Annotated in this window: 50 protein-coding genes; 17 read left to right on the top strand and 33 right to left on the bottom strand. The window is 74.1% G+C overall.

What is annotated here, in order from left to right; genetic code table 11:
• The first annotated feature begins 490 nt into the window (after positions 1 to 490).
• The 3 genes from PUR71_RS19090 to PUR71_RS19080 all read left to right on the top strand — a co-directional run bounded on the left by PUR71_RS19090 (position 491) and on the right by PUR71_RS19080 (position 5,145).
• Entirely contained in the window at positions 491 to 2,677 is a 2,187-nt protein-coding gene (locus PUR71_RS19090; RefSeq protein WP_329928243.1) for an MMPL family transporter, read from the top strand.
• A 399-nt stretch (positions 2,678 to 3,076) separates the two neighbouring features.
• Complete coding sequence (locus PUR71_RS19085; RefSeq protein WP_218202470.1) at positions 3,077 to 3,280, top strand: cold-shock protein; 204 nt, start codon at positions 3,077 to 3,079, stop codon at positions 3,278 to 3,280.
• Positions 3,281 to 3,459: 179 nt separating this feature from the next.
• Complete coding sequence (locus PUR71_RS19080) at positions 3,460 to 5,145, top strand: DEAD/DEAH box helicase (RefSeq protein ID WP_329928242.1); 1,686 nt, start codon at positions 3,460 to 3,462, stop codon at positions 5,143 to 5,145.
• A gap of 76 nt (positions 5,146 to 5,221) precedes the next feature.
• Here PUR71_RS19080 and PUR71_RS19075 read toward each other — a convergent pair whose 3' ends face one another.
• Complete coding sequence (locus PUR71_RS19075; RefSeq protein ID WP_329928241.1) at positions 5,222 to 6,070, bottom strand: helix-turn-helix transcriptional regulator; 849 nt, start codon at positions 6,068 to 6,070, stop codon at positions 5,222 to 5,224.
• A 113-nt stretch (positions 6,071 to 6,183) separates the two neighbouring features.
• On the opposite strand from PUR71_RS19075, the gene PUR71_RS19070 reads away from it, so the two are divergent.
• Positions 6,184 to 7,233, top strand: a complete 1,050-nt coding sequence (locus PUR71_RS19070) for a hypothetical protein (RefSeq protein ID WP_329928240.1) — start codon at positions 6,184 to 6,186, stop codon at positions 7,231 to 7,233.
• Positions 7,234 to 7,365: 132 nt separating this feature from the next.
• Here the strand turns inward: PUR71_RS19070 and PUR71_RS19065 are convergent, their stop codons facing one another.
• From PUR71_RS19065 to PUR71_RS19010, 12 genes are all read right to left on the bottom strand, one after another.
• On the bottom strand, positions 7,366 to 7,593 hold the full coding sequence (locus tag PUR71_RS19065; RefSeq protein ID WP_329928239.1) for a hypothetical protein: 228 nt from the start codon (positions 7,591 to 7,593) through the stop codon (positions 7,366 to 7,368).
• 27 nt (positions 7,594 to 7,620) lie between these two features.
• Complete coding sequence (locus tag PUR71_RS19060) at positions 7,621 to 8,349, bottom strand: sirohydrochlorin chelatase (protein ID WP_329928238.1); 729 nt, start codon at positions 8,347 to 8,349, stop codon at positions 7,621 to 7,623.
• Between the two features lie 11 nt (positions 8,350 to 8,360).
• On the bottom strand, positions 8,361 to 9,260 hold the full coding sequence (locus tag PUR71_RS19055; RefSeq protein WP_329928237.1) for an ABC transporter permease: 900 nt from the start codon (positions 9,258 to 9,260) through the stop codon (positions 8,361 to 8,363).
• Complete coding sequence (locus tag PUR71_RS19050) at positions 9,247 to 10,050, bottom strand: ABC transporter ATP-binding protein (protein WP_329928236.1); 804 nt, start codon at positions 10,048 to 10,050, stop codon at positions 9,247 to 9,249. Before PUR71_RS19050 ends, PUR71_RS19055 begins: the two co-directional genes overlap by 14 nt.
• A gap of 139 nt (positions 10,051 to 10,189) precedes the next feature.
• On the bottom strand, positions 10,190 to 11,353 hold the full coding sequence (locus PUR71_RS19045; RefSeq protein ID WP_329928235.1) for an aliphatic sulfonate ABC transporter substrate-binding protein: 1,164 nt from the start codon (positions 11,351 to 11,353) through the stop codon (positions 10,190 to 10,192).
• 195 nt (positions 11,354 to 11,548) lie between these two features.
• On the bottom strand, positions 11,549 to 12,874 hold the full coding sequence (locus PUR71_RS19040) for a sulfate adenylyltransferase subunit 1 (protein ID WP_329928234.1): 1,326 nt from the start codon (positions 12,872 to 12,874) through the stop codon (positions 11,549 to 11,551).
• Positions 12,874 to 13,812 carry a sulfate adenylyltransferase subunit CysD gene (gene cysD / locus PUR71_RS19035; RefSeq protein ID WP_329928233.1) on the bottom strand — a complete coding sequence of 313 codons (939 nt, stop codon included), beginning with the start codon at positions 13,810 to 13,812 and terminating at the stop codon, positions 12,874 to 12,876. The genes PUR71_RS19040 and cysD overlap by 1 nt, the downstream gene beginning before the upstream one ends.
• Positions 13,809 to 14,390 carry an adenylyl-sulfate kinase gene (cysC, locus tag PUR71_RS19030; RefSeq protein ID WP_329928442.1) on the bottom strand — a complete coding sequence of 194 codons (582 nt, stop codon included), beginning with the start codon at positions 14,388 to 14,390 and terminating at the stop codon, positions 13,809 to 13,811. The genes cysD and cysC overlap by 4 nt, the downstream gene beginning before the upstream one ends.
• A 92-nt stretch (positions 14,391 to 14,482) precedes the next feature.
• Positions 14,483 to 15,184 carry a phosphoadenylyl-sulfate reductase gene (locus tag PUR71_RS19025; RefSeq protein WP_329928232.1) on the bottom strand — a complete coding sequence of 234 codons (702 nt, stop codon included), beginning with the start codon at positions 15,182 to 15,184 and terminating at the stop codon, positions 14,483 to 14,485.
• Positions 15,165 to 15,344 (bottom strand): hypothetical protein, encoded by a 180-nt coding sequence (locus PUR71_RS19020; RefSeq protein ID WP_329928231.1) that lies wholly within the window; start codon positions 15,342 to 15,344, stop codon positions 15,165 to 15,167. The genes PUR71_RS19025 and PUR71_RS19020 overlap by 20 nt, the downstream gene beginning before the upstream one ends.
• A gap of 73 nt (positions 15,345 to 15,417) precedes the next feature.
• Positions 15,418 to 17,142, bottom strand: a complete 1,725-nt coding sequence (locus tag PUR71_RS19015) for a nitrite/sulfite reductase (protein ID WP_329928230.1) — start codon at positions 17,140 to 17,142, stop codon at positions 15,418 to 15,420.
• 197 nt (positions 17,143 to 17,339) lie between these two features.
• Positions 17,340 to 17,423 (bottom strand): putative leader peptide, encoded by an 84-nt coding sequence (locus PUR71_RS19010; RefSeq protein ID WP_310593185.1) that lies wholly within the window; start codon positions 17,421 to 17,423, stop codon positions 17,340 to 17,342.
• 201 nt (positions 17,424 to 17,624) lie between these two features.
• Here PUR71_RS19010 and PUR71_RS19005 point away from each other — a divergent pair, with 201 nt between their 5' ends.
• Complete coding sequence (locus PUR71_RS19005; protein ID WP_329928229.1) at positions 17,625 to 18,935, top strand: YihY/virulence factor BrkB family protein; 1,311 nt, start codon at positions 17,625 to 17,627, stop codon at positions 18,933 to 18,935.
• Positions 18,936 to 19,022: 87 nt separating this feature from the next.
• Here the strand turns inward: PUR71_RS19005 and PUR71_RS19000 are convergent, their stop codons facing one another.
• A complete protein-coding gene (locus tag PUR71_RS19000; protein WP_329928228.1) occupies positions 19,023 to 20,774 on the bottom strand; it encodes an FtsW/RodA/SpoVE family cell cycle protein in 1,752 nt (583 codons plus the stop codon).
• Between the two features lie 312 nt (positions 20,775 to 21,086).
• On the opposite strand from PUR71_RS19000, the gene PUR71_RS18995 reads away from it, so the two are divergent.
• Both PUR71_RS18995 and rsgA read left to right on the top strand, forming a co-directional pair.
• Complete coding sequence (locus tag PUR71_RS18995; protein ID WP_329928227.1) at positions 21,087 to 22,082, top strand: cytochrome c oxidase assembly protein; 996 nt, start codon at positions 21,087 to 21,089, stop codon at positions 22,080 to 22,082.
• 262 nt (positions 22,083 to 22,344) lie between these two features.
• Positions 22,345 to 23,478 (top strand): ribosome small subunit-dependent GTPase A, encoded by a 1,134-nt coding sequence (rsgA, locus tag PUR71_RS18990; protein ID WP_329928226.1) that lies wholly within the window; start codon positions 22,345 to 22,347, stop codon positions 23,476 to 23,478.
• Positions 23,479 to 23,543: 65 nt separating this feature from the next.
• Here the strand turns inward: rsgA and PUR71_RS18985 are convergent, their stop codons facing one another.
• Positions 23,544 to 23,999 carry an ASCH domain-containing protein gene (locus tag PUR71_RS18985; protein WP_329928225.1) on the bottom strand — a complete coding sequence of 152 codons (456 nt, stop codon included), beginning with the start codon at positions 23,997 to 23,999 and terminating at the stop codon, positions 23,544 to 23,546.
• A gap of 254 nt (positions 24,000 to 24,253) precedes the next feature.
• Here PUR71_RS18985 and PUR71_RS18980 point away from each other — a divergent pair, with 254 nt between their 5' ends.
• Entirely contained in the window at positions 24,254 to 25,825 is a 1,572-nt protein-coding gene (locus PUR71_RS18980; RefSeq protein ID WP_443077484.1) for a DNA-3-methyladenine glycosylase 2 family protein, read from the top strand.
• Complete coding sequence (locus PUR71_RS18975) at positions 25,822 to 26,331, top strand: methylated-DNA--[protein]-cysteine S-methyltransferase (RefSeq protein WP_329928223.1); 510 nt, start codon at positions 25,822 to 25,824, stop codon at positions 26,329 to 26,331. The genes PUR71_RS18980 and PUR71_RS18975 overlap by 4 nt, the downstream gene beginning before the upstream one ends.
• An 18-nt stretch (positions 26,332 to 26,349) precedes the next feature.
• Here the strand turns inward: PUR71_RS18975 and PUR71_RS18970 are convergent, their stop codons facing one another.
• Together PUR71_RS18970 and PUR71_RS18965 are read right to left on the bottom strand one after the other, a co-directional pair.
• The gene (locus tag PUR71_RS18970; RefSeq protein ID WP_329928222.1) at positions 26,350 to 26,859 is read right to left on the bottom strand and encodes a GNAT family N-acetyltransferase; all 510 of its coding nucleotides are present in this window, start codon (positions 26,857 to 26,859) and stop codon (positions 26,350 to 26,352) included.
• Positions 26,860 to 26,899: 40 nt separating this feature from the next.
• Positions 26,900 to 27,400, bottom strand: a complete 501-nt coding sequence (locus tag PUR71_RS18965) for a MarR family winged helix-turn-helix transcriptional regulator (protein WP_329928221.1) — start codon at positions 27,398 to 27,400, stop codon at positions 26,900 to 26,902.
• A gap of 216 nt (positions 27,401 to 27,616) precedes the next feature.
• Between PUR71_RS18965 and PUR71_RS18960 the strand changes: the two genes are divergently transcribed.
• Positions 27,617 to 29,056 carry an MFS transporter gene (locus PUR71_RS18960; protein ID WP_329928220.1) on the top strand — a complete coding sequence of 480 codons (1,440 nt, stop codon included), beginning with the start codon at positions 27,617 to 27,619 and terminating at the stop codon, positions 29,054 to 29,056.
• 18 nt (positions 29,057 to 29,074) lie between these two features.
• Here the strand turns inward: PUR71_RS18960 and pth are convergent, their stop codons facing one another.
• The 4 genes from pth to PUR71_RS18940 all read right to left on the bottom strand — a co-directional run bounded on the left by pth (position 29,075) and on the right by PUR71_RS18940 (position 31,792).
• Complete coding sequence (pth, locus tag PUR71_RS18955; protein ID WP_329928219.1) at positions 29,075 to 29,656, bottom strand: aminoacyl-tRNA hydrolase; 582 nt, start codon at positions 29,654 to 29,656, stop codon at positions 29,075 to 29,077.
• A gap of 149 nt (positions 29,657 to 29,805) precedes the next feature.
• Positions 29,806 to 30,462: a DUF305 domain-containing protein gene (locus PUR71_RS18950; protein WP_443077494.1), complete on the bottom strand. Its 657-nt coding sequence runs from the start codon at positions 30,460 to 30,462 to the stop codon at positions 29,806 to 29,808.
• A 50-nt stretch (positions 30,463 to 30,512) separates the two neighbouring features.
• On the bottom strand, positions 30,513 to 31,175 hold the full coding sequence (locus PUR71_RS18945; RefSeq protein WP_329928217.1) for a DUF3105 domain-containing protein: 663 nt from the start codon (positions 31,173 to 31,175) through the stop codon (positions 30,513 to 30,515).
• 98 nt (positions 31,176 to 31,273) lie between these two features.
• On the bottom strand, positions 31,274 to 31,792 hold the full coding sequence (locus PUR71_RS18940) for a hypothetical protein (RefSeq protein WP_329928216.1): 519 nt from the start codon (positions 31,790 to 31,792) through the stop codon (positions 31,274 to 31,276).
• Between the two features lie 282 nt (positions 31,793 to 32,074).
• Between PUR71_RS18940 and PUR71_RS18935 the strand changes: the two genes are divergently transcribed.
• The gene (locus PUR71_RS18935; RefSeq protein ID WP_329928215.1) at positions 32,075 to 33,826 is read left to right on the top strand and encodes a hypothetical protein; all 1,752 of its coding nucleotides are present in this window, start codon (positions 32,075 to 32,077) and stop codon (positions 33,824 to 33,826) included.
• A gap of 12 nt (positions 33,827 to 33,838) precedes the next feature.
• On the opposite strand, the gene PUR71_RS18930 is transcribed toward PUR71_RS18935, so the two are convergent.
• From PUR71_RS18930 to PUR71_RS18915, 4 genes are all read right to left on the bottom strand, one after another.
• A complete protein-coding gene (locus tag PUR71_RS18930; RefSeq protein ID WP_329928214.1) occupies positions 33,839 to 34,438 on the bottom strand; it encodes a TetR/AcrR family transcriptional regulator in 600 nt (199 codons plus the stop codon).
• A gap of 121 nt (positions 34,439 to 34,559) precedes the next feature.
• Entirely contained in the window at positions 34,560 to 35,603 is a 1,044-nt protein-coding gene (locus tag PUR71_RS18925) for an agmatine deiminase family protein (RefSeq protein WP_329928213.1), read from the bottom strand.
• A gap of 27 nt (positions 35,604 to 35,630) precedes the next feature.
• Entirely contained in the window at positions 35,631 to 37,346 is a 1,716-nt protein-coding gene (locus PUR71_RS18920; RefSeq protein WP_329928212.1) for an urease subunit alpha, read from the bottom strand.
• A 70-nt stretch (positions 37,347 to 37,416) separates the two neighbouring features.
• Complete coding sequence (locus tag PUR71_RS18915; RefSeq protein WP_329928211.1) at positions 37,417 to 38,127, bottom strand: urease subunit gamma; 711 nt, start codon at positions 38,125 to 38,127, stop codon at positions 37,417 to 37,419.
• Between the two features lie 529 nt (positions 38,128 to 38,656).
• Here PUR71_RS18915 and PUR71_RS18910 point away from each other — a divergent pair.
• Complete coding sequence (locus PUR71_RS18910; RefSeq protein WP_329928210.1) at positions 38,657 to 39,172, top strand: ATP-binding protein; 516 nt, start codon at positions 38,657 to 38,659, stop codon at positions 39,170 to 39,172.
• A 309-nt stretch (positions 39,173 to 39,481) separates the two neighbouring features.
• Positions 39,482 to 41,758: an ATP-binding SpoIIE family protein phosphatase gene (locus PUR71_RS18905; protein WP_329928209.1), complete on the top strand. Its 2,277-nt coding sequence runs from the start codon at positions 39,482 to 39,484 to the stop codon at positions 41,756 to 41,758.
• A gap of 15 nt (positions 41,759 to 41,773) precedes the next feature.
• Here the strand turns inward: PUR71_RS18905 and PUR71_RS18900 are convergent, their stop codons facing one another.
• The 5 genes from PUR71_RS18900 to PUR71_RS18880 all read right to left on the bottom strand — a co-directional run bounded on the left by PUR71_RS18900 (position 41,774) and on the right by PUR71_RS18880 (position 46,747).
• A complete protein-coding gene (locus PUR71_RS18900; RefSeq protein ID WP_329928208.1) occupies positions 41,774 to 42,817 on the bottom strand; it encodes a DUF2637 domain-containing protein in 1,044 nt (347 codons plus the stop codon).
• 214 nt (positions 42,818 to 43,031) lie between these two features.
• On the bottom strand, positions 43,032 to 43,934 hold the full coding sequence (locus tag PUR71_RS18895; protein ID WP_329928207.1) for a (2Fe-2S)-binding protein: 903 nt from the start codon (positions 43,932 to 43,934) through the stop codon (positions 43,032 to 43,034).
• A 176-nt stretch (positions 43,935 to 44,110) separates the two neighbouring features.
• Positions 44,111 to 44,986 (bottom strand): hypothetical protein, encoded by an 876-nt coding sequence (locus PUR71_RS18890; RefSeq protein ID WP_329928206.1) that lies wholly within the window; start codon positions 44,984 to 44,986, stop codon positions 44,111 to 44,113.
• 122 nt (positions 44,987 to 45,108) lie between these two features.
• On the bottom strand, positions 45,109 to 45,960 hold the full coding sequence (locus PUR71_RS18885; protein WP_329928205.1) for a hypothetical protein: 852 nt from the start codon (positions 45,958 to 45,960) through the stop codon (positions 45,109 to 45,111).
• A gap of 175 nt (positions 45,961 to 46,135) precedes the next feature.
• Positions 46,136 to 46,747: a nucleotidyltransferase family protein gene (locus PUR71_RS18880; RefSeq protein WP_329928204.1), complete on the bottom strand. Its 612-nt coding sequence runs from the start codon at positions 46,745 to 46,747 to the stop codon at positions 46,136 to 46,138.
• A 145-nt stretch (positions 46,748 to 46,892) separates the two neighbouring features.
• Here PUR71_RS18880 and moaA point away from each other — a divergent pair, with 145 nt between their 5' ends.
• Positions 46,893 to 47,888, top strand: coding sequence for a GTP 3',8-cyclase MoaA (gene moaA / locus PUR71_RS18875; RefSeq protein ID WP_329928203.1), 996 nt, complete (start codon positions 46,893 to 46,895; stop codon positions 47,886 to 47,888).
• Here moaA and PUR71_RS18870 read toward each other — a convergent pair.
• On the bottom strand, positions 47,885 to 48,028 hold the full coding sequence (locus PUR71_RS18870; RefSeq protein WP_329928202.1) for a hypothetical protein: 144 nt from the start codon (positions 48,026 to 48,028) through the stop codon (positions 47,885 to 47,887). The two genes, moaA and PUR71_RS18870, sit on opposite strands and share 4 nt — an antisense overlap.
• Positions 48,029 to 48,125: 97 nt before the next feature.
• Between PUR71_RS18870 and PUR71_RS18865 the strand changes: the two genes are divergently transcribed.
• Positions 48,126 to 49,742, top strand: a complete 1,617-nt coding sequence (locus PUR71_RS18865) for an alpha/beta hydrolase (RefSeq protein WP_329928201.1) — start codon at positions 48,126 to 48,128, stop codon at positions 49,740 to 49,742.
• A 116-nt stretch (positions 49,743 to 49,858) separates the two neighbouring features.
• Here the strand turns inward: PUR71_RS18865 and PUR71_RS18860 are convergent, their stop codons facing one another.
• A complete protein-coding gene (locus PUR71_RS18860; RefSeq protein ID WP_329928200.1) occupies positions 49,859 to 52,315 on the bottom strand; it encodes a glycosyltransferase family 39 protein in 2,457 nt (818 codons plus the stop codon).
• Between the two features lie 108 nt (positions 52,316 to 52,423).
• Complete coding sequence (locus tag PUR71_RS18855; RefSeq protein ID WP_329928199.1) at positions 52,424 to 53,545, bottom strand: alpha/beta hydrolase; 1,122 nt, start codon at positions 53,543 to 53,545, stop codon at positions 52,424 to 52,426.
• Positions 53,546 to 53,718: 173 nt separating this feature from the next.
• Here PUR71_RS18855 and PUR71_RS18850 point away from each other — a divergent pair, with 173 nt between their 5' ends.
• Positions 53,719 to 54,660: a hypothetical protein gene (locus PUR71_RS18850; protein WP_329928198.1), complete on the top strand. Its 942-nt coding sequence runs from the start codon at positions 53,719 to 53,721 to the stop codon at positions 54,658 to 54,660.
• Positions 54,661 to 54,798: 138 nt separating this feature from the next.
• Positions 54,799 to 56,043 (top strand): putative Ig domain-containing protein (locus PUR71_RS18845; RefSeq protein WP_329928197.1); only part of this gene is annotated, 1,245 nt, incomplete at its 3' end.

Genomic DNA, 56,043 nt, shown 5'->3' with positions numbered 1-56,043 from the left:
GAGAGCGGCGGTCGTGCGCCGGGTGGGCGGCGGCCCCGGCCGCCGGGCGCCGGGGTGCGTCCCGGCGTCGTGAACGACGGTAGGGAAGGGCGAGTCGGGCCGTAATCCGGCTGGCGGGCTACCCGGCCCTGGGGCCCGCCTCGGGGCCGGGGTGGGGTTTTCCCTACCTTCCGACCCCGATCCCTCCTCCCCGGGGGTGGGAGCAGGCTCCACCCTGAGGGGGAGCGGTCTCCACCCGGAGCACGAGGTCGAGGGGTATGCGGACGGGCGAGACTGGTGCGGGGCCGCGGACACGGGGGGCCTCAACGGGGGTTGGCTTACGGGGGCTCCTTGCCGGGCGGCAAGCAAGTACTCGTAGGATGAGTCCCCAGTCCAACTTACCTGCCGACCGGCAAGGGAGTGCCCGCAGGCGTTCTCGACCGGTCCTGCCGTCGCCCGGCGTCCCGTCCCCAAGGGCTGCGGTGAACCATGCCCAGGAGGCATCACGAGCATGTTCCACCGACTAGGACAATTCGTCGTCCGCCGCGCCTGGTGGGTGATCGCGGCGTGGGTCGTCGCGATGATCGCCGTCGTCGCGAGCGCGCCCGCGGTCACCTCGCAGACGGACGAGTCCGCGTTCCTGCCCAAGCACTACGAGTCCATCCAGGCGGCGCAGCTCCAGGAACAGGCGTTCCCGTCGAGCTTCACCCCCGCCGCCCTGCTGCTCTTCGAGCGCAACGACGGCCAGAAGCTCACCGCCGAGGACCAGACCTCGATGGAGAAGGTCGTCAAGGGCCTCTCCGACGAGAACATCCCGGCCGTCCAGCAGATCCTGCCGGTCTCCGACAAGTCGAAGTCCGCGGACGGCAAGTACGCGCTGTCCATGGTCGCCATCGACAAGTCCAAGATGCAGGACAAGGAGTACACCGACGCGGCCAAGAAGCTGCGCGAGGACGGCTCCAAGCTCGCCGACGGCACCGGCCTGAAGTTCCGGGTCGGCGGCCAGGCGGCCAGCAGCCTCGACCAGCAGGACGCCTCCGGCGCCACCGACATGATCGTCATGCTCGGCAGCCTGCTGCTCGTCATCCTGATCGTCGGCGTCATCTTCCGGAGCATCCTGGCCGGCATCCTGCCGGTGCTGCTCTCGCTGGTCATCGCGATGCCGGTGGCCAACGGCCTGATCGCCGACGCGATCAAGATTTTCGACCTCAAGTCCTCCCCGATGACCTCGGCGATCCTGATCATCGTCGTGCTCGGCGTCGGCACGGACTACTTCCTGTTCCTCGCCTTCCGCTACCGCGAGCGGCTGCGCACCGGCGAGGACCGCAAGACCGCCGTGGCCAACGCCGTCGGCCGGGTCGGCGAGGCGATCGCCTCCGCCGCCGGTGCCGTCGCCGTCGCCTTCGCGGTGCTGATCCTCTCCAGCCTCGGCATGTTCACCGCGCTCGGCCCGGCGCTCGCCATCGCCGTCATCGCGACCGCGCTGGTCTCGCTGACCCTGGCCCCGGCCGTGCTCACCGTCATCCCGTCCAAGGCCGTGTTCTGGCCGGGCAAGAAGTGGATGCAGGAGCCCAAGAACGCCCGCTTCGCCGCGCTCGGCCGGATGACCGGCAAGAAGCCCGGCCTGGTCGCCCTGGTCTCCGGCGGCGTCCTCGTGGTGCTGGCCCTGGCCGGCCTCAACTACAACGGCACCTACGACCTCGCCGGCAGCTCCATGCCGAAGACCAAGGAGTCGATGGTCGTCCAGGACAAGCTGATGACGGCCTTCTCGGCCGGCGCGGCCGACCCGAGCCACGTCTACCTGGCCACCACCAACGGCGCCAAGCTCTCCGACGCCGCCCTGAAGGACTTCGCCGGCAAGCTCGGCGCGGTCGAGGGCGTGGCCGGCGTCGTGACGCCGAGCACGGAGAACAAGGCCATCAGCGCCGACGGCACCACGGGTGACTTCACCGTGCTGCTCAAGGACGCCCCGGCCTCCAACAAGGCGATCGCCACCATCGAGAAGGTCCGCGACGCGGCCCACGCGGCCGCCCCGGCCGACTCGAAGGCGCTGGTCGGCGGCATCACCTCGGTGTACAAGGACATCAACACCGCGATGGTGCACGACTACACGCTGGTCTTCCCGATCGCGGCCCTGCTCATCATGATCATCCTGGGTCTGCAGCTGCGCAGCATCGTGGCCCCGTGGTACCTGATGGCCTCGGTCGGCCTCGGCTTCGGCGGCACCCTCGGCGCCACCACCCTGGTGTTCCAGAACATCAAGGGCGAGACCGGTCTGATGTTCATGCTGCCGATCTTCATCTACCTGTTCGTGGTGGCGATCGGCACCGACTACAACATCCTGATCATCGCCCGCCTCCGCGAGGAGGCCCGCGAGGGCCGCAGCCCGCGCGAGGCGGCCCGCGAGGCCGTCAAGCACGGCGGCCCGACGGTGGCGGCGGCCGGCTTCATCCTGGCGGCCTCGTTCGCGACCTTCATGTTCGCGGGCAACGTCCTGTTCATGGAGCTCGGCTTCTCGCTGGCCTTCGGCATCGTGCTGGCGGCCTTCGTGATGGCGATGTTCTTCACCCCCGCGCTCACCGCGCTGCTGGGCCACCGTGCCTGGTGGCCCGGCCACGGGGACGGCGGCGGCCACGGCGGCGGCGCCGTGCCGCTCCAGGGTGCGCACGGCGTGCCGGAGCCGGCCGGCAGGCGCTGAGTCGACCCCCGTGGTCCGCTCGTCCGGCCGGGTGGTCCGACGCACTGGTCCGACCCGGTGATGCGGATCACCGGGTCGGACCGCTCGGGCCCGGCCCACCGGACCGACCTGGTGCTCCACAGGCGGCGTCCCGCTTCGGCGGGGCGCCGTTTGCCCGTTTCCCGGGGCCCGCAAACGTGATCTCCAGAGCACAAAATCCCCCGGTCAATCGGGGTGTCTCCGTGCTACAGTCGAATCAGTTGCAGTTTTGGTTCCCATGAACGCGTGTGTGCGCCTGCTGGTCCCAACCAACAGGCGCATTTGTTTTGTCCGGTGTTTCAGTCTCCGGATGGGGATCGCGGCTACTTAGGGGTTCACGCGGTGTGGATCCCTGATGCCCCAGTTTTAGAGGAGACGGTTATGGCTACCGGCACCGTGAAGTGGTTCAACAGCGAGAAGGGCTTCGGCTTCATCGAGCAGGCCGAGGGCGGCCCGGACGTGTTCGCCCACTACTCGAACATCGTTGCTCAGGGCTTCCGTGAGCTCGTCGAGGGCCAGCAGGTCGAGTTCGACGTGACCCAGGGCCAGAAGGGCCCGCAGGCCGAGAACATCCGCGTCATCTGAGTCCAGCCCCCGAGCTGACTCGCGATCTCGCGTAGTGGGGGCCCGCACCGCTCGGTGCGGGCCCTCGCGCATGCCGCCTCACGGCGGTACAAGCCGCCATACGGCCGGGGCGGCGATCTCCCACCGACGGCCGACCAGCCCGTACCCCGGGCTGCCGCCGACCGACCGACGGAGAACCCGTGACCACCCCTGCCCGCACGCCGCGCGACCGCGGTACCCGCGCCGACGACGCCCGCACCGAGGGCGCCCCGCGCTCCCGCAAGCCGCGCGGCCGCACCGGGGCCGGCCCCGCCGCCGGATCCCGCAACGCCGGATCCCGCGCCCCCAAGACCTCCCGCGCCACCGCCGCCGCGCCCGCCGACTTCACCGTCGTCCAGGGCACCCCGTCGCGGCCCCCGGCGGCCACCTTCGCCGAGCTCGACCTGCCCAAGGCGATCCTGTCCGCGCTCGGCCGCGAGGGCGTCACCGAGCCGTTCCCGATCCAGGGCGCCACGCTGCCCGACTCGATCGCCGGCCGCGACGTGCTCGGCCGCGGTCGCACCGGCTCCGGCAAGACCCTCGCCTTCGGCCTGCCGCTGCTCGCCCGCACCGCGGGGCGCCGCGCCGACGCCCGGCACCCGCTCGCACTCGTGCTGGTGCCCACCCGCGAGCTCGCCCAGCAGGTCACCGACGCGCTCACCCCCTACGCCACCGCCGTCAACCTGCGGATCACCACCGTCGTCGGCGGCATGTCGATCGGCCGTCAGGCCAACGCCGTGCGCCGCGGCACCGAGGTCCTCGTGGCCACTCCCGGCCGGCTCGACGACCTGATCGGGCGCGGCGACGTCGTCCTGTCCGACGTCGCGATCACCGTCCTCGACGAGGCCGACCAGATGGCCGACATGGGCTTCCTGCCGCAGGTCACCAAGCTGCTGGAGCAGGTCGCCGAGGGCGGGCAGCGGATGCTGTTCTCCGCCACCCTGGACCGCAACGTCGACCGCCTGGTCAAGCGGTTCCTCTCCGACCCGGTCACCCACTCGGTGGACCCCTCGGCCGGCGCGGTCAGCACCATGGACCACCACGTCCTGCAGCTCGACCCGGCCGACAAGGCGTCCACCACCGCGCACATCGCCTCCCGCGACGGCCGCCTGATCATGTTCGTGCACACCAAGCACGGCGCCGACCGGCTCGCCAAGCAGCTGCTCGCCAACGGCGTCAAGGCCGCCGCGCTGCACGGCGGCAAGTCCCAGCCGCAGCGCAACCGCGTCCTCGACCAGTTCCGCGACGGCCACGTCACGGCGCTGATCGCCACCAACGTCGCCGCCCGCGGCATCCACATCGACGGCCTCGACATGGTCGTCAACGTCGACCCGCCGGTCGACCACAAGGACTACCTGCACCGCGGCGGGCGCACCGCCCGGGCCGGCGAGTCCGGCACGGTCGTCACCCTCGTCCTGCCCGAGCAGCGCCGCGAGGTCAACCGGCTGATGACGGTCGCCGGCATCCGCCCGACCGTCACCAAGGTCCGCCCCGGCGACGCCGACCTCGCCAAGATCACCGGTGCCCGCACCCCGAGCGGCGTCGCCGTCACCGTCGCCGTCCCGGCGCCCGCCGCCGAGGCCGCCGACGCCAAGCCCAAGGCCGACGGCAAGGCCGGCGCCCCGCGCCGCCGCCCCGGCAAGCGTTCCGGGCTGCCCGCCGACGTCGACATGAACGGCAACCCGCGCCGCCCCCGCCCCAAGCAGCGCATGGGCGCCGCCGCCCAGGGCGACCGCCCCCAGGCGGCCGGCTTCATCGGCCGCTCCGCCGGCCGCGCCAAGCCCGGCAGCGGCGCCAAGTCCGGCTCCAACTACGGGACGGGCCGCCAGCGCCGCAAGTTCGACTGACGCACGCACACACGCGAGGGCGCTCCCCGGGACTCCCGGGGGCGCCCTTCGCCGTGCGCGCCGCCGGCAGGACCGCTCAGGCCGTGGCGGCGACCGGCGCGAGCAGCCGCAGCCGCCCGTCCGTCTCCGCGTCCCGCGGCGACAGCACCACCAACTGCAGCCCGTCCGACACCTGCAGCACGTGCTGGTCGATCCGCAGCACCCCCAACTCCTCGTGCCGCAGCGACTTCTCGGTCCCGCCGCGCTCCTCCACCCGGTGCTCGTCCAGCCAGCGCTCCGCCTCCGGGTACGACTCCCGCACCTGCACGATCAGCCGTCCCAGCCGCCGCCCCGCCGCCGTCGCGTCACCGCCCCGCTCCGCGTACGCCGACCGCAACTGCGCCAGGAAGCGCCGCGCTTGGACCTCCCAGTCCACCACCCGCGCCCGGTGCACGGCGTTCCCGAACACCACCCACGCCAGGTTGCACCGCTCCGGCCGCCCCGCCGACAGCGCGAACAGCGCCTCCGCCCCCGGATTCCACGCCCGCACGTCCCAGTTGACGTCCATCAGGAACGCCGGCGCCGGCCACTGCGCGTGCATCAGCCGCAGCAGCGCCGCCGGCACCTCGGCCGGCACCTCCACCTCGCCGTCCAGCGCACGGGCACCCGCCAGCCGGAACAGGTACGCCGTCTCCGCCCGGTCCAACCGCAGCGTCCGCGCCAGGCTCCCCAGCACCTCCGGCGACGGATTGATCGCCCGCCCCTGCTCCAGCCACGTGTACCACGTCACCCCCACCCCGGCCAGCAGCGCCAGTTCCTCCCGCCGCAACCCCGGCGTCCGCCGCCGCACCCCCGGCGCCAACCCGACGTCCCCCGGCGCCAGCCGGGCCCGACGGCTGCGCAGGAAGTCCCCCAGCGCCACCCGGCGCTCCTCCACCCCACCCATGTCCCCCGCCCTCCCTGGTAGTCGCGCTACCAGTATCACCACGCACTGCTGCGCCCCTGCGATCCGCGTGATCCTTGATCACGTCAACGGATCGCACGTCCAAGGGAATTCCGATGAACCGTCTGAACCGCCTGAACGCTCTGAACCGTCGTCAAGGCCTCGCCGTACGCCGCGCCCTCGTCGCGGCCGCCGCCTCCGCCGTCCTGCTCGCTACCGCGGGCGCGGCGCCCGCGGCCGCCGGCACCGCCTGTGCGCCGGCCGTCATCACCGGGCACGCGGACTCGCTCGTCCCCGAGAGCGTCGTCTGGGACCGCGACCACCACCGCTTCCTGGTCGGCTCGCTGCGGCACGGCACCGTCTCCGAGGTACGGACCGACGGCTCCGTCCGCACCCTCGTCGACGACCCCGGCACCCTGCTGGAGGTCGCCGGGCTGCGCGTGGACGCCGCCCGCGGCCGTGTCCTGGTCACCAACCTCGACAACGGCGTCGGCGAACACAGCAGCAGCGCCACCACCGGCAAGACCGCCGGCGTCGGCGCCTACGACCTGGAGACCGGCCGCCGCCTCTTCTACGTCGACCTCGCCGCCGTCGCCGGCGACGGCGGCCCCCACCTGGCCAACGACATCGCCATCGGGCCCGACGGCACCGCCTACGTCACCGACTCCTTCGCCCCCGTCGTCTACCGCGTCGGCCCCGACGGCAGCGCCTCCGTCCTCGTCCGCGACGACCGCTTCACTCCGCAGCCCGGCGCCTACGGCCTCAACGGCATCGTCTACCGCGGCGGGCGGCTCGTCGTCGGCAAGTGGGACGACGGCACGCTGTGGCAGGTGCCGCTGCACGACCCGGCGGCGGTGCGGCGGATCGAGGTCACCGGCGGGGACGCCACGTCGCTGCTCCACCTCGACGGCCTGATCGCCCGCCCGGACGGCGGCATCGCCGGCGTCACCAACGCGTTCTTCGGCACCGGCCGCGACGCCGAGGTCGAACTGCGCTCCGACGACCACTGGGCCACCGCCCGCCTGGTCACCGTCCGCCCCTCCGCCGACCCCACCCCCACCGCCGTCACCCCCGGCCCCGCCGGCCGGCTCTACCAGCTCTCCGGCGGCCTGGCCGAAGCCCTCGGCGGCCACCCGACGGACACCTTCACCCTGCGCCGCCTCTGAGCGGCCCCGATCGGCCGGGGCGCCCGGTTCCACCCCGGGGCGCCGTCGGTCGGGGAGGAGACGGAACGCGGAGACGTGCCGAGGCCGGACGACGCTGAAGTGCCGCCGGTCACGTGTCGCGACCTCACGGGATCACAGGTCGACTCCGCGCAGCTCGCGTCGAACGATCTGCTCGGCCTCGGCGCCGAGATCGGGGTTCGCGCTGACTCCCGTTCCCGTGAAGCTCAGACGGTGCCGCGGTGGGGTCTCGTCCTTGCCGACCAGACGGAGCGCGTGTCGGCGGAGCTCCTCGGCCTGGTGCGCGTCCATCTCGTCGACGAGGCGGTGGAGCTCGGGGTAGTGCTCGTGGGCGACGCTCATGGCCGCACGGTACTGCGCCTCGGGGGATCAGGCGGTGAGGGCCGGAGCTGCCTGGCCGGCCAGCCGGGCCTCGTCGTAGCGCTCCAGGAGGAGGGCGGCCAGTTCGGGGGCCGCGCCCAGGACTTCGGCGGTCAGGTCGGCTTCGGTGGCCGCTTCCCCGATGCGGTCGGGGAGGCGGCCGGGGGCCAGGAGGTAGGGGGACACGGCGGTGCGGGGGGCGCCGGCGGCGTGCAGGGCGGCCAGGGCCTCGGGGACGCGCGGGCCCGTACCGGCCGCGTAGGCGACCTCGACGCCGGCCCAGCCGCGGGTGCGGCGCCACTCGGCGGCCACCGCCCGGGTGGCCGTGTCGGCCGCCGGGTCGGAGGAGCCGGCGGCCGCGAGCACCACGCCCGTGCGGGCCCGCACGGCCGCCGACGCGACGTCCAGGCCCGCCCCGGCCAGGCGCCGGTCGAGCGCGGCCAGCAGCAGCGGCGACGGCCCGAGGACGTCCGCCACCGCCAGCCCCGCCCCCGCCGAGCGCAGCGCCGCCGGGATGTCGTGCTTGGCGTGGAACGCCCGGTTCAGCAGCAGCGGCACCGCCACCGCCGCCCCCAGCCGCCCGACCACCTGCGGGATCCGCGGCGCGCAGTGGTCCAGGTACGCCGTCGCCACGTCGAGCCCGGGGCGCTGCGCCCGGACCCGCTCGACGAGCGCGGCCACCGTCGCGGCGTGCCGCGGGTCGCGGCTGCCGTGGGCGATGAGGAGGAGGGCGGTCATGCGGTGCGTCCCTACTTCGCGGCGGCCAGCAGGCCGCGGTTGCGCAGCACCCGGCGCTCGACCGGGGTGAACACGAGCAGTTCGATGGCGATGCCGACGAACAGGATCAGCAGGATGCCGAGCAGCACGCCGGACATGTCGGAGAACTCGCGCTGGTTCTCCAGGTACCGCCCGAGCCCGAGGCCGAGGTCGGGGGAGGAGGCGACGAGCTCGGCGGCCATCAGCGAGCGCCAGGAGAACGCCCAGCCCTGCTTGAGCCCGGCCAGGTACCCGGGCAGCGCGGCGGGCAGGAGGACGTGCCGGGCGCCGGCGAGCCCGGTGGCGCCGATGGTGCGCCCGGCGCGCAGGAACAGCGGCGGCACCTGGTCGATGCCGGCGACGAGCCCGTTGGCGATGGAGGGCACGGCGCCGAGCAGGATCACCGCGTACATCATCGAGTCGTTGATGCCGAGCCAGATCACCGCGGCCGGCACCCACGCGACCGACGGCAGCGACTGCAGGCCCTGGAGCACCGGGCCGATCGCGGTGCGCACCGGCTTGACGCGGGCGACGACCAGGCCGACCGGGGTGCCGATGACGACGGCGAGCAGGAAGCCGGACAGGCCGCGCCACACGCTCGTCCAGATGATCGAGAACAGCGTGCCCTGGTACCAGAGGTCCTGCGCGGAGTGCCACACGTCCAGCGGGCTGGGCAGCTTGTAGGACGAGGTGAGGTGCAGGCTGTACGCGCCCTGCCACAGCGCGAGCACCACGACGACGCCGAGCAGCGGCGGCAGCGCCTTGTGCCGCAGCACCTCGCCGAGCGAGCTGCGCTGGGCGGAGACGGCGTCGAGGGCGTCGAGGCCGGCGCCGACGTCGGCGGTGTCGGTCGGGGCCTGCTCCCGGAGGGGGGCGGTGTCAGTGCTGGCCATGGCGACGGATCTCCCCACGCAGTTCTTCGGTGATCTCGATGGACAGGTCGGCGACGCCGGCGGACTCGATGCGCCGCGGCTGCGGCAGGTCGATGTGCCACTCGCGGGCGATGCGGCCGGGGCGGGAGGAGAGCAGGACCACGCGCTGGGCGAGGCGGACGGCCTCGCGCACGTTGTGGGTGACGAACAGGACGGACAGCTGCCGCTCGGCCCAGATCCGGGTGATCTCGTCGTGCAGCACGTCGCGGGTGATGGCGTCGAGCGCGGCGAACGGCTCGTCCATCAGCAGCACCTTGCTGCCCTGGGCGAGGGCGCGGGCCATCGCGACGCGCTGGCGCATGCCGCCGGACAGCTCGTGCACGCGCTTGCCGTAGGAGCCGCGCAGGCGCACGAGTTCGAGGAGGCGCTCGGCCTCGGCGCGCCGCTCGGGGCGGGGGACGCCGGCGAGCTTGAGCGCGAGTTCGATGTTGCGCCCGGCGGTGAGCCACGGGAACAGCGCGTGCTCCTGGAACATCAGGGCGGGCCGGGCGCCGGGCACCTCGATGCTGCCGCGGCTGGGCTTGTCGAGGCCGGCGACGAGGTTCAGCAGGGTGGACTTGCCGCAGCCCGAGGCGCCGAGCAGCGTGACGAACTCGCCGGGCGCCACGTCGAGGGTGATGTCGTCCAGGACGTGGGTCCGCGCGCCGGCGCGGCCGAAGGACTTGTGCACGTGCGAGATCCGGACGGCGGGCGCGGGCGCGCCGCCGGCGGTGCCGGGGGCGTCCGCCGAGGTGGTCAGTGCCGAGGTCATCCGGGCACCTCCTGCGTGAGTGGTCTGGCGTGTGGCTGGGGCGTGGGCTGGAGCCGGGGTCCGGCCCCGCCCGTCCGGTGGGCATCGATCGGGGATCGACCGGGCGGGCGGGGGCCGGACCGCGGAACTGGGGGCGGCGCTACTTGGTGCCGAGTCCGGCGTCCGCCACGGGGGCCCGGCCGGTGGCCGTGAGCACCTTGTTCAGCGGGCCGAGGTCGTAGATCCCGTTCAGGCCGGGCTTCTTGAGGAGCCCGGCGGTCACGGCGTGGTCGGCCTCGGCCTGCAGGGTGCCGGCCAGCGGGTCGTCCAGGAAGTCGATGTCCGCCCAGGCCGGGTCGAGGACGGCCGGCTCCAGCGCGCTGCCGGACTCCTTCCTGATGGCCTCGTTGGCGTCGGCCTTGGCCTTGTCCGGGTTGGCCTTGATGAAGGCGTTGGTGTTCACCGAGCCGCGCAGCACGGCTTCCACCACGTCCGGGTGCTCCTTGAGGAACTTCTGCGAGACGATGATGTTGGTGATCACGAACTTCTTGTCCGGCCAGAGGTCCTTCTCGTTGAGCAGGACCTTCGCGCCGAGGGTGACCAGCTTGGAGGCGGTGGGCTCGGGCACCCAGGCGCCGTCGATGGAGCCCTGCTTGTAGGCGTCGGGGGTGACCTTGTTGTCGGTGCGCACCACCGAGACGTCGCCGGCGCCGGAGCTCGGGTCGACCTTGTAGCCCTTGCCCGCCAGGTAGTTGAGCAGCGCCACGTCCTGGGTGTTGCCCAGCTGCGGGGTGGCGATCTTCTTGCCCTTGAGGTCGTCGAGGGAGGGGATCTTGTCCGGGTTGACGACCAGCTTGACCCCGCCGGAGGCCGAACCGCCGATGACCTTCAGCGACTTGCCGTCGGACTTGGTGTAGCCGTTGATCGCGGGGGACGGGCCGATCCAGCCGATGTCGATGGAGCCGGCGTTGAGCGCCTCGATCTCGGCCGGGCCCGCGTTGAAGACCTGGGTCCTGATCTGGGTGGCGCCGAGCTCCTTCTGGAACAGGCCCTCCTGGAGGCCGACCAGGGCGGTGCCGTGGGTCAGGTTGGCGAAGTAGCCGATCTTGACCGTGTCGGCGGAGAGCTTGCCTCCGGCGGCCGAAGTCCCGGAGGCGGCAGCGGTGTCGGCGCCGGCGGGCGTGCCCTCGGCCTTGGAGCCGTAGCCGCAGGCCGACAGCAGGGCCACGGCGCTCAGGCCGGCGACCGCGGCCGCGGCGGCGCGTCTGATCCGGGCGGCGTTGGGGCGTGTCAGGGTATGCAGGAACGTCAGGTGCTGGGCCATGGTGGGGTCCTTGTGTGAACGGACCGTCAGGAGACGGTCTCGGTGGACGTGGCGGCCGCCTTCCGGGGCGGCCGAGGAACGCGCGTCAGCGCCGGCGGCCCGCACATCGGGTCAGTCCGCCCTGGCCGCTGCCGAGGACGCCGCTGCCGATGCGGCCGCCTTCCTTGTCCATGCCCGAGAACGCCTCGCTGGGCATCAGACCCAGTCCTCCTCTGCGGTGGCGTCCACCGCGTCGGTGCGTACGGTGTCGAAGGCCTCGCCCGCCATGCCGGCGGTGAGGGTGGTGCCGTCGGCCGGGTCGATCAGGAGGAACGATCCGGTGCGGCGGTTGTCGGAGTAGGTGTCGAGCGCGAGCGGCTCGGCGGTGCGCAGCACCACGTGGCCGATGTCGTTGACGTCGAGCCCGTCGGCGCCGGAGCGCTGCTCGAGCGTGTCGATGTCGATCCGGTAGGAGATCTCCTTGACGAGCGCGCGGACGGTGCGGGTGGTGTGCTTGAGCAGCACCTTGTCCCCGGCGCGCAGCGGGCGCTCGTTGAGGTGGCTGACGGTCGCCTCGATGTCCTTGGTGGGGACGGGGGCCGGGCCGGCCGCGATGAGGTCGCCGCGGGAGACGTCGATGTCGTGGGCGAGGCGGACGGTGACGGACTGGGGGGCCCAGGCGATGTCGGTCTCCTCGCCGAGCGCGTCGATGCCGGCGACGGTGGTGGTGTGGCCGGAGGGCAGCACGGTGACGGCGTCGCCGACGCGCAGCACGCCGGAGGCCAGCTGGCCGGCGTAGCCGCGGTAGTCGGGGTGGGCCTCGGTCTGCGGGCGGATGACGTACTGGACGGGGAAGCGGGCGGGCTCGGCGCTCGGGTCGCTGCCGACCGGGACGGTCTCCAGGTGCTCCAGCAGGGTCGGGCCGCCGTACCAGTCCATGTGGGCGGAGGGCTCGACGACGTTGTCGCCGGCGAGGGCCGAGATCGGCACGGCGAGGACGTCCTTGACGCCGAGGGAGGCGGCGTAGGCGGTGAACTCGGCGGCGATGGCGGCGAAGACGGGCTCGGCGTAGCCGACGAGGTCCATCTTGTTGACGGCGAGCACGACGTGCGGCACGCGCAGCAGGGCGGCGACGGCGGCGTGCCGGCGGGTCTGCTCGACGACGCCGTTGCGGGCGTCGACGAGGACGACGGCGAGTTCGGCGGTGGAGGCGCCGGTGACCATGTTCCGCGTGTACTGCACGTGGCCCGGGGTGTCGGCGAGGATGAACCGGCGCCGGGGCGTGGCGAAGTAGCGGTAGGCGACGTCGATGGTGATGCCCTGCTCGCGCTCGGCGCGCAGGCCGTCGGTGAGCAGCGCGAGGTCGGGCGCGGCCTGCCCGCGGCCCAGGGAGACGCGCTCGACGGCCTCCAGCTGGTCGGCGAGCACGGACTTGGAGTCGTGCAGGAGGCGGCCGACGAGGGTGGACTTGCCGTCGTCGACGGACCCGGCGGTGGCGAAGCGCAGCAGGGAGGTGGCGGTGGTCTCGATGGTCGTGCTCATTAGAAGTACCCCTCGCGCTTGCGGTCTTCCATCGCGGCCTCGGACAGCTTGTCGTCGGCCCGCGTCGCGCCGCGCTCGGTGAGCCGGCTGGCGGCGATCTCGGTGATCACGGCCTGGATGGTGGTGGCGTCGGAGTCGACGGCGCCGGTGCAGGACATGTCGCCGACGGTGCGGTAGCGGATCAGCCGCCGCTGGACGGGCTCGTCCTCGCGGGGCCCGCCCCACTCGCCGGCGGTGAGCCACATGCCGCCGCGGGCGAACACCTCGCGCTCGTGGGCGTAGTAGATCTCCGGCAGGTCGATGCCCTCGCGCTCGATGTACTGCCACACGTCGAGCTCGGTCCAGTTGGAGAGCGGGAAGACCCGCACGTGCTCGCCGACGGCGTGGCGGCCGTTGTAGAGCGACCACAGCTCGGGGCGCTGGCGGCGCGGGTCCCAGGCGCCGAACTCGTCGCGCAGGGAGAAGACGCGCTCCTTGGCGCGGGCCTTCTCCTCGTCCCGGCGGCCGCCGCCGAACACCGCGTCGAAACGGTTCTTCTCGATCGCGTCGAGCAGCGGGACGGTCTGCAGCGGGTTGCGGGTGCCGTCGGGGCGCTCGCGCAGGACGCCGCGGTCGATGAAGTCCTGGACGTGGGCGACGTGCAGGCGCAGGTCGTGCTCGGCGACGACGCGGTCGCGGTAGGCGATGACCTCGGGGAAGTTGTGCCCGGTGTCGACGTGGAGCAGCGAGAAGGGCACCGCGGCGGGCCGGAAGGCCTTGAGCGCCAGGTGCAGCATGACGATGGAGTCCTTGCCGCCGGAGAAGAGGATCACCGGGCGTTCGAACTCCCCCGCGACCTCGCGGAAGATGTGCACCGACTCGGCCTCCAGCGCGTCCAGGTGGGACAGCGCGAAGGGGGTGTCGTCGGCCTGCACCTCGTACTGGGTCGCGGTGGTCATGCGAGGCCCCTCTCGGTCAGGAAGGCGTGCAGTTCGGCGGCGGACTCGGTGACCGTGCGGCCCTGCGTCCGCAGGCGCAGCTCGGGGTGCTCCGGCGCCTCGTACGGGTCGTCGACGCCGGTGAGGCCGGAGATCTCGCCGGCGGCCTGCTTGGCGTACAGGCCCTTGACGTCGCGTTCGGCGCACAGCTCGACCGGAGTGGCGACGTGGATCTCCAGGAACTCGGTGCCGGCGGCGGCGTGGCGTTCGCGGACGGCGGCGCGCGAGTCGGCGAACGGGGCGATCACCGGGGCGAGCACCTTGACGCCGTTGGCGGCGAGCTTCTCGGCGACGAAGCCGATCCGGGTGACGTTGGTGTGCCGGTCCTCGCGGGAGAAGCCGAGGCCCTTGGAGAGGAACTCGCGGATCTCGTCGCCGTCCAGGACCTCCACCCGGTGGCCCTCGGCGCGCAGCCGTCCGGCCAGGGCGACGGCGAGGGTGGTCTTGCCCGCGCTCGGCAGCCCGGTCAGCCACACGGTGGCGCCGCGCTCGCAGGGGGCGGCCGCGCGGGCCGCCTCTGCGGCTCCGCCTGCGGCCAGTGTGTCGGCTGTCGTCACGGTGGAAGTCCTCCGGCTCGGTTGGGGCTGTTCGGGTCGGGACGGTTCGGGCCCGGTGGTTCGGGTCCGGTGGTTCAGAGGTGGATGCCGCACTCGGTCTTGCCGGAGCCGGACCAGCGGCCGGCCCGGGCGTCCTCGCCCTCGGCGGGCTTGCGGGTGCAGGACAGCGGCGAGCAGCCGATCGAGGTGTAGCCCTCCCACAGCAGCGGGTTGAGCAGCACCCCGTTGGCGGCGACGTAGGCGTCCACGTCGTCCTGCGTCCAGCGGGCGATCGGGGCGAGCTTGACCTTGCGGCGCTTGGGGTCCCACGACACCACCGGGGTGTCGGCCCGGGTCGGCGACTCGTCGCGGCGCAGGCCCGTCGCCCACGCGTCGTACGCGCCGAGGCCGCGGCCCAGCGGCTCGACCTTGCGCAGCGAGCAGCAGAGGTCCGGGTCGCGGTCGTGCAGGTGCGGCCCGTGCTCGGCGTCCTGCTCGGCGACGGTCTTCAGCGGGGTGAGCGTGATGACGTTGACCGGCATCGTCGCGGCGACCGCGTCCCGGGTGCCGATGGTCTCCGCGAAGTGGTAGCCGGTGTCCAGGAACACCACGTCCACGCCGGGGAACACCGAGGAGGCGAGGTGGGCGACGACCGCGTCCTCCATGGAGGAGGTGACGCAGAACCGCTTGCCGAAGGTGTCGGCGGCCCAGCGCAGGATCTCCTGCGGGGTCGCCTCCTCCAGGTCGCGGCCGGCGGCCGTCGCGATCGCCTCGTAGTCAGTCGTTGCGCTGGTCATCGGACGGACCCCCGTTGGTCGCGGACAGCAGGCCGAGGAACTTCAACTGGAAGGCCCGGCGGCAGCCGTGGCATTCCCAGGCGCCGTGCCCGGCCTCGGACGGGCGCAGGTCCTCGTCGCCGCAGTACGGGCAGAAGAAAGGTGCGGCCCGCTCGCTCATCGCCCACCTCGCTTCGCTCGGCGTCCGCTTCGCGAGACACGCCCCTGCTCGTCGGTTCGCCCGCTTCGCCCGTTCACGACAGCTGCTCCTCGGTGGCCCGGGCCGCCCACTGGGCGAAGCGCTCGCCCTCGGCGCGGTCGGCCTGGTAGCGGGTCAGGAGCCGCTCGACGTAGTCGGGCAGGCCCGCGCTGGTGACCTTGAGGCCGCGGACCTTGCGGCCGAACCCGGCCTCCAGGCCCAGCGCGCCGCCCAGGTGCACCTGGTAGCCCTCGACCTGGTCGCCGTGCTCGTCGGTGACCAGCTGGCCCTTGAGGCCGATGTCGGCGACCTGGATGCGGGCGCAGGCGTTCGGGCAGCCGTTGATGTTGATGGTCAGCGGCTCGGCGAACTCCGGCAGGCGCTCCTCGAGTTCGTCGATCAGGGTGCGCCCGCGCTCCTTGGTCTCGACGATGGCGAGCTTGCAGTACTCGATGCCGGTGCAGGCCATCGTGCCGCGGCGGAAGGGCGAAGGCGTGACGCGCAGGTCGAGCGCCTCCAGGCCGGCCACCAGCGACTCGACCCGGTCCTCGGCGATGTCGAGGATCAGCATCTTCTGCTCGGCGGTGGTGCGCACCCGGTCGCTGCCGTGGGCCTCGGCGAGGTCGGCGATCTGGCCGAGCAGCTTGCCGTCCACCCGGCCGACGCGCGGGGCGAAGCCGACGTAGAAGCGGCCGTCCTTCTGCCTGTGGACGCCGACGTGGTCGCGCCAGCGGCCGACCGGCTCGGCGGGCGCGGGGCCGTCGATCAGCGCGCGCCGGAGGTACTCGTCCTCCAGCACCCGGCGGAACTTCTCCGCGCCCCAGTCGGCGACGAGGAACTTCAGGCGGGCGCGGTTGCGCAGGCGGCGGTAGCCGTAGTCGCGGAAGATGCCGATGACGCCGCCGAAGACGTCGGCCACGTCCTCCAGCGGGACCCAGGCGCCCAGGCGCACGCCGAGGCGCGGATTGGTGGACAGGCCGCCGCCGACCCACAGGTCGAAGCCGGGACCGTGCTCGGGGTGGACGACGCCGACGAAGGCGACGTCGTTGATCTCGTGCGCGACGTCGAGCAGCGGGGAGCCGGAGACGGCGGACTTGAACTTGCGCGGCAGGTTGGAGAAGTCCGGGTTGCCGATGAAGCGGCGGTGGATCTCCTCGATGGCGGGGGTGCCGTCGATGATCTCGTTCTCGGCGACGCCGGCCACCGGGGAGCCGAGGATGACGCGCGGGGTGTCGCCGCAGGCCTCGGTGGTGGACAGGCCGACGGCCTCCAGCTTCCGCCAGATCGCCGGGACGTCCTCGATCCGGATCCAGTGGTACTGGACGTTCTGGCGGTCGGTCAGGTCGGCGGTGTTGCGGCCGTACTGCTCGGACACCTCGGCGATCGCGCGCAGCTGGGCGACGGTCAGCCGGCCGCCGTCGACGCGCACGCGGAGCATGAAGTACTCGGCGTCCAGCTCGTGCGGTTCCAGGATCGCGGTCTTGCCGCCGTCGATGCCCTCCTTGCGCTGGGTGTACAGGCCCCACCAGCGCATCCGGCCGCGCAGGTCGGCGGGGTCGATCGAGTCGAAGCCGCGGTGCGCGTAGATCGTCTCAATGCGTGTCCGCACATTGAGACCGTCGTCGTCCTTCTTGAACTGCTCGTTGGCGTTCAGCGGGGTGTGGTGGCCCATGCCCCACTGGCCCTCACCGCGGTGGCGGGTCACCTTGCGGGCCGCCGCGGGGCGGCGCGCGGCGGCGCTGTCGGCCGCGGGCTCGACGGTCTCGGGAGAGGTGGCCATGGTGAAGTCCTTCGGGGCAGCTGGCTCTGACGCCGGGTGGGTCGCTGGGCGTGCTCGACCGGGCGTGCTCCTGTGACCTGCTGTTTCTCAGGACCGTGAGGGCAGTGACCGGGCCGGGCGGGCGCCGTGCGCATCCGCATCTGCGGGGATGGCGGGGTGGGTGGCGCCGGGGTGCGGTGGTGGCAGCGGGGTGGGGCTCAGGTCACCGGACAGATGGCGCTGGACACGCGAAGGAGATCGACGTGGAGTCGACCAACCAAGGTGGTTCCGGCGCTAGGCATGGCAAGAGATTCGCACGGAGCGCGACTCGCGGTCCACTAACGTCCGCATGATGGACGCTAAGGTTTCGCCATGCGGGACGCCGTCGCATTCCCGCCGCTCGCCCCGCCGCTCACGCCGCCGCCCGCCCGGAATCCGGCGGCCGCACGCCGGAGGCCCCGCTGAGATCAACCGGTCGCGCCCGGCCCGATACCGTTAGCCCTGTGCAAGAAGCAGGCGATACGAGCAGACCGCACCCCGAGCGGCCCTCCCGGCGCCGGGGCAAGGGCTCCCGGCGCGCGGCCAAACAGGCCACCTGGCGCCGCACGGCGTGGGAACTGGTCCGGGACACCACCAACACCTGCGTCGAGTACCGGGTCACCGGCCTCGCCGCCGAGGCGGCGTTCTTCACCCTGCTGTCGATCCCGCCGCTGCTCCTCGGCCTCGCCGCGACCCTCGGCTACCTCGACGAGTTCCTCGGCGCCGGCACCATCGACCGCCTCAAGCACGACATCGTCTCGGCCTCCGGGACGGTCCTCTCGGACTCCTCCATCAACGAGGTCGTCGTGCCGCTTCTCAACCAGGTGTTCGACCACACCCGGCCCGACCTCATCTCGATCGGCTTCCTGCTCTCCCTGTGGTCCGGCTCCAGGGCCCTCTACATCTTCATCGACACCATCACCGTCATGTACGGGCTCGACGGCAAGCGAGGCATCGTCAAGACCCGCCTGATGTCCCTCGGCCTCTACCTCGGCGCCCTCGCTACCGGCTCCCTCGTGCTGCCGCTGCTCATGGCCGGACCGGGCCTCGTCGAGAACGCCGTCCCGGGGATCGCCGGGCTCGTCGGCGCCGCCTACTGGCCGGTCGCCATCGTCCTGCTGATCGTCTCCCTCACGACGCTCTACCACCTCGCCGTGCCCGTCTCCACGCCCTGGCGCGAGGACATCCCCGGCGCGCTCGTCGCCCTCGTCGTCCTCGTCTTCTGCAGCGTCGCGCTGCGCCTGTACCTCGTCAGCTCCGTCGAGGGCCCCTCCGTCTACGGCTCGCTGGCCGCGCCCGTCGCCGTCCTGCTGTGGATCTTCGTCGTGGCGCTCGCCGTCCTCATCGGCGCCGCCATGAACGCCGCGATCGACCGGCGCTGGCCGACCCTGGAGACCGCCGACGCCCGCGCCGAGAACGAGCGCGCCCACGAGGCCGCCGCCGCGGCCATGGTCCGCGAGGTCGCCGCCCGCCGCGCCGCCGAACGCGCCCGCCGGGCCCGCGAACTCGGCCTCGCCGAGGGCACCGAGGAGGACTGGGGCGAGGACGAGGGCGACGACGTCGACGCGCCCTCCGAGTACCCCGAGCGCTGGGCCGACGTCCTCGCCGCCGACAACGTGCGCGGCCGCCTCACCGCCCGCGGCGGCCCCCACCACCGGCACACCCCGCCGCCACCCGACAGCGACCGGCCCACCGCCCCGCCCCCGGAGTACCCGCCTCCGGAGTACCCGCCTCCCGGCTACCCGCCGCGGCCGCCGTGGGACCAGCGCCGGTAGGAACGCGACAGGGCCTCCCCGCGGGTGCGGGGGAGGCCCTGTGCCGGTTTCTCGCGGCCCGGTGTTCCCGGCGCGGTCGCGGGACCGTCAGGCGGTCGCCGGGTTCTGGCTCGGCGGGTACGGGCCGGACGGGTGGGTCGGGGTGTGGAGGCCGCCGCCCAGGGTGCCGCCCGGCCGGGACGGGCCCGGGCCCGTGCCGTAGCCGGGCGCCGTCGGGAAGTCCGCCGCCGCACCCGGGCGGCCTGCCTGCTGCCCGCCCGCCTCGGGGGCGGATGCGGGCCGCGGGTCCGACGGCGTGCCGTGCGCCGGCGTCCGGCCCGGGGCCCGGCCCTCGCCCTGGCCCTGGCCCTGACCCGGGGCCTGGTCGGCCGCCTGGCCGCTCGCCTGGCCGGCCCGCTGCTCCGCCTGGGCCGGGCGGTTCGAGGCCGCCTGCGCCGGGAAGTCCGTGCTCGGCAGCGCCGGCTCCAGCGCCGTCCGCCCCGCCGAGTCGCTCAGTTTGATCAGCAGGGCCACCGTCAGCCAGTTCGCGAGCAGCGACGAGCCACCCGCCGCCAGGAACGGCAGCGCCTTGCCGGTCAGCGGCACCAGGCCGCTCACCCCGCCGACCACCACGAACACCTGCAGCGCCAGCGCCGTCGACAGACCCGTCGCCAGCAGCTTCCCGAACGGGTCGGTCAGCCCGACCGCCGTCCGCAGGCCCCGCTGCACCAGCAGCAGGTACACCAGCAGGACCGCCGTCACCCCGGCCAGGCCGAGCTCCTCGCCGATCGTCGTGAAGACGAAGTCGCTGCGCCCGGCGAAGCCGATCAGCCACGGCCGGCCCGAGCCCAGGCCCGTCCCGGTCAGGTGACCGGTGCCCAGGCTGAACAGCGCCTCGGCCGGCTGGTCGGAGATGATCGCCTTGTCGTGCACCGGCTTGTAGATGTCGAGCGGGTGCAGCCACGCCTCGACGCGGCCGTGCACGTGCGGCTCCAGGGTGCCGACCACCGCCGCGCCGCCGACCGCCATCAGCAGGCCGAGCACCACCCAACTGGTGCGTTCGGTCGCCACGTACAGCATCACGACGAAGATGCCGAAGAAGATCAGCGAGGTGCCGAGGTCGCGCTCGAAGATCAGCACCAGCAGGCTCATCACCCAGATCGCCAGCACCGGTCCGGCGTGCCGGCCGCGCGGCAGGGTCATGCCCCAGATCTTGCGGCCGGCCAGTGCGAGCGCGTCCCGCGAGGCCATCAGGTAACCGGCGAAGAAGATCGTGATCGCGACCTTGACGAACTCGTCCGGCTCGAAGGAGAGCCCGAACAGGCGGATCCAGCGCTTGGCGCCGAAGTCCTCCGGGCGCCCGGGGAAGAACGCGGGCGCGGCCAGGAGGACGAGCGCCCCCGCCATCAGGATGTAGACGTAGCGCTGGAAGAACCGGTGGTGCTTGATGAAGACCACCAGCGCGAGGGACACCAGGACCGCTATGAACACCCACATGAACTGCTGCGGCGCCGCCGGGAGCTTCTGGAAGTCGCCCTTCCTCGCGTGCGCCGCCGCGTAGGAGATGTCCAGCCGGTCCAGCAGCATCAGCCCGAAGCCGGTCAGGAACACGCCCAGCGGCAGGATCAACGGGTCCGCGTACGGGGCGAACCGGCGCACCGCCATGTGCGCCGCGCCCGCCAGCCCACCCAGGGACAGGACGTGCACCAGCAGGTTCGGCGGCATCTTGCCGGTCAGCGCCAGGTCTGCGTCGATGTGTCCCGCCACACAGACGGCCACCGCGAGGGCCAGCAGGCCCAGCTCGATGTTGCGGTGGCGCGCGGCCAGCCGGCGGCCCTCGCCGCGTGCAGTGCTTTGCACCCTTGTCGTCCCCTTGTTGTCACCCACGTGGCCGGTATGCCGACGGTGCATCCTGCCAGACGAAGGTGCACCTGCGCCGGTTGCGCATCGGGCCGGAAAGGGGCGAAAACTTTGCCTCGGCAAAGCTTTGGCCTGGTTTGGCAAAACCTTGTTCAGGGTGGGGTATAGAGAGGCCCCCTGGCTGTGGTGATCCACTGCCCACCGGCCATCATGGCGGAGCGCCGGACACCCCGGGACGGACCCCGGCGCACCCCCGAGCCCACCCGGGCCCGGCGACGGCGGCGGCACGGCGTGGACGAGGTGGGCGGACGGATGGACGGCTCGGTGCAGGCGCTCGGCTACAGCGGGCCGCCGGCCTGGCAGTGGTCCGACCTCGCCACCTCGTGGACCGCCGAACCCCTCGTCCTCGGCCTCTGCGTCCTCCTCGGCGCCTGGTACCTCCTCGCCGTCCGGGCCGTCCACCGCGCCGGCGGCGAACGCCGGCAGCCCACCCGCACGGCGGCCTTCCTCGGCGGGCTGCTCCTGTGGATCTGGTCCACCTGCTCCGGCCTCGGCGTCTACGACCGCGTCCTCTTCACCGACCGGGCCGTCCAGGTCGTCCTGCTGCTCATGGTCGTGCCGCTGCTGCTCGCGCTCGGCGCGCCGGTCTCGCTGCTCGTGGAGTCCGCGTCCGAGCGGCGGCGCGAGCGGATCCTGCGGGCGCTGCGCAGCCGGCCGTCCAAGGTGCTGATGTTCCCGGCCGTCTCGACCGCGCTGCTCATGGCGCCGCCGTGGCTCCTGTACTTCACGCCCTGGTACGAGTGGTCGGTGTCCAGCGGGCTCGGGAACGTCGTGCTGCACCTGGCGCTCGTCCTGCTCGGCCTCGCCTACTTCTGGCCGCGGCTGCAGATCGACCCCGTCGCGCACGAGTACCCGCACCTGGTCGGGCTCTTCATCACCTTCGCCGAGGTGATCTTCGACGCCGGGCTCGGGATCGTCCTCATCTACGGCGGCCACCTCGTCGCCGAGCACCACTACGTCGCCCTCGGGCGGCCCTGGGGGCCGAGCCTCGCGCAGGACCAGACGTGGGGCGGCAACGCCTTCTGGGTGCTCGGGGACCTCGTCGGCCTGCCGTTCCTGGCCGCGCTCGTGCGGCGCATGGTGGTGCAGGGGCGCGAGGAGATCAAGGCCGTGGACGCCGAGCTGGACGCCCGCTTCGAGGAGGCGGCGGCCCGGGCGCGCGCGGAGGGGCGCGAGGAGGAAGAGGAGAGCGGGATGCGGCCCTGGTGGCTGGACGATCCCAACCTCAAGCACCGCTACGGCGGCTGATCCCGCCTCCCTACCGGCGTTTCCGCAGGTCAAAAACCTGTTGGCGTGGACCCCGTTCCTCGCTAGCGTTTCTCCCGTCCGGTTCGGGGGCCTTGTCTGGCCGCCCGAGGAGTAGAGAGCAGGAGGTGAGCCCCATGGCCGTCGTTGCCCCGATAGCTGCCCTGGGCAGCACGCGCGATCACCTCCTTTTCCCGGCCGCCGGCTGACGTTCCGAGCCAGCCGCAGCCCGCCGGGATCATCTCCTCCCGAAGGGCCCACTGCGTTGTCCAACGCTGCCTCCGTTCCGTCGCACCCCTCGTCCTCCGCTGCGGTCATCGCCGCTCCGGCTGACGTACTGTCCGGCTACGGCTGGACCGCCGAGCTCGCGGAGCTGTTCACCCCGCTCGCCGAGGCCGGCCTCGTCCCGGCCCGCATCGTCCGCGTCGACCGCGGCCGGTGCGACGCCGTCGTGGCCGACCCCGAAACCGGCGAAGCCCGCACCGTCCGGCTCGACACCCGGCCGGTCGGCGACGCCGACATGATCAACTGCCCGTGCACCGGCGACTGGGCCGCCGTCGACCTCGACGCCCAGCCCATGGCCGCCGTCACCGCGCTGCTGCCGCGCACCACCGCGATCATCCGCAAGGTCGCCGGCAAGCGCTCCGACGGCCAGGTGCTCGCGGCCAACGTCGACACCGTCCTGATCGCCTCCTCCCTCGCCGCCGACCCCGACCTCGGCCGGATCGAACGCTTCCTCGCCCTCGCCTGGGAGTCCGGCGCCGAACCCGTCGTCGTCCTCACCAAGGCCGACCTCGTGGACGACGCCGAGTTCATCCGCGCCGACGTCGAAGGCGTCGCCCCCGGCGTCACCGTGCTCGTCGTCAGCGCCGAGACGGGGGAGGGCATGGACGTCCTGCGCGCCTGCACCCCCGGCACCACCGCCCTCATCGGGCAGTCCGGCGTCGGCAAGTCCACCCTCACCAACGCGCTGGTCGGCGCCGACGTCATGGCCGTCCAGGCCGCCCGTGACATCGACCAGAAGGGACGCCACACCACGACCACCCGCGAACTCATAGCGCTGCCCGGGGGCGGCGTGCTCATCGACACCCCCGGGCTGCGCGAAGTCGGCCTCTACGGCGGCGAGGGCGTCGACCTGGCCTTCGCCGACATCGCCGAGCTCGCCGAGGAGTGCCGCTTCCACGACTGCGGGCACCACACCGAGCCCGGCTGCGCCGTCCAGGCCGCGCTGGCGGAGGGCACGCTGCCGCAGCGGCGGTGGGAGAGCTACCGCAAGCTCCAGCGGGAGAACGAGTGGATCGCCTCCCGGTCGGACGCCCGGCTCGCCTCGGCGCGGCTGAAGAAGTGGAAGGCGATCACCAAGTCGATGCGGAAGGAGGGCGGTCCGGTCCGGCGCTGACGTCACACCGCAGCCCGGCGGGGGCACGGCCGGACGGCGGCCGGCCTCCGCGGGAGCGGCCCCGATCAGCGGAGGTCGGCGAGCAGGCGGAAGCGCTCCAGGACCACGGGGGTGCTGTCGTCCACGGTGAAACCCGGGTCACCGAGGGCGGCGCGCATCTCCGGGCCGTGCCAGAAGCGCTCGTGGGTCGAGCGCCAGTGGGCCACCGTGGTGTAGCCCTCGCCCTCGTCGAGGGCGTGCTGCAGATCCACGTCGGCGAGCGGGACCACACGGACGTCCGTGGTCTCGATCACGGCGACGGCCCGGCCGGTCGAGTCGATCACCGCGGTGTGCTCGCCGGGGCGCGGCAGGGGATCGCCCGCGTGCTCGTAGTCGGCGACCAGACCGGTGGTGGAGGTTTTTGCGCCGCTGAGCACGGCCGCGACCAGGGCGTCGCGGAGCGGACCGGGGAATGCGAGCTCGAACGGGCGGAGGCCGGCGACGTCCGGGTCGTCCGGGGCGGTGTGGATGGGCTCGCTCATGCGGCCGAGCGTAGCCGCGGGCAGGGCGCGGGGGCTGGCATTTACCGGGGGCCAGGGTGCTATGGGCCCGGGGGCAGTGAGCCAGGGTGGTGCGTGGGTGCGTGGGTGCGTGGGTGGGTGGCTGCGTGGGTGGTGGTGGTGGCGGCGGTGGTGGGTGGGCGGGGGAGGGGGAGGAGGGAAGCCCAAGCAATGATTTCGTCGGAAACGGCGCGAGGGCGAGCGAAGCCGACCGAGGAAGAAGCCTCCGACGGTCCATGTCCGATTCCCGCCAGTCGGGGCTCCTCCGGTGCCGCAGACTGGACAGCGTGATCGACGACGACATCCGGTACCGAGCCGTGGACAGCAGGGACTCCCGCTTCGACGGGGTCTTCTTCACGGCCGTCACGACGACGGGCATCTACTGCCGACCGAGCTGCCCCGCCGTGACGCCCAAGCGCACCAACTGCGTCTTCTACCCGAGCGCCGCCGCCGCCCAGGGCGCCGGCTTCCGCGCCTGCCGCCGCTGCCGCCCCGACTCGGTACCCGGCTCGCCGGAGTGGAACCACAGGGCCGACCTGGTCGGCCGGGCGATGCGCCTGATCGGCGACGGCGTCGTCGACCGCGAGGGCGTCGCCGGCCTCGCCCACCGCCTCGGCTACAGCGCCCGCCAGCTCCAGCGCCAGCTCATCGCCGAACTCGGCGCCGGCCCGATCGCGCTCGCCCGCGCCCGCCGCGCCCAGACCGCCCGGCTGCTCCTCCAGACCACCGAACTCCCCGTCACCGACGTCGCGTTCGCGGCCGGCTTCGCCTCCGTCCGGCAGTTCAACGACACCGTCCGCGAGGTCTACGACCGCACCCCGAGCGGGCTGCGGGCCGAGGTCGCGGCCGGCCGCCGCATCGCCACCCCGGCCGGCGGCCTCACCCTGCGCCTCGCCTACCGCGGCGCACTCGACAGTGACCACCTGATCGACTTCCTCGCCCTTCGCGCCGTCCCCGGCGTGGAGGAGGTCGTCCCCGGCACGCGCCCCGGCGTCCGCACCTACCGCCGCACCCTCGCGCTCCCGTACGGTCACGGCATCGCCGAGGTCGACGGCCTCGCGCCCGGCGACGACCGCACCCGCGGCTGGCTCGACTGCCGCCTCCTCCTCGCCGACCTGCGCGACCTGCCGACGGCCGTCCAGCGCCTGCGCGTCCTCCTCGACCTCGACGCCGACCCCGACGCCGTCGACGAGCAGCTCGGCGCCGACCCGCTCCTCGGCCCGCTGGTCCGCGAGCGCCCCGGCCTGCGCTCGCCCGGCCACGTCGACCCGCACGAACTCGCCGTCCGCGCCGTGCTGGGCCAGCAGATCACCGTCGGCGCGGCCCGCACCCTGGCCGGCCGCCTCGCCGAGAAGTACGGCGCGGCCCTGCCCGAGCCCAACGGCGGCCTGCGCCTGCTGTTCCCGACGGCGGCCGCCCTGGCCACCGCCGACCCCGAGGACTTCGCGATGCCCGCCGCCCGCCGCCGGGCGCTCACCGGCCTGTGCGCCGCCCTCGCCGAGGGCGTGGTCAGGCTGGACGGCGGCGTCGACCGGGAGCAGTCCGCCGAGCAGCTGATGGCCCTGCCCGGCATCGGCCCCTGGACGGTCGGCTACCTGAGGATGCGGGCGCTCGCCGATCCCGATGTCTTCCTCCCGGGCGACATCGGCGTCAAGCACGGCCTCGTCCGTCTCGGCGCCCCCGGCGACCCCAAGTCCGCCGCCCGCGCCGCCGAGGCGTGGGCCCCCTGGCGCTCCTACGCGGTCCACCGGCTGTGGGCCGGGCCCGCGGGCACCACCAGTACCGGAACGGAGAACGCACGAGCATGACCACCACCGTGTTCACGACCATGGAGAGCCCGTTCGGGCAACTGCTGCTGAGCGGCGTCCGGCCCGACGGGGGCGGTCCGGCCGCGCTGGCCACCGTCACCGCCCCGGGCCAGAAGTACGCCCTCGCCGAGCCGGCCGGCGACTGGGTCCCCGACCCGGAGTCGCTCGCCGAGCCGGTGGCCCAGTTGACCGCCTACTTCGCCGGCGAGCGCACGGAGTTCGACCTGCCGCTCGCCCCGGAGGGCACGGACTTCCGGCGGCGGATCTGGGCGGCCCTGGACGAGATCCCGTACGGCGAGACCGTCACCTACGGCCGACTCGCCGCCATGGCGGGCGAGTCGCCGCGGGCCGTGCGGGCCGTCGGCGGGGCCGTGGGCGCCAACCCGCTGCTCATCGTCCGCCCCTGCCACCGCGTCCTCGGGGCGAACGGCGCCCTCACCGGCTTCGCGGCGGGCGTCGACCGCAAGCGCTGGCTCCTGGAGATGGAGAGCAGCACCCTGTTCTGAGGCCCCTGTTCCGACGCCCTACGCCCGGAGGTCGACGCGCCAGTCGTTGCTGCGCATGAAGCGGCCGGGCGGGAACTCGAAGTCCGTCTCCCCAACGAGCGTGAAGCCGGCCTTCTCGCAGACGGCGTTCGACGCGGGATTGTCGACCGACGGGAAGGCGTGCAGGTGGCGGTGCCGGGCCTCGCGGCGGGCGACGGCGACGGCCGCGCGGGTCGCGGCCACGGCGATGCCCCGGCCCTGGAAGGGCGGGAGGACGTTCCACCCCATCTCGTGGACCGTCCCGCCCTGCCACGTCCGGGTGCCGTAGCCGACGGTGCCGACGGACTCGCCGCCGGGGAGCAGCACGATCCGGTACATGCAGCCGAGGCCGGAGGGGACGAAGTCGAGGTAGCGGGCGTGCCGGACGAGCAGGCGCTCCTCGCTCTCCGGACCGCCGACGTGCGTCTTCATCTCCGGCGTGTTGACCAGGCGCAGCAGCGCGAGGTCGGCGTCCGTCCAGGGTTCGAGGTGTACCGGTGCCGTGTCCACGGGACGGACGCTAGTGCGCGCGGGGCGGCCTGCCCAGTGGTTATTCGGCGGGCGGGGTGGGGCCGGCGAGGGCGCGGGCGAGCTGGTCGAGGGCGGGCAGTGCCTGGAAGACGGCGTCGCGGTCGCCGGGGTCGAGGGTGCCGAGGGCGTCGGCGATGCGGCGTTCGTGGGCGTGCTGCCAGTCGTCGAGCTGGCGCTGGCCGGCGGGGGTGAGGGCGATGCGGGCGGTGCGGCGGTCGCCGGGGTCGGCCTGGCGGTCGACGAAGCCGGCGTCGAGGAGCTTGCCGACGAGGCCGCTGACGGTGTTGGGGGCGAGCCGCTGGCGGGCGGCGAGCTCGCCGACGCGCAGGGGGGCGGCGGCGAGGGTCTGGAGGAGTTCGACCTGGGCCATGGGGAGGGATTCCCACGGGTAGTCGGTGCGGATGCTGCTGCGCAGGGCGCGGCGCAGGCGGGTGACGACGTCGGTCAGCCGGCGGGCGTGTTCGACCGACGTTTCGGGGGTTCCGGTGGCGGGGTCGGGAACGTGCGGTGACGACGGCATGGCGGACAGCGTATCGCCTGGTACGGGCGCTCCGGCCGGCCCGGTCGGGGTGCCGGGGAGCCCGTTCGTGCGCGGCCCGCGCCCGCTGTGCCGGCCCGCGCCCGCGGTGCGGACAGTTCGCCCCGCCAGGCCGCGGATCGCCCACCACGCCCCGCACGCATCCGATTCCGATCAGGTCGTAGAAAGAACATATCTGCACCCGATATATTGAGTGGCATGAACGCCACCGCCCTTGCCGCCCGGCTGCTCACCGAGCGCCCCCGGCCCCGCGGCATAGCCGGCTGGCGCCACGCCCACTGGCTGGCCGTCGGCACCGTGTGTCTCGGCGCCTTCCTCGGCCAGCTCGACGCCAGCGTGATCGCCCTGGTCTTCCCGGCCCTCGGCCGCCACTTCGGGGTGGGTTTCGCCGCCGTCGAGTGGGTCGCCCTCGCCTACCTGCTCGTCCTGGTCGCCCTGCTGGCGCCCATCGGCTGGCTGTCCGACCTGGTGGGCCGCAAGACGATGTACATCGGCGGCTTCGCCGTCTTCGGCCTGTCCTCGCTCTGCGCCGGGTTCGCCGGCGGCCTCTGGATCCTGGTCGGGTGCCGGGCCGTGCAGGCCGTCGGCGCCGCGATGATGCAGGCCAACAGCGTCGCCCTGGTGGCGCGGGGCGTGCCCGAGCACGCGATGCGGCGCGCGCTCGGCATCCAGGCCGCCGCCCAGGGGCTCGGGCTGGCGCTCGGTCCGACCGTCGGCGGCCTGTTGGTCGAGCACGCGTCGTGGCAGTGGGTGTTCTGGGTCAACGTGCCGATCGGCGCACTCGGGATCGTCGCCGGCCGGTACCTGCTGCCGCGCACCAGGACGGAGCGCGTGGCCGTCGTGCCCGGGCCGCGCCGGCCCGCGGACAAGGCGCTCCGCTTCGACGTCCCCGGCATGCTGCTGATCACCGGCGCCACCACGGCGCTGCTGCTCGCCCTGTCCACGGCCTCGGGCCTGCCGCTGCCCGGCTGGCTCGTCGGCGTCCTCCTGGTCGCCTCGGCCGTCCTGACGCTCGCGCTGGTGCGCCAGGAGCAGCGGGCCGCCCGGCCGATCCTCGCGCCCGGGCTGGTCAACACGCCGGGGGTGCGGGCCGGGCTGGTGGTCGCGCTGATCGGGTACCTGCTGCTGTTCTGCCCGCTGGTGCTGGGCCCGGTGCTGCTGGCCGGCGCGGGCGTGTCGACCGCCGGCGCGGGCCTGGTGATCACGCTGCTGCCGGCCGCGTTCGCGCTCGCCGCCACGGTCGGCGGCGGGCTGCTGCCGCGCGGCTGGTCGGACGTGCGGAGGTGTCGCTTCGGCGCGGTGATGGCGGGCGCCGGGCTGTCGCTGTTCGCCCTGCTGCCGGTCTCGGCCGGGGTGTCGGCGGCCCCGCTGCTGGTCACCGGGTACGGGCTCGGGCTGCTGTTGCCGGCGAACAACGCGCTGGTGATGCGGGCGGTCCCGGCGGCCTGTTCGGCGGTCGGCGGCGGCATGGTGAACATGGCGCGCAGCCTGGGGACGGCGCTCGGGATGGCGCTGTCCGTCCTGGGTGTCCACCTGGCGGGCGCGGCGTCCGGTGGGCGGACGGTGCTGCTGGTCCTCGCGGGGATCGCGGCGGCGGCCGTGGTCCTCACCCGGCCGGCCCGCCCCGCCCGTTCCTGAGGCGCGACCGGGACGCGGCTAGGACACGGTGTTCAGCGCGTCCTGGGCCCGGTTGAGGCCGAGCCGCACGAGCGTCTCCAGCGCGTCGGCGCAGCGGTCCAGCACGGCCGGCACGGCGGCGAGTTCGTCCGCCGAGAACTTCTTCAGGACGAAGTCGCCGGGGCTCTGCCCCTTCGGCGGGCGGCCGAGGCCGAAGCGCAGCCGGACGAAGTCGCGGGTGCCGAGGACGTCGCCGACCGAGCGCACGCCGTTGTGCCCGCCGGGCCCGCCGCCGCGCTTGAGCTTGCAGGAGCCGAACGCGAAGTCGAGGTCGTCCTGGACCACCACCAGGTGCTCGACGGGCACGCCGTGGCGCCGCATCAGGCCGGCCACCGGGCGGCCGGACAGGTTGATGAACCACTGCGGCTTGACGAGCAGCACCCGCCGGCCGTCGACCTCGATCTCGGCGACCTGGCTGCCGATCGCGCGCCGCCGGAACCGGGCGCCGTGCCGCTCGGCGAGCCGGTCGACGGCGAGGAAGCCCGCGTTGTGCCGGGTGAGCCGGAACCACGGGCCGGGGTTGCCCAGGCCGGCGACGAGCCAGGGGGCGGCGGTGGTCATCTTCGGTGCTCCAGAGTGCCAGGGGGCGGGGGGATCGAACCGGGGGACCGGTTTCGCATGATCGAGGTCGAAAGGGGGCGGGGTGCGGTGGGGGCGGAAACGTTCCGTCCCCACCGCACCCCGGGCCCGTCGGGCCGTGCGGTCGCGGCTCAGGAGGCGGGCACGCCGGGGGCGGCGCCGCGCTCCTTGAGCATGTCGGTCATCAGCTCCAGTTCGGAGGTCTGGGCGACCACCATCGACTGGGCGAGCCGCTTCTCGCTGTCGTTCTTCGCCAGGTCCACGTAGCCCTGGGCCATCTCGACGCCGCCCTTGTGGTGCTCGATCATCAGCTGCAGGTAGGACACCTCGGCGTCCTTGCCGCTGAGCGTGCGCAGTTTCGCCAGCTGGGCGTTGGTCGCCATGCCGGGCATCAGCGAGCCGTCGTGGGCCTGGTAGTCGTGGTCCATCCTCATCCACGCCATCGGCTTGGCCGGCGAGTGCTGCGACAGCCCCCACTGGTCGAGCCAGCCCATCATCATGCCGCGCTGGTTGGCCTGGGTGTTGATGATGTCGAACGCCAGGGTGCGGGTCGGCTCGTCGGTGGTGCGGTCCCGGACGATGAACGACAGGTCCACCGCCTGCTGGTGGTGGGTCGCCATGTCACGGGCGAACCCGGCCTCGGGCGAGTCGTCCGCCGGGACGGTCAGGGACGACGAGCCGGAGGCGGACGTTCCGCCGGCCACCAGGGCCGGCACGCCGAGCGCCAGTGCGACGGCGGCGGCCAGCGCGGCCGGCCACCACAGCCGGCGCCGGGGGCGGGGGGCCACGGCCCGCGGCTCCTCGTCGGCTCCGGCGGTGGCGCCGGGCTTCCCGGCGGTCACATCTGCCCCATGGTGCAGGAGGCGCCCGGCTCCTGGGTCTGCTTGCCCTGGACGTACTTGGTGAAGAACTGGTTGACCCGGGGGTCGGAGGCGCTGTCGACGACGAGCTGGGTGCTCCAGGCGTTCAGGGTGATGGTGCCCTGCTCGTCCGGGTAGGGGCTCATGAGCGAGTACGGGGTGGCCTTGACCTTGTCGGACAGGGTCTTGATGTCCTCCGGGGTGGCCTTGCCGTTGTAGGTCACCCAGACCGCGCCGTGCTCCAGCGAGTGGACGGCGCGCTCGTTCTCGACCGGCTGGTCGTAGACGTGGCCCATGCAGTCCAGCCAGACCGCGTTGTGGTCGCCGCCGACCGGCGGGGTCATCGGGTAGGTGACCTTGTCCTTGACGTGGTTGCGGCTGAGGTCGCCGAAGGTCTTCACGCCCGGGATGTCCGCGTTGGCGGCGGCCTCCTGGGCGTGCTTCTTGTCGCTCTGGTCCTTGAGGACCCAGGCGATGGCGCCGCCGGTGCCGGCGACCAGGAAGCATGCGGCGACGATCGCGATGATCTTGTTGCGGCGGTCGCGGCGCTGCTCGGCGGCGCGCAGCTCGGCGATCCGGGCGCGGCGGTCGGTGGCGCCCTGCTGCTTGTTCTTGCTGGACTGCTTGGAGGCGGAACCCATGGTGGTTGTCCTTGTCCCCGCGCGCCCGGCTGGGGCGCGGCGGTCGGGTGAAGTGGGGGAGGGGGCGGATCCGTCCGGTGGCGGACGGCGGGTTCCGCTCAGGACCGGTGGACCTGGAGCTCGTGCAGATCGGGTGCGGGGTGCGGACCGACGAGCAGCCCGGCGGGGGCGACCCGGGGCAGGGCCTCGGGCGCCGGCGCGTGCGGTGACACCACCGGCTGCGGGTGCGGCGGCGGGTTGGGCAGCTGGGCGTCCTGGCCGCAGTACGGGTGGCTGGAGCAGCCGTTGTCCCGCTGCGGCGGACGGCCGTCGGCCGAGCACCAGGCCCAGTGGCGCGGTCCGTCGACGTGCAGGTGGTCGGCGGCCCTGGCGGCGCGGCCGGCGGCCGGGCCCGTGGTGGCCGTGGGGGCGCTGGAGGTCACGGTGACGGTGGTGACGGTGGTGGCCGCCGTCACGGCGGACGGCGTCGACCGGCCCTGGTCGGCGGCCGTAGCCCGGCCCGAGCAGGGCAGCGCGGTCAGCAGCCCGACCAGCAGCAGGATCCACAGCACACCCGCCGGGCGGCCCGTCGCTGCGGCCCTCCCCGGTCGGGGCGAGCTGGGGGCCGACACGGTCATGGGCACATTTAATCAGCCGAACGAGTGATGCGATGCCCCTCCTCCGGCCCCATTTTCGGGCCCCAATGGCACCGAACGGCACGGAAACACCCGCTTCGGGCACTTCCGGCAAGCGGGGACGGAACGGTGGTGAACGCGGGGGCGAACGGGGTGGCCGGGAACGTTCCGGACGGCGTCCGGTTGTCGCCGAAACCCGGACAGCGTCGTTGCACTTGGAGACAATGACGTCGAGTCCGGCCCCGCCGGGGGCGGCGCGACCACGGACCGACCAGGAGCCGCCAGATGCGCGAACAGGGTGCACCCGCACAGTCCCACCGGCCCGACGACGGGTGGTGGGACGCCGTCTACGACGGCCCGGCGGGCACCCTCCCGGACACTCCCGGGGCGGACCCGGGCGAGGGCAGCGTCGACGACTGGTTCGACACGGCGGCGGGCCTGATCGCGCCGCAGCGCACCGGCGAACAGGCGGAGGCGGCTGCCGCGGCGGCCGCCGCGGTGGTGGCGCCCGTGGGTGCTGCCCGGGACAGCATCGACGACTGGTTCGACACCGCGCTGGACGTGATCGGCCAGCCGGGGTCGGCCCAGGCACCGGCCCAGGCCCCGGCCCCGGTCGATTGTCCGCCGCCGTCGCCCTCGGCGGAGACGCACAAGTTCCCGGCACCGGACTTCCGGACGGGCCCCGTCACGCTCGACGAGCCGGACGCGCCCGGGGCGGTGGCGCCGGAGCCGGAGGACGTACGGCCGGCTCCCGCCGCCGATCCCGCGCCCCTCGTCGACGCCGCGCCGGCACCGGGACCGGAGCGGGAGCCCGAGCCCGAGCCCGAGCCCGAGGCCGTCCACGACTCTCCGCTCGAGCCGGAGCCGGACCGTATCCCCGAGCTCGCCCCCACCCCCACCCCCGCCCCCGCCCCCGAACCGGAAGCCGTCCCCGTACCCGCCCAAGAAGCCGTCCGCGCCCCCGAGCCCGCCCCCGAACCGGAGGTCGTCCACACCTCGGAAGCCGCCCCGGAGCCGGCCCCGGAGCCGGCCCCCGAGCCGACCGCCGAACGGGCGCCCGAGCCCGCCCCCGCCCCCCGCCCCGCCGTCCGCTCGCCGCTGGCCGCCCCCGTGGACGCCGTGCCGCACGTGGGGGAGCGCCCGCCGACGTACGGGCCGGAGCCGACGGCACTGCCGGAGGCGGACCCGGGCTCGCTGGGCTCCGTCGTGCCGGACACCGTCCTGGAGGGCGCCCAGTACGGCCCGGCCGTCCTGCGGGCCGTCTCCGTGCGCGGCGACTCCGCCCGCTACCGGGGCGAGCCGCGGCGGGACGCGCTGCTGGTGACGCGGTTCGGCGAGGGCCCGGACGGGCTGCTGCTCGCCGTGCTCGGCGGCTTCGACCGCAACGGGCTCGACGACGACGGCGCGACGGCCGACGAGGACGTGCCGCCGGAGGCGGTGAGCACCGCGACCGGCGAGGCCTGCCGCCAGCTGGCCGCCGCGATCGGCCGCAGCCGAGCCGGTCTCGCCGCCGACCTGCGCGACGGCGCCCGCGACCGGCTGCGCTACGGCCTCCAGCGGCTGGTCACCGGCGCGGCGGCTCCGCTGCGGGCGCTGGCGCCGGGCGGGGAGGACGCTCCGTCCCCGGCGTCGCTGCACTGCCTGATGGTGTCGCTGGACCCGGCGGCCGGTTACCGGGCGGCATTCGGGGTCGGCCCCGGCGGGCTGTACCTGCTGCGGTCGGGCCACTGGATCGACGCCTACGCCGCCCGGCTGCTGCACCACCCGGACGGCGTGCCGGCGGTGGCGGACGGTCCGGTGCCGGAGCCGCGGCCGTTCCGCTTCCGGCTGGTCCCCGCGACCCCGGGGGACATCCTGCTGCTCTGCACGCCGGGCCTGGCCGACCCGATCGCCGACGAGCCGGCCGTCGCCCACTTCCTCTCCTCGCACTGGGCACACCCCCACCCGCCGGGCACGGTCGACTTCCTGCGCCAGGTGCAGGTCAGGGCGAAGGGCTACGCGGACGACCGCACGGCCGCCGCCGTCTGGACCGAGTGACCGCGCAGGGGATCAAGCCCGCAGCAGGATCCGCGCCACCGCCGTGGCGTGGGTGAGGGCCTCGTCGGGGCTGCTGCCGGGGAGGCCGAGGGCGACGGGGACGGCGAGTCCGTCGAGGAGCGCGCGGATCTGGGCGGCGCGCTCGGCCGTGGGGCCGGGGGTGAAGTGGCCGGCTGCGGCGCCCTCGTCGACGAGGGCGGCCAGGTCGGACTGCCAGGGGGCCTCGATGTCCTGCTGGCCCTGGCGGAGTTCGGCGCTGGCAGGGGAGCGCCCCCACACCTCGATCCAGAGGATCCAGCGCGGGTCGCCGGGCCCCTCGGGGAGGTAGAGGCGCAGGTAGGCGTCGAGCCGCTGCCACGGGTCGAGGGCGTGGTCGGCGAGGGCCTCGCGGCGGCGGGCGCCGAGCTGGTCCTCGCTCCAGCGGAGGGTCTCCAGCAGCAGCTGGTCCTTGCTGCCGAAGTAGTAGAGCAGGTGCCCGGCGCTCATCTGGAGCTGCTTGCCGAGCCCGGCCATGGTGAGCTTGGCGAGCCCGTGTTCGGCGATCGCGGCGCGGGCGGTGGCGAAGACCTCCTCGCGGGGTCGCGCCGGCCGGCGCGGGCGGGCGTCCGCCATGGGTCGTGCTCTCTCTCGGTGCGCAGCGGAGGTGTGCGGGCGGAGGTCGGTGGGGTGGGGCGCGGCGGGACCGAACGCTACCGGAGCGGGGCGCACGGCCCCGCTCCGGGTGTCCGGCCCGTCAGGCCTTCGGCTGCTGCTGGGTGATGCAGTGGATGCCGCCGCCGTTGGCGAAGATCCCGCGGGCGTCGACGAGTTCGACGGTGCGGCCGGGGTAGGCCTCGCCGAGGATGTCGGCGGCCTCCTGGTCGCGGGGGTCGTCGAAGGCGCAGAGGATGACGGCGCCGTTGGCCACGTAGTGGTTGATGTAGGAGTAGTCGACCGGCTCGCCGTCCTCGTCGAACAAGGCGGTGGGGGCGGGCAGTTCGACGACCTCCAGCTGGCGGCCCCGGGCGTCGGTGGAGGCGCGCAGGATGGCGACGAGCTCCTGGCAGACGGCGTGGTCGGGGTGGGCCGGGTCCGGCTGGACGTGGGCGACGACGACGCCGGGGCGCACGAAGGAGGCGACGATGTCGATGTGGCCGCGGGTGCCGAACTCGTCGTAGTCGCGGGTGAGTCCGCGCGGCAGCCAGATGGCCTTGGTGGTGCCGAGGAAGGCGTGCAGCTCGGCCTCGACCTCCTCCTTGGTCCAGTCGCTGTTGCGGCCCTCGCCGAGCTGGACGGTCTCGGTGACGAGCACGGTGCCCTCGCCGTCGACGTGGATGCCGCCGCCCTCGTTGATCAGGCGGGAGGCGAAGCGCCGGACGCCGGTGAGTTCGCCGATGTGCTCGGCGATGTGCTGGTCCTTGTCCCAGCGGGCCCAGGACTGGGCGCCCCAGCCGTTGAAGATCCAGTCGGCGGCGGCGAGCGAGCCCTTGCCGTCGATCAGGAAGGACGGGCCGATGTCGCGCATCCAGGCGTCGTCCAGGGGGCGTTCGACGATCTCGACCTGCTCGGAGACGTACTTGCGGGCCTCGGCGGTCTCCCCGGTGTTGACGACGAGCGTCACCGGCTCGTACCGGACGACGGTGTTGGCGACGGCGGCCCAGGCCTCGCGGCCGGCGTGCAGGTTCTCCGGGGTGTCGAACGTGGGGTTGGTGGTCGGGAAGGCCATCCAGGTGCGGTCGTGCGGGTGCCATTCGGCGGGCATCCGGTAGCCGAGGGAGGCGGGCGTGGGGGTGGTCATCGGAGGAGGGTCCTTGGGGGAGGGGGGTCAGAGGAAGTAGAGGCGGCTGAGCGAGACGCTGTCGGCCGGTTCGGAGCGCAGCGGCGAGCCGTCGAGCGAGACCAGGCCGGTCTCGGTGACCTCGACGTGGCCGAGGCGGGCGTTGCGCACCATGTCGCGCGGCCCGATGCCGCGGGTGCCGCGGACGCCGACGCGGCGGCGGCGGGTGGGCAGGCCGTCGGCGGGGCGGTCGAGGTAGGCGCCGTCGGCGGCGGCCTGGGCGACGAAGGCGACCGAGATGTCGGCGGCGGTGGCACCGTGGGCGCCGAACTGCGGTCCGAGGACCAGGGGTTCGCAGCGGTCGGTGGAGGCGTTGGGGTCCCCGACGACGCCGTAGGCGGGGAACCCGGCCTTGAGGACGAGCTGCGGTTTGGCGCCGAAGTGGTCGGGGCGCCACAGGACGATGTCGGCGAGTTTGCCGACCTCGATCGAGCCCACCTCGTGGGAGAGCCCGTGGGCGATGGCGGGGTTGATGGTGAGTTTGGCGATGTAGCGCAGGACGCGCTCGTTGTCGTCGCCGCCCTCGGTGGTCCCGTAGCCTCCGTCGAGGGGGCCGAGTTCGGCCTTCATCTTGCCGGCCATGGCGAAGGTGCGCCGGACGGTCTCGCCGGCGCGGCCCATGCCCTGGGCGTCGGAGGAGGTGATCCCGATGACGCCGAGGTCGTGGAGGACGTCCTCGGCGCCCATCGTGCCGGCGCGGATGCGGTCGCGGGCCATGGCGGCGTCGCCGGGCAGGTCGACCTTGAGGTCGTGCGCGGAGACGATCATGCCGAAGTGCTCGCCGAGGGCGTCGCGGCCGAACGGCAGGGTGGGGTTGGTGGAGGAGCCGATGACGTTCGGCACGCCGGCCATCTTGAGGACGTTGGGGACGTGTCCGCCGCCGCAGCCCTCGATGTGGAAGGCGTGGATCGTGCGGCCCTCCAGCACCTTGAGGGTGTCCTCGACGGACAGGCACTCGTTCAACCCGTCCGTGTGCAGGGCCACTTGGACGTCGTACTCGTCGGCGACGCGCAGCGCGGTGTCCAGGGCACGGGTGTGGGCGCCCATGTCCTCGTGCACCTTGAACCCGCTGGCGCCGCCCTCGGCGAGGGCCTCGACCAGCGGGGCCGGGTCGGAGGACGAGCCGCGGCCGAGGAAGCCGATGTTGACCGGCCAGGCGTCGAAGGCGTTGAAGGCGTGGCGCAGCGCCCAGGGGGAGTTGACTCCGACGCCCCAGACCGGGCCGAACTCCTGGCCGATGATGGTGGTGACACCGGAGGCGAGCGAGGCCTCCATGATCCGCGGCGAGAGCAGGTGGACGTGGGTGTCGACGGCGCCGGCGGTGGCGATGAGGCCCTCGCCGGAGACGATCGTGGTGCCGGTGCCCACGACGACCTCCACGCCGTCGAGGGTGTCGGGGTTGCCGGCGCGGCCGATGGCGGCGATCCGGCCGTCGATGAGGCCGATGGACGTCTTGCGCACGCCCTGGATCGCGTCGATCACGAGGACGTTGCTGATGACGACGTCACAGGTGTCGCGGACGGCGGCGGCCTTGAGGTGCAGGCCGTCGCGGGCGGTCTTGCCGAACCCGGCCAGGAACTCCTCGCCGGGGGCCTGGGAGTCGGACTCGACGCGGACGATGAGGCCGCTGTCGCCCAGCCGGACGCGGTCCCCGGCGCGGGGGCCGTGGACGGAGATGTAGTCGTGCGGGGTGATGGCGGTCATGCTCCCACTTCGCTTCGCTCGGCGGACCACGCCCGCGTGGCTGCCCTGTTCGATTGCTCGCTCCGCTCGTTCACGAGGGCACCTCCGAGTCGTCGAAGCCGGTCAGGTAGCCGGTGGCGCGCGCCTTGGCCAGGGCGGCCTCCTTGGCGCCGGGCGCGTCCAGGGGGCCGTCCACGAGGCCGGCGAACCCGATGGCGACGCGTTCGCCGCCGATCGGCACGAGGCCGACCTCGACGGTGGCACCGGGGTCGAAGCGCACGGAGGAGCCGGCCGGGACGGCGAGGTGGGTGCCGTAGGCGGCGGCGCGGTCGAAGGCCAGGCGCGGGTTGGCCTCGAAGAAGTGGAAGTGGGAGGTGACCGAGATCGGCACCTCGGAGGTGTTGTGGACGGGGAGCAGCAGCGTCTCCTCGACCGGGTCGTAGCCCGTGCCGTCGCCGGCGAGGGCGGTGCCGGGGGCCTCGTCGCCGAGCGAGCCGGCGCCCTTGAAGGGGTCGTTGACGACGGCCAGGCGGGTGCCGTCGTCGAACACGGCCTCGACCTGGACGACGGTGACGACGTCGGGGACGCCGGGCAGGACGTCCTCGGCGGTCAGCACGCTGCGCCCGGCCTCGATGGCCTCGGCCAGGCGCCGGCCGTCGCGGGCGGCCTCGCAGACGGTGTCCGCGATCAGGGCGGTGGCCTCGGGGATGTTGAGGCGCACGCCCCGGGCGCGGCGGGCGCGGGCCAGCTCCGCTGCTGTGAAGATCAGCAGTCGGTCCCGCTCGGTGGGGGTCAGTCGCACGGTTCCTCGCTCGCGGCTCGTCGGGCCCCTCGGGCAGGTGGGGGGTCGGCTCGGGGATGCCCGGGAGAGGTTTAGAACGTCGTTCAAACTTCTCGGGCCATTGAACCCGGCCCGGGCCGCCCTGTCCAGCGTTGCGGCTCCGCGCCGGTTCGGCTCGCCGGGGCAGCGCGCGGGGTGAGCTGGACCGGCGCGCGGGGTGAGCCGGGGCGGACCGGGCGCGCGGGGGAGGGGGCTCGACGGCCGGACGGGCCGGCGCGCGGCGCGGGGACGGCACGGTTCCGCGCGCCGGGTGTGCGCGGGATCGGCGAGGGGAGGGCTCGAATGCCGGCTCTGCGCTTCGCAAACCCGTCCGGCGCGGGCAGTCGGATCACGCGGACCTCCCCGTGCCCCTTTCACCCCACGTGATCGGACGCACACTGTTGCAAACGCCGTCAGCTGGGCATGAGGATGGGGTCGGAACGAGGAGGGCCACCCGGCGGGCGGGGGATCCTGCCCGGGGGCCCGGATGCGAGGGCGGGGGCAAGTGGTGATGGACGGTCAGTCGCGATTCCCGCGGCAGCGGACGAGTTCGGGCGATGCCTACCGGTCCGGGCCGGTCCAGGGGCCGGCCGGCGGCACGGGGACCGCCCTGCCGGGCGCCACCGCCCCCGGCTGCGCACTGCACCGCCGGCTCCACCTGACGCTCGACCCGGCCGACCTGGTCGCGGTCGGCTCGGTCCGGCACCGGCTGCGCACCGCGCTGAGCCACTGGGGGGTTCCGGAGCTCTCGGACACCGCCGAGCTGCTCTCCTCCGAGCTGGTGACCAACGCGCTGCTGCACACCGGCAAGGGCGCGGTCTTCGACGCGGTGCTCGGCACCGACCACCGGCTACGGATCGAGGTCCAGGACGGCACGACGAGGCTGCCCGGCCGCCGCCGCGAACCGGACGCCGAGTACGCGACCTCGGGCCGCGGGCTCCTGCTGGTCGAAGCGCTCGCCGACGCGTGGGGCGTCCAGCTGCGCGGCGACGGCAAGGTCACCTGGTTCGAACTCGCGACGCCATAGGCGCGCCTTTCGGATCGGGCCGGGAGCGCCCCACCCGTCCGCCGAATGGTTCGGGTGCGGTTCATTCGTCATCGAAGGACGCCCTGAACAGAAGGCGGAACAGAAGATTTCCGGCCCGTTGCCATTGCCGCCGGCCCGAACATTGGCCAGGATGGTGGGAATGTGTGACCACGTGCGGAGAGCAGCGGGGAGACGGTACCTCGACTGACCGCCGCAGGTCGGCACCGTCCGATCCAGCACCACCCATCACAGCGCCACGCGGTCCGGCCGGACGGTCGGCGGGTCCGTCACGGCAGCGGCAGGAGCAGCATGCCCACTGAGCCCGAGTCGCCGGGGCCGGCGCTCCCTCCCGGCGCGTCCACGGCCGACCCGCCCGCCGGCTCCTCCGGTCCCACGACCACGGGCACGGGCCGCGCCAAGCCGCCCGCCCAGGCCGTGCGCCGACGCCCGCTGCGCACCGCCCCGGGCACCGGCCGCCTGGCGCCGGTGCTGCCCGGCGGGCTGCCCTCCACCGCCGGCGACGCCATGCCCGACTGGCTGGAGCCCGCGATGGCCGCCAACGGCATCGGCTCCTTCGACTGGGACATCCGCCGCGACGTGCTGGAGGGCGACCCCCGCGCCTGCGCGATCATCGGCCTGGACGAGGTCGGCCAGGGCGCGTTCGACCGCACCGCCGCCTCCTTCCTCGCCCTGCTCCACCCCGAGGACGCGCCCGTGGTGCGCCGCCGGGTCGAGCGCGCGGTCGCCGAGCTCGGCCAGTGCGGCGCCTACTACCGCACCGTCGGGCCGAACGGCACCATGCGCGCCGTGCGCTTCCGCGGCCGGGTGCTCGCCGACGCCTTCGGGCGCGCCTCCCGGATGGTCGGCTTCGTCTGGGACGCCACCGTCGAACTGCACAAGCGCGACCGCGCCGACCGGCTCGCACTGCTGCGCGAGGAGCGCTCCCGCTTCATCAAGGAGGCCGCCCGCGCGCTGTCCGAGGCGGTCACCGTCCGCGACGTCGCCCGGGTCTTCACCGAACTGCCGCTGCCGGGGCTGCCGCCGGACGGCCTGGTGCTGGCCGCCTTCGAGGCCGGCCGCACCCGGATCCTCGGCGCCTCCGGCTACCGGCCCGGCGCACTCACCATCTGGGACCGCACGCTGCTGCCCGCCGGCCACCCCGCCGCCGAGGCGCTGCGCCACCGCGCGCCGGTGTTCGTCTCCTCCCGCGACGAGTACCGCGAGACCTACCCCGAGGTGTGGGAGCCGACCAGCCGCAACGGCCGCGGCTCCTGGGCCTACCTGCCGCTGGTGGCCAGCGGCCGGGCGATCGGCGTGTGCGTGGTCAGCTTCGACGACGAACGCGAGCTGGACGCCGACGAGCGGACCCTGCTGACCACGCTGGGCGGCCTGGTCGCCCAGTCGCTGGCCCGGGCCCGGCTGCACGACGCCGAGCACGAGCTGGCGGCCGGCCTCCAGCGGGTGATGCTGCCGCGCACCGTGCCGTCCGTCCCGGGCGTCACCACGGCCGTGCGCTACCTGGCGGCCGGCTCCGGCCTGCAGATCGGCGGCGACTGGTACGACGTCGTGCCGCTGCCCGGCGGGCACGTCGGCCTGGTGATCGGCGACGTCCAGGGCCACGACGTGCACGCCGCCGGGATCATGGGCCAGCTGCGGATCGCGCTGCGCGCCTACGCCGCCGAGGGGCACCCGCCGGCCGCCGTGATGGCCCGTGCCTCCCGCTTCCTCGCCGACCTCGACACCGACCACTTCGCGACCTGCACCTACGCCGAGGTCAACGTCGACTACGGCGTCGTCTACGCGGTGCGGGCCGGCCACCTCGACCCCGTGGTGCGCCGCTCGGACGGCACCGCGGCGGCCGTGCCGGTGGCCGGCGGCCTGCCGCTCGGCATCGACCCCGACCAGGAGTACCGGGTCACCCGCTTCAGCCTCGACCCCGGCGAGACGGTGCTGCTGTGCACCGACGGCCTGGTCGAGTCCCGCGGCATGGACCTGGACGAGGGCGTCGCCCGGCTCACCGCGACGCTCGCCGAGCCGCTCCCGCTCGCCGAGGAGGCCTTCCGCGACCCGCTGGAGGACCTCGCCGACCGGATCGCCTCCCAGGCCGCCGACTCCAGCGAGCGCGAGGACGACATAGCGCTGCTCCTCCTGCGCTGGGACGGACCGGCCGGCGGCCTGGCCGCCCAGCAGCTGCGCCGCCGGATCGGCCAGGCCGACCTCGCCCGCGTCGCCGAGGTGCGGGCGGAACTGCGCGACGCGCTGCGCCGCTGGGGCGTAGCCGAGTTCATCGACACCGCCGAACTGCTCTCCTCCGAGCTGGTCACCAACGCCATCCGGCACACCGACCGGGACGCCATGTTCACCGCCCGCCTCTACCGCGAGCCGGTCTCCGACGGTGGCCGGGCCCGGCTGCGGGTGGAGGTGGAGGACGAGTCGGACCTGTGGCCGACCCGCCGGACCCCGGGCGAACAGGCTTCCTCCGGCCGCGGCCTGATGCTCGTGGAGGCGCTCGCGGACTCCTGGGGCGTCGAACCGCGCGGCTCCGGCAAGCGCATGTGGTTCGAACTCAGCGGCGCCGCGGCGTAGTTCGACACCGAACCACTAGCCGAACTGCTGCTCGAGGTCCTTGAGCTTCTGCTCCAGCGAGTCCAGCCGGGGCAGCGTCACGGTGTCCTCGTCGGCGGTGAGGTCGATGGTGCGCCGTTCGGGGCGGGCCGGGAGACCGGGCTGCACCACGGTGCCCGCGGCCGCGCCCTCGACCTCGCGGAGGACGGCGGAGCGCTCCGTCCCGGGCCCGCCGGCTATGGCGGGCTCCGAGCCGGCGGACTCCAACTGCCGGGCGCCGCCGCCGCGTGCGCCGCGCCAGGTGCCGTTGCTGCGGCTGATCGCCCGGATCTCCGCGCGCTCCCGGCGCCCGGCGAGCCTTCTGCGCTCCTTCTCCTCCGCCCGCTCCCGCTTCTCCTCGCGGACCTCGTCCACCGCCTCGTCGAGGCTGCGCACGCCCTCCAGGAGCATCAGCGACCACGCCGCGTACGTCTCGCGCGGCGCGCGCAGCCAGCGCACGATGCGGATCTGCGGCAGCGGCCGTGGGACGAGCCCCTGCTCGCGCAGGGCGGCGCGGCGGGTCTGCTTGAGCGCCCGGTCGAACAGGATGGCCGCCGAGAGCGACATCCCGGAGAAGAACTGCGGTGCGCCGGCGTGGCCGAATCCGCGCGGGGCGTGCACCCAGTTGAACCAGGCCGAGGCGCCGGCGAACAGCCACACCAGCAGGCGCGAGCCGAGGGCGGCGTCGCCGTGGCTGGCCTCGCGGACGGCGAGCACCGAGCAGAACATCGCCGCGCCGTCGAGCCCGAACGGCACCAGGAACTCCCAGCCGCCGGAGAGGTTCAGGTTCTGCACCCCGAAGCCGACCAGGCCGTGGAAGGAGAGCGCGGCGGCGACGGCGGCGCAGCAGAACAGCAGCGTGTAGGAGGCACCCCCGTACAGGGATTCCTTGCGGCGGCGCCGTTCCTCGGAACGCTCCCAGGTATCCGCGCCCGCGGCGGCGGATCCCCGGCTCCGGGCCAGGGCCACGAGGAGCGCGCTGACCAGCAGCCCTACGCCTCCGGTGACGGCCCAGCCGAGCGGTATGTCGGACAATTTCATCGCCGGGACCAGCCTCGCTTTCCTGCGTCGCGTTCCTGCGTCGTGATGGCGGGGACCATCATGACGGATGCTCGCCGGAGGAATGGCCGATTCGCCGTCAATGCGCTGAGTAGAGGGATTTCTGACCCCGGCTCAATCGCATTTTCGTATCAATACCCGGCGGACGATTGCCGGAATTCCGGGCTTTCCGGATTCCCGCTCGCACGTCCTTTCGTCAATTCCGCGTGACGCGCGGGCAGCCGCCGCACATCGCCGCGGGCTCGGCGGTGTAGACGAGGCAGCAACTGGCGCGGGCCCGGTCGGTACCCGAAGGACCGCCGGGGCGGCCGCCCCGCGGGCCGAAGCCCGCGCCCGGGGTGAAGGGGTGCGGACCCGGGGCGGGGGTGCCGGACGCGCCGGCCGCGCACGCCGGGGCGGCCGGGTCCAGCAGGGCCGTCAGCTCGGCCCGCGCCCGCTCCTCCTCGCCGAGCAGCCCGGCGACGTACCAGAGCCCCTCGACCGCCGCGTCGGTGGCCATCGCCCACAGCACGCGCGGTCCGCGCCGCACCTCGGGGCGGAACGCGGCCAGCACGGGCGCGAGGAACCCGCCCATCGCCCGCCGGAGTTCGGCGGCCAGCGCGGCCCCGCCCGGCACCGGACGGGCCTGCGGCAGGCCGGCGGCCGGGTCGTCCGGCAGGCAGGCGAAGGCGCCCGGACGGACCGTCACCTCGCCGGTGCGGCGGCGCAGCGAGACGTCGGCCGGGTCGAGCAGGGGGACGCGCCGCTCCAGGAACCACGGCGCGGTGAACAGCAGCGCGGCGGGCCAGACGAAGCGGTGCAGGGCGAAGCCGGCGGCGACGTCCGGGCGCAGCGGCCGCCCGTAGCGGGCGAGGCCCTGGTGGGCGTCGTGGGCGATCAGGTCGTGGACGGCCGCGGGGTGGTCGGCGAGGTCGGCGGCGGGGATCCAGCCGCGTCCGCGCCGGGGCGGGGCGCAGTGCACGCGCAGGACGGGGAGGAGGACGGCGAGTCGGCCGTAGGCGGCGGTGCAGGGGGCGGCAGGGTCGGGGGTGGTGGTGTGCGGGGCGCGCGGCGCGGGGCCGGGCCGGGTGCTGCTCGCGGTGGCGCTGGTCGCGGTCATGGGCGGGCCCCATCGGGTCGTCCGGGCCCGCCGGCTGGTGGCACGGCGGGGCCTGCCGGACCGCTGGGCGGGAGCCCCCGGCGCGCGCCCGCGCCGGGCCGGGGCATGGCGGTGCCCGGGAGCGGCAAGGCGAACCCGCCCGGGGCGCTGCTCTCCCCGGACAGGTTAGGCTCACCTTAGCTGATGCTGCCCCCGGTCTCCTGTCCGATGCGTCCGTCCGGGGGAGGCGCCGGAGCGCGGCCCGCGCCCAGCTGGCGCGCGAGCCACACCGGCACGCCTCCCAGGGCCTGGACGAGCCGGGCGGCCTCGGCGCGCAGCCGGGCCGCCTCGGCCGGTTCCGTCACCTCGGCGAGCGCGGCGAGCGCCGGTGCGACGCCCACGGTGAAGCCGAGTTGCTCGCGCAGCCGCAGCGAGGCGTCGAAGCCCTCGCGGGCGTGGCCGTGGTCCCCGCGTGCGAGCGCCAGCGCGGCGAGGTGGCGCCAGGTGTAGGAGCGCAGCAGTTCGTCGCCGCGCTCGGCGGCTCCGTCGTGCGCCCTGCGGTAGGCGATCCGGGCGGCGCCGCGGTCGCGCAGGAGGTTCTCCGCGACCAGGCCGCGACGGAAGTCCAGCAGCGGGCGCCCGGGGGCGTCCGGTGGGAGCAGCGCCGAGCTGCGGCCGAACGCGGCCTGCGCCTCGTCGAGCCGGTCGCGGGGACCGAGCACGCTGGCGAGGTAGGCCAGGAAGCCGCGGGCGCAGGCGGCGGCCGCGCGCTGCTCGGTGGTGGTCACGACGGCCTCGGCCAGGCGCAGCGCCTGCTCCGCCTGGGTCCAGTGCGCGGCGGTGAACAGGCAGCGCTCGATGAGGAGTTCGGCGCGCCCGAGGGCGAGCGCCGGATCGTGGTCGGCGGCCGGTCGCAGCACGTCGGCGGCCTCCTGCCAGCACCCCCGGGACCGCAGTCGCCACACCGTGTCCCCCGGCTCCTCCGGCGCCGCCGGCCGCCCCCGCCCGTCCGGGCCGCTCGGGCCCCATCCGTGCTCCGACAACGCCACCTCCTTGTGTGCGCCATCCAGCATCGGCACGGCGCCCACAGGCCCGCGCTGTGGCGGCAATTCAACACGCGGGTGAGCTTGTGCACCAGATCACGAGCGCAGGTTGTTGCGTCCGCGGAGGAATCGATCCAGTGGGGCGTGTGGTGTCAGGAGGTCCAGCCGGTCTCCATCAGCGCCTCGGCGGCGCCGTTGGCGGGCTGCGGGACACCGGCGAGGTCCAGGCTGAACAGGGCGACCAGCAGTTGCTCGCCGCGGACGGTGGCCTGGTGGGAGTAGCCGGCGAGGGTGAACATCGCGGCGGCCATCTCCTCGGCGTGCAGGGTCTGCAGCCACAGGCACTCCACCGACTTGACGTCGGCGGGCTCGGTCCAGGTGTCGACCTGGGCGACCATCCTGCTGCCCAGCAGGGTGACGCCGTCGCGCTCCTGGGCCTCCGTCAGCTCCAGGTCGTCGAAGCCGAGCCACTCCAGGTAGCGGGCGGCGGTGAACACGGCGTCCTGGGAGGTGCGCACCGGGTGGGGGCGGAAGGGCGCGCGGTGGCGGAAGGGCTTGGCCTGGCCGCCGCTGCCGCCGGGCGGGGCGGGCACCGGGGCGTTCAGCGGGTGCGCGGGGTAGGGGCGGGCGGGCTGCGGTCCGGCGCCGCCGAGCGGGGCGGCGGTGCCGCCGCCGAGGCGGGTGGTGCGGTCCACCGGCAGGCGGACGGTGGCGCCGCAGTTGCAGGTGAACTCGGGCTGCGGCCACTGGTCGGAGCGGCCGCAGTGCGGGCAGCGCATGCTCAGCCAGGAGTCCTCCCAGGAGCGGAAGCGCACCTGCACGGGCACGCCGCCGCGCAGCAGCGGCACCTTCAGGGAGGCGCCGCAGGGGCAGGGCAGCGAGGGCGGTTCGTAGAGGTGTTCGCGGCGGCAGGCGGGGCAGCGGATCGCCCGGCCGCCACCGCCCGCCCCCGGCCCGTGTCGCGCGGGGTCGTGTCCGGTGAAGTCGTCGGGCAGTCCGGCCATCTCGGGCTCCGTCCGTTCGAGTCGGGTGGGAGGACGCCTCCCATGCTCCCTGAAACCGGGGCCGATGGGCGCGGAATGGGGCAATCCTCAGGGAGAGATCAGGGGTGTGCGGCCGGTCGGTGTGCGGAGCGCGCGGTGGGGCGGCGCGGACGGGTGGTGCGCGCCGGGCGGATGGTCACCCGGTGGACCAGCGGGCCAGGTCGGCCGGGGTGTCGAGGTCGTCCGGGACGGCGACGTCGGCGCACTCGACGAGCGCGATCTCGTCCGCGCGCGCCGTCAGGAGTGCGCGGGCTCCCGCGTCGCCGGTCGCGCCCGCGGCGGCCTCCGTGAAGTGCCGGGCGCCGATCAGCACCGGGTGCCCGCGCCGCCCGTGGTAGGCCGCCGCGGCGAGGTCGGCGCCCGCCCGGTGCGCGGCCAGCAGCCGGGCCACCGCGGCCGGGGTGACGCCCGGGGTGTCGACGAGCATCACCAGCACCGCGGACGCGCCCGGGGCGAGCGCGGCCAGGCCGGCCCGCAGCGAGGAGCCCATGCCGCCCGCCCAGTCCGGGTTGGTGACCAGGCGGCAGCCCGGCAGGTGGGCGGTGGCGCGGACCTTCTCGCCCTCGGCGCCCACCACCACCGTCACGTCCGCGCACCCGCCGGCCCGCACGACGGCCACCGCGTGCTCGACCAGCGGCCGACCGCCGTAGCGGATCAGCGCCTTGGGCCGCCCGCCGAGCCGGCGGCCCCCGCCGGCGGCGAGCACGAGCGCGGCGACGGGCGCGGGTGGCCCGGGAGTGATCTGCATGGGCCCAGCCTGCCCGCCCGGGGCGCCGCCGCGCACCGTGGGAACCCACAGTTGTACGAATCCACAAGGCGAAGCCGCAGGTCGTGGCCGGTCCCCGGCGGTTCGGCCGCTGGCGGTGCGGACCGCCTGCCCCTGTACTTGGCTGATGAACACCGCACCGCGCCCGCTGCTGGACCGCTTCGGCCGGGTCCACACCGACCTGCGGGTCTCGCTCACCGACCGCTGCAACCTGCGCTGCACGTACTGCATGCCGGCCGAAGGCCTGAACTGGTTGCCCAAGGCCGAGGTGCTCGGCGACGACGAGGTGCTGCGGCTGGTGCGGATCGCCGTCGGGCGGCTCGGCATCACGTCGGTGCGGCTCACCGGCGGCGAGCCGCTGCTGCGCCGCGGCCTGCCGGACCTGGTCGGGCGGATCACCGCGCTCGGTCCGGAGGTGTCGCTGACGACCAACGGCATCGGGCTCGCCCGCACCGCCGTCGCGCTGCGGGAGGCCGGACTGCACCGGGTGAACGTCAGCCTGGACACCCTGCGGCCCGAGCGCTACGCGGCGATCACCCGCCGGGACCGGATCGCCGACGTGTTCGCGGGCCTGGCCGCCGCGCAGGCCGCGGGCCTCGCGCCGGTGAAGGTCAACGCCGTGCCGGTGCGCGGCGTCAACGACGACGAGATCGTGCCGCTCGCCGAGTTCGCCGCGGAGCACGGCTACCGGATGCGGTTCATCGAGTCCATGCCGCTGGACGCGCAGGGCGCCTGGGACCGCTCGACGATGGTCACCGCGGACGAGATCCTCGCCGTCCTCGGGGCCCGCTGGGACCTCGTCCCGGTCGGCCGGCACGGCAACGCCCCGGCCGAGGAGTGGCGCATCGCCGGCACCGACACGGTGATCGGCGTGATCGCCTCCGTCACCCGCCCGTTCTGCGGCGGCTGCGACCGGGTCCGCCTCACCGCGGACGGGCAGTTGCGCAACTGCCTGTTCGCGACCGAGGAGTCGGACCTGCGCGCCCTCCTGCGCGGCGGCGCCGACGACGACGCGGTGGAGGCGGCCTGGCGCGCCACCATCGGCGGCAAGGGGCCCGGGCACGCGATCAACTCCGACGGCTTCGTGCGCCCGGAGCGCCCGATGTCCGCGATCGGCGGTTAGCGGCCGTCGGCCGCGGCCGGTGGCGGTCGGTACCGCTCCCGGAACGCCTCCGAGGGCGACCGCGGCCCGGCCGCGTGGCTGCCCGTCGGCACCGGGATCGTCCGCGCGTACGCGGTGCGGTTCGCCCGGGTGTCGCTCACGCACCAACTCCCGGTCACCGAAGCGGACAAGAGAACCACGCTCGAACGGTGTGCCGCCCGGTGAACCCCTGATTCGCCGTCCTAGCAGGTCCCTGGCGTGACCGGAGCACCGGCCAGGTGGTATTCGTGGGCGGTGGACTCGATGATCCCCCGGTACTCGCGGCGCGCCCTGCCCGTCCTCGCCGCCGTCCTCGCCGTCGCGCTGCCCGCGGGCTGCACCGGCCCCGCCGCCCCGCGCGGCGCCGCGGGCGCCGTCCCGCGCGCGCCGATCGCCGAACGGGTCTCCGACACCGCCTCCCCGGCCCTGCGCGCCCTCTACGACCAGCGGATCGCCTGGGCACCCTGCAACGACGACGCCAACGCCGACCCGGAGGAGACGGTCGTGCAGTGCGCCGTCCTCAAGGTGCCGCTCGACTACGCCGACCCCGGCGGCGAGACCATCGACGTCGCCCTCGCCCGCGTGCCCGCCGCCGACCCCTCCCACCGCCGCGGCTCGCTCGTGCTCAACCCCGGCGGCCCCGGCAACTCCGGCGTCTCCCAGGTCCAGTGGGGCTGGCGGAGCTTCGACTCGGCGCTGCACGACCACTTCGACCTGGTCGGCTTCGACCCGCGCGGCGCCGGGCGGACGATCCCCGTCACGTGCCTCGACGACAGCACCCGCGACGAGTGGACCAGCACCGACGACCCGTCCTACGACCACGGCCAGGTGCTCGCCGACGCCTGCCGGGCCAAGTACGCCAAGGTGCTCCCCTTCGTCGGCACCCGCAACAGCGCCCGCGACATGGACGTGCTGCGCAGCGCCCTCGGCGACCGCAAGCTCGACTTCCTCGGCCTGTCCTACGGCACCTACCTCGGCGCCCTGTACGCCGAGGAGTTCCCCGAGCGCACCGGCCGGCTCGTCCTGGACGGCGCCGTCGAGCGCAGCACCGATCTCCTGCACATGAACGGCGAGCAGGCCGCGGCCACCGAGACCGAGTTCACCGCGTTCGCCGCCGACTGCGCCTCCACCGAGGACTCCTGCCCGCTCGGCACCGACCCGGCCACCGCCCCCAAGCGGCTCGCCACGTTCCTCGACGGCCTCAAGAAGCACCCGCTGAACACCTCCAGCGGGCGGCCGGTCACCGCGACCCTCGGGTGGACCGGCGTCCTCAACGTCCTCTACGACGGCCACCGTTCGTGGGAGCGCCTGCGCGCGGCCGTCGAACCGGCGATCACCCGCGCCGACGGCGACGAACTGCTCAAGCTCGCCGACAACAACACCGGCCGCGACGAGGACGGCCACTTCGAGACGCCCGCCGACGCGTACGCCGCGATCCACTGCGCCGACGCCCCGCTGGCGCCCACCGACGCGGACCTGCGCGAGGCGCTCGACGACCTCGCCGCCCGCGCCCCGCTGACCGGCTCGCACGACACCCGGGCCACCCTGCTCGACCCCGACTGCCGCCCGTGGCCCTACCGTTCGACCGAACAGCCGCACACGGTGCAGGCGGCGGGCAGCGCCCCGCTCCTGGTGGTCGGCTCCACCGGCGACCCGGTCACGCCCTACCCGTGGGCCCAGCGGATGGCGGCCGGCTTCGAGCGCGGCGTGCTGCTGACGCGCGAGGGCGACGGGCACACCGCGTACGACAAGAGCAGCTGCGTGCGCGCCGCGGCCACGGCGTACCTGCTGGACGGACGGCTGCCGGAGGCGGGCACGCACTGCTCGACGGACTGACGGCCGTCCGGCGGCCGGCCGCCGACGCGCCGAGGGGGCGCACCGCCGGCCGGCCGCCGACGCGCCGAGGGGGCGCACCGCGGGGTCGCGGTGCGCCCCCTCGGGGTTCGTGCGGGTCAGGAGGAGGGCGTGACGGTCAGGTCGTAGAACGTGGCGCCGCCCACCGTCTTCGCGGTGAAGTGCGCGGTCACCCACGCCTCGATCTGGGCGCTCTCGTTCTGCTGCCCGTTGTCGTCGCCGCCGCCGAAGCCGCGGTGCGAACCGCCGGCGACGTACCAGTGGATCTTGCCCTCCTGGACGTACTTCTGGAAGCCGGCCAGGCTCAGCGACGGGTCGGTGCCGTTGAAGCCGCCGAGGGCCATCACCGGCTTGCCGGTGGCGAGCTGGTAGCTCGCGGCGTTCTGGGAGCCGGTGGTCGCGGCGGCCCAGGTGTAGTGGTCGGCGTCCTGCTCCAGCAGGGCGGCGGCCTCGTCGCTGACCTTGGTGCCCCCGAGCAGGCCGCCCATCATGCCGCCCGCGCCGCCCGCGCCCTCGGGGCCGCCCGCGCCGGGCATGCCCGCGGCGCCGTTGCCGTTGCCGGGCGTGCCGGTGGTGCCGTCGCCCGTGCCGTTGCCGCGCTCGTGGCGGCCGCCGGTGCCGCTGCCGTCGCCGGTGACGGCTCCCGGGAAGCCGCCCTGGCCGCCGCCGAAGCCGCCCGGGAAGCCCCCGCCGTTCTGGCCGTGCGGGGCCCTGCCGCCGGGGAAGCCGCCCTGACCGCCCTGGCCGCCCTGGCCGCCCGGGAAGCCCTGGCCGCCCTGCCCGCCGGGGACCTGCCCGCCGAAGCCCCTGCCGGTGGCGCCCTTGCCGCCCCGGCCGCCCTTGCCGAAAGAGCCCGGCCCGAACGCGCCCTTGACGGACGGTCCGGCCGTGATGATCGAGCCGTTGTGCGCCGTGCCGACGGTGTCCACCGCGTACGCGGCCGGACCGCCGAGCGCCGCCGCGAGGCCCACCAGGCCCGCCACCGAGGCGATCCGCGCCCCGGTGCGCCCGGAGGTCCGCCCCGCGAACTGCCCGGCCACCAGCGCGGCGGCCGCCACGAGCCCGGCGGCCAGGACCGCCCAGCGAAGCCACGGCAGGAAGCCGGGGCTGCGGCCGAGCAGGACGAACGCCCACACCGCCGTCGTCGCGAGGGTGCCCGCGAGGGCCAGCGCGTACGGCAGGCGGTGGCGCGCCCGCCACAGCCCGTCCACGCCCATGCCGACCAGCGCGGCGACGGCCGGGGCGAGCGCCACGGTGTAGTACTGGTGGAAGATCCCGGACATGAAGCTGAAGATCAGCGCGGTGGAGATCAGCCACCCGCCCCAGACCAGGAACGCCGCGCGGGCGGTGTCGGTGCGGGCGTGGCGGCGGGTCGCCCAGAGCGCGACCACCAGCAGGATCAGCGCGGCCGGCAGGAGCCAGGCGATCTGGCCGCCGATGTCGCTGCCGAACAGGCGGGTGATGCCGGTCTGGCCCCAGCCGCGGTTGCGCATCCCCTGCGCCGCGCCGGCCGGCAGGTCGAGCCCGGCGGGGAGGCGACCGCCGCCGCCCACGCTGCCGCGCTCGTTCCCGTCGACCCGGCCCAGGCCGTTGTAGCCGAAGGTGAGCGACAGGAAGCTGTTGTCCTGCGAGCCGCCGACGTACGGGCGGGCGGAGGCGGGCAGCAGCTCGACGACCGCGACCCACCAGCCGCCGGCGACGACCACCGCGACGCCCGCGAGCAGCGTCTGGCGCACCCGCCGCCACAGGCCGGTGGGCGCCACGACGAGGTAGACCACCGCGAAGGCGGGCAGGATCAGGAACGCCGCGAGGGTCTTGGTGAGGAACGCGAAGCCGAACACGGCGCCGGTGAACAGCAGCCACCGGGTGCTCGCCGTCTCGATCGCGCGGATCAGCCCGTACGCGCTGACGGTGAGCAGCAGGACGAGCAGCGCGTCCGGGTTGTTGAAGCGGAACATCAGCGCCGCGACGGGGGTGAGGGCGAACGCGGCGCCGGCGAGCAGGCCGCCGAGCGGGGAGAAGCGGCGGCGCACCGCCGCGTACAGGACGCCGACGGTGGCGGCGCCCATGAGCGCCTGGGGGGCGAGGAGGGACCACGACGAGAGGCCGAAGATCCGCGCGGACAGGGCCATCGGCCACAGCGACGCCGGGGGCTTGTCGACCGTGATGAAGTTCGAGGCGTCCGAGGAGCCGAAGAAGAACGCCTTCCAGCTCTGGCTGCCCGCCTGGACGGCCGCGGAGTAGAAGGCGTTGGCCCAGCCGGAGGCGCTGAGGTCCCACAGGTAGAGGACGGCGGTGGCGGCCATCAGGCCGAGGAGGGCCGGGCGCACCCACCGCGGGTCGTCGGCGCGGCCGCGCCATGCGCGGGTGGGGAGGGTCCGCAGTCGGCCCGACCAGGAGGCCGGGCCCGTGGGACCGGCCGGCGGCAGGGGCTGCTCGGGGAAGAGCGGTGCCAGGACCGGGGCGGGGGCCGGCTGGGGCACCTCCGGCGGCGGGAAGTCCGCGGCCTCGGGCCACGGTTCGCCGGCCGGCTGGGTGTAGCTGGTCGTGGTCATGGGCGATACGGTGCGTGGCGCGCCTGAGAGAACCGTGAGACGGGGCTTGGAGCCGGGTGTGATCTTCGCCGCCCCTCCTCCGCGGGCCTTCGGCCGGGGCCCGTCGGCTCAGGCGGACTGCGGCATGACCAGGTGCTTTCCGAGCCACTCCAGGGCCGGGGGGATCTCGCGGGTCCAGGTGTGGAAGTTGTGGCCGGCGGTGTCCAGGGTGATCGTGGACACCGTGGTCGGGGCCTTGAAGGCGCCCACCATGGCCTGGGTCTCGCCGTAGTTGTTCTCGTCGTAGGCGGTCGTCAGCAGCAGCGAGACCGGGGCGGGCGGCTGGTTCTTCAGCCGCCACAGGAGGTCGTTCTCCTGCTTCAGCTTGTCGTTGCCGCCGAACAGGTCGCCGGTGGTCTCGTCGTGGGCCGCGCTGTAGTAACCGGAGAGCGCGATCGCCGCGTGGTAGGAGTCGGGCTTGCGCAGGGCGAACTTGAGCGCGCAGTAGCCGCCGGTGGAGTTGCCGATCACGGCCCGGTTGTCCGGGGCGGTGCCGATCCGGTAGGTGGTGGCGAGGGCCTTGGGCAGGTCGGTGGTGAAGAAGGTCTCCACCTGGGGGCCGTTCGGCACGTCGACGCACTCGGTGTCCCGGTTGCCGACGAGGGTGGGCCTGGTCATCACCAGGATGGTCGGCGGCAGCTTCTTCTGGGTGATCGCGTCGAGGGTGGACGCCGGGTACTGCATGAGGGAGATCAGCTTCTCCGGGGTGCCCGGGTAGCCGGTGAGGACCAGCGCCATCGGGAAGCGCTGCTTGGCGTAGTCCGGCTGGAAGTACTGCGGCGGCAGGTAGACGTAGGCCTCGCTGGTCAGGCCGCTGCCGGCTCCTTTGACGTCGACCTTCTGGATCAGGCCGGAGCGCTCGGGGTCCGAGCCCTGGGCCGAGTAGAACCTCTGCTCGCCGGTCACGGCCACGCCGGAGGCGTTGGGCGTGTGGTCGACCACCGTGCCGTTCTTGCCGCTGGTGCCGAGCAGGTCGGTCCACGAGCTGTAGAAGCCGAAGTAGCTGTTGGCGACCAGGCCCATGGCGACCAGCACCGTGATCTGGGTCGCGAGGAAGGCGCCGATCCGGCCGAGCCAGGACTTCCAGGTCCGTCCGCCGAATCTCGGCCACAGCCACATGGTGGCGGCGAAGACGGCGATCGCGATCACGGACGCGACGATCTGGAGGGGGAGGCCGGTGAGACTGAGCACGGGCCCGATGGTAGTTGACCGCCACCGGCGCCCCGCGCGCCCCTCGCGCGCGCCCGTACGCCCCTTATGCGCCCTGTTGACCTTGCCGCGCACGCTCCGGGACGATGTTCGGCGGGATGCGTGCACATCGTGTGCGCGGCGCGTGCGGGGGACGACACGTGGGGGCGGGGTTCATGGGGTCCATCACCAAGGCCGGTCTGGCCGTCGGATCGGTGCTGCTGCTGGCGGCCTGTTCGAGCGGCGGAGGTGGTTCGAACGCCGGTCCGGCGCCGTCCGGCGCCTCCGCCAGGGCCACGGTGCCGACGTACACGCCCCCGCCGACGCCGACCCGGCCCCCGTACGGCCCCGTGCTCACCGGCGCCGTCGACCCGGTCACCACGGCGCTCGGGAAGGTGACCACGGCCAAGACCCTCGCCGACCTCGACACCGTCCTGGCCGAGATCGCGACCAGCGCCAGGACCGGGAGCCTCAAGCTGCGCACGGCCGACCAGCCGCCCGAGGTCGGGATCACCCAGAGCGACCTCGCCTCCGCCCTCACCCAGCTCGGCACCGACATGACGAAGGTGCAGGGCGACATCAAGCACAGGACCGTGTGCGGGCTCAGCGCCGGTCTGGCGGAGGTGGGCCAGGCGGCGGGCCTGAAGGCGGTCACCACCGCGCTCGGCACGATGGCGACGGCCGGGTACCCGACCACCTTCGCCGTCCCGCAGCTGCCGGCCGCGCAGAACCGTTCGCTCGACAACGGCACGATGGTCCGCAAGGGGCGGCTGAACGGCGAGGGCGTGTTCAAGGTCGACAACGGCGGCTCGTCGGACGCCGTCGTCACGCTCGCCCTGGACGGCAAGGCGGTCAACTCGGTGTACGTCGCCAAGGGCTCGAACGCGAGCATCGAGGGCGTCCAGGACGGGACGTACGAGGTCTACTTCTCGGGCGGGGCGGACTGGGACGGCGACGCGAAGGCGTTCACGCAGAACTGCCGGTTCACCAAGTTCCAGGACACGCTGGCCTTCGAGACCGGGCGCACCGCCACCTCGTGGTCGATCACCCTGAAGCCGGTGGTCGGCGGCAACGCCAAGACCGAGGACGTGGACCAGCAGAACTTCCCTCAGCCGTAGCCGTTCTGGCGTTCCGTCGGCCATTCGTCCGGCCAATTCGGTCCGAACGGTTGACCGGTTGAAGTGGCCATGGCACTTTCGTGCGGCGCGGGCCTCGGCGACCAGTCGGGCACCCCGCGATCCCCCACAAGGAGAGCCATGTTCAAGAGACTTGTCGCCGTGGCCGGCGCGGGTGCCGTCGTCGCGGGCGGGCTGACCCTCGCCGCCGCTCCCGCGCAGGCCGTCCAGGCGGCCGACCTCACGTCGACCATCGCGCTCAGCAACTGCTCGGCTTCGCTGGTCCGTTACCCCGCGTCGGTGGACGGCGACCGCGCGCTCATGCTCACCAACGGCCACTGCCTGCCGACCATGCCGGACGCCGGGCAGGTGATCCAGAACGCCGCCGCCAGCCGCAGCGGCACCCTGCTCGACGGCGCCGGCAACAGCCTCGGCACCGTCCAGGCCGACAAGGTGCTGTACGCGACGATGACCGGCACCGACGTCGCGCTCTACGAACTCACCGACACCTACGGCGCGATCAAGAGCCGCACCGGCGCCACCGCGCTCACGATCAACGACGCCCACCCGGTCGACGGCGCGGCGATGTACATACCCTCGTCGTACTGGAAGCAGGTCTGGAACTGCTCGATCAACGGGTTCGTGCCTACCCTGCGCGAGGACCAGTGGAGCTGGCACGACTCGCTGCGCTACAGCTCCGGCTGCAACACCACCCACGGCACCTCGGGCTCGCCGATCATCGACACCGCGAGCGGGCGGATCGTCGGCATCAACAACACCGGCAACGACGACGGCCAGATGTGCACCCTCAACAACCCGTGCGAGGTCGCCGCCGACGGCAGCACCACGGCCACCAAGGGCCAGAGCTACGGCGAGGAGACCTACTGGTTCACCACCTGCCTCGGCGCGGGCCGGGCCATCGACCTGAACGTCGCCGGCTGCCTGCTGACCAAGCCGGGCGGCGGCAGCGCCGTGTCGGTGAGCAGCCCCGGTGACCAGTCGACCACCGTCAACGGCTCGGTGAGCCTCCAGCTCCGGGCCTCCGGCGGCACCGCGCCGCTGTCGTACTCCGCCACCGGGCTGCCGGCCGGCCTGTCGATCAACTCCTCGACCGGGCTGATCTCCGGCACGGTGAGCACGATCGGGACGTCGGCCGTGACGGTCACCGTCACCGACGCCACCGGGGCGAGCGCGACGACCAGCTTCAACTGGACGGTCGCGAGCACGAGCGGCGGCTGCACGTCGACGCAGCTGCTGGGCAACGCGGGCTTCGAGACGGGCTCGGCGTCGCCGTGGACGGCGTCGAGCGGCGTGGTCGACAACAGCGCGTCGCAGGCGGCGCACGGCGGCAGCTGGAAGGCGTGGCTGGACGGCTACGGCTCGACG

The organism is Streptomyces sp. SP17BM10, from assembly GCF_036322405.1.
Taxonomy (GTDB): domain Bacteria; phylum Actinomycetota; class Actinomycetes; order Streptomycetales; family Streptomycetaceae; genus Kitasatospora.
Note: the sequence above shows the minus strand (reverse complement) of the source record. Positions and strands in the feature narration are given on the sequence as shown.

Bases quoted from the DNA above. Each gene is read 5' to 3' on its own strand.
- moaA (WP_329928203.1), top strand. From the start codon at position 46,893: ATGAACACCGCACCGCGCCCGCTGCTGGACCGCTTCGGCCGGGTCCAC.
- PUR71_RS18880 (WP_329928204.1), bottom strand. From the start codon at position 46,747: ATGCAGATCACTCCCGGGCCACCCGCGCCCGTCGCCGCGCTCGTGCTC.
- PUR71_RS18980 (WP_443077484.1), top strand. From the start codon at position 24,254: ATGTCCGATTCCCGCCAGTCGGGGCTCCTCCGGTGCCGCAGACTGGAC.
- PUR71_RS18850 (WP_329928198.1), top strand. From the start codon at position 53,719: ATGGGGTCCATCACCAAGGCCGGTCTGGCCGTCGGATCGGTGCTGCTG.
- PUR71_RS19010 (WP_310593185.1), bottom strand. From the start codon at position 17,423: ATGCCTAGCGCCGGAACCACCTTGGTTGGTCGACTCCACGTCGATCTC.
- PUR71_RS18920 (WP_329928212.1), bottom strand. From the start codon at position 37,346: ATGACCGCCATCACCCCGCACGACTACATCTCCGTCCACGGCCCCCGC.
- PUR71_RS19040 (WP_329928234.1), bottom strand. From the start codon at position 12,874: ATGAGCACGACCATCGAGACCACCGCCACCTCCCTGCTGCGCTTCGCC.
- PUR71_RS19015 (WP_329928230.1), bottom strand. From the start codon at position 17,142: ATGGCCACCTCTCCCGAGACCGTCGAGCCCGCGGCCGACAGCGCCGCC.
- PUR71_RS19020 (WP_329928231.1), bottom strand. From the start codon at position 15,344: ATGAGCGAGCGGGCCGCACCTTTCTTCTGCCCGTACTGCGGCGACGAG.
- PUR71_RS18885 (WP_329928205.1), bottom strand. From the start codon at position 45,960: ATGGCCGGACTGCCCGACGACTTCACCGGACACGACCCCGCGCGACAC.
- PUR71_RS19090 (WP_329928243.1), top strand. From the start codon at position 491: ATGTTCCACCGACTAGGACAATTCGTCGTCCGCCGCGCCTGGTGGGTG.
- PUR71_RS18930 (WP_329928214.1), bottom strand. From the start codon at position 34,438: ATGGCGGACGCCCGCCCGCGCCGGCCGGCGCGACCCCGCGAGGAGGTC.
- pth (WP_329928219.1), bottom strand. From the start codon at position 29,656: ATGACCACCGCCGCCCCCTGGCTCGTCGCCGGCCTGGGCAACCCCGGC.
- PUR71_RS19055 (WP_329928237.1), bottom strand. From the start codon at position 9,260: ATGGCCAGCACTGACACCGCCCCCCTCCGGGAGCAGGCCCCGACCGAC.
- PUR71_RS19085 (WP_218202470.1), top strand. From the start codon at position 3,077: ATGGCTACCGGCACCGTGAAGTGGTTCAACAGCGAGAAGGGCTTCGGC.
- PUR71_RS18925 (WP_329928213.1), bottom strand. From the start codon at position 35,603: ATGACCACCCCCACGCCCGCCTCCCTCGGCTACCGGATGCCCGCCGAA.
- PUR71_RS19065 (WP_329928239.1), bottom strand. From the start codon at position 7,593: ATGAGCGTCGCCCACGAGCACTACCCCGAGCTCCACCGCCTCGTCGAC.
- PUR71_RS18965 (WP_329928221.1), bottom strand. From the start codon at position 27,400: ATGCCGTCGTCACCGCACGTTCCCGACCCCGCCACCGGAACCCCCGAA.
- PUR71_RS18945 (WP_329928217.1), bottom strand. From the start codon at position 31,175: ATGGGTTCCGCCTCCAAGCAGTCCAGCAAGAACAAGCAGCAGGGCGCC.
- PUR71_RS18995 (WP_329928227.1), top strand. From the start codon at position 21,087: ATGGACGGCTCGGTGCAGGCGCTCGGCTACAGCGGGCCGCCGGCCTGG.
- PUR71_RS18985 (WP_329928225.1), bottom strand. From the start codon at position 23,999: ATGAGCGAGCCCATCCACACCGCCCCGGACGACCCGGACGTCGCCGGC.
- PUR71_RS18960 (WP_329928220.1), top strand. From the start codon at position 27,617: ATGAACGCCACCGCCCTTGCCGCCCGGCTGCTCACCGAGCGCCCCCGG.
- PUR71_RS18935 (WP_329928215.1), top strand. From the start codon at position 32,075: ATGCGCGAACAGGGTGCACCCGCACAGTCCCACCGGCCCGACGACGGG.
- PUR71_RS18900 (WP_329928208.1), bottom strand. From the start codon at position 42,817: ATGAAATTGTCCGACATACCGCTCGGCTGGGCCGTCACCGGAGGCGTA.
- PUR71_RS19025 (WP_329928232.1), bottom strand. From the start codon at position 15,184: ATGACCAGCGCAACGACTGACTACGAGGCGATCGCGACGGCCGCCGGC.
- cysD (WP_329928233.1), bottom strand. From the start codon at position 13,812: ATGACCACCGCGACCCAGTACGAGGTGCAGGCCGACGACACCCCCTTC.
- PUR71_RS19060 (WP_329928238.1), bottom strand. From the start codon at position 8,349: ATGACCGCCCTCCTCCTCATCGCCCACGGCAGCCGCGACCCGCGGCAC.
- PUR71_RS19075 (WP_329928241.1), bottom strand. From the start codon at position 6,070: ATGGGTGGGGTGGAGGAGCGCCGGGTGGCGCTGGGGGACTTCCTGCGC.
- PUR71_RS18940 (WP_329928216.1), bottom strand. From the start codon at position 31,792: ATGACCGTGTCGGCCCCCAGCTCGCCCCGACCGGGGAGGGCCGCAGCG.
- PUR71_RS18860 (WP_329928200.1), bottom strand. From the start codon at position 52,315: ATGACCACGACCAGCTACACCCAGCCGGCCGGCGAACCGTGGCCCGAG.
- PUR71_RS18895 (WP_329928207.1), bottom strand. From the start codon at position 43,934: ATGACCGCGACCAGCGCCACCGCGAGCAGCACCCGGCCCGGCCCCGCG.
- PUR71_RS19070 (WP_329928240.1), top strand. From the start codon at position 6,184: ATGAACCGTCTGAACCGCCTGAACGCTCTGAACCGTCGTCAAGGCCTC.
- PUR71_RS19050 (WP_329928236.1), bottom strand. From the start codon at position 10,050: ATGACCTCGGCACTGACCACCTCGGCGGACGCCCCCGGCACCGCCGGC.
- PUR71_RS18975 (WP_329928223.1), top strand. From the start codon at position 25,822: ATGACCACCACCGTGTTCACGACCATGGAGAGCCCGTTCGGGCAACTG.
- PUR71_RS18890 (WP_329928206.1), bottom strand. From the start codon at position 44,986: ATGCTGGATGGCGCACACAAGGAGGTGGCGTTGTCGGAGCACGGATGG.
- PUR71_RS18905 (WP_329928209.1), top strand. From the start codon at position 39,482: ATGCCCACTGAGCCCGAGTCGCCGGGGCCGGCGCTCCCTCCCGGCGCG.
- PUR71_RS18910 (WP_329928210.1), top strand. From the start codon at position 38,657: ATGGACGGTCAGTCGCGATTCCCGCGGCAGCGGACGAGTTCGGGCGAT.
- PUR71_RS19045 (WP_329928235.1), bottom strand. From the start codon at position 11,353: ATGGCCCAGCACCTGACGTTCCTGCATACCCTGACACGCCCCAACGCC.